44 protein-coding genes, 2 tRNA genes and 1 pseudogene are annotated in these 42,867 nt (G+C 63.0%); 20 read left to right on the top strand and 27 right to left on the bottom strand.

Annotated features, from left to right (window positions below; translation table 11 throughout):
* The first annotated feature begins 137 nt into the window (after window positions 1–137).
* Together ABZE94_RS03530 and ABZE94_RS03535 are read left to right on the top strand one after the other, a co-directional pair.
* Window positions 138–488, top strand: a complete 351-nt coding sequence (locus ABZE94_RS03530; protein WP_372874144.1) for a hypothetical protein — start codon at window positions 138–140, stop codon at window positions 486–488.
* Window positions 485–1,009 carry a hypothetical protein gene (locus ABZE94_RS03535; protein WP_372874145.1) on the top strand — a complete coding sequence of 175 codons (525 nt, stop codon included), beginning with the start codon at window positions 485–487 and terminating at the stop codon, window positions 1,007–1,009. Before ABZE94_RS03530 ends, ABZE94_RS03535 begins: the two co-directional genes overlap by 4 nt.
* A 291-nt stretch (window positions 1,010–1,300) precedes the next feature.
* Here the strand turns inward: ABZE94_RS03535 and ABZE94_RS03540 are convergent, their stop codons facing one another.
* The 8 genes from ABZE94_RS03540 to ABZE94_RS03575 form a co-directional block, all read right to left on the bottom strand.
* On the bottom strand, window positions 1,301–1,897 hold the full coding sequence (locus ABZE94_RS03540; RefSeq protein ID WP_372874146.1) for a hypothetical protein: 597 nt from the start codon (window positions 1,895–1,897) through the stop codon (window positions 1,301–1,303).
* A gap of 361 nt (window positions 1,898–2,258) precedes the next feature.
* Complete coding sequence (gene msrA, locus ABZE94_RS03545) at window positions 2,259–2,933, bottom strand: peptide-methionine (S)-S-oxide reductase MsrA (protein WP_372874147.1); 675 nt, start codon at window positions 2,931–2,933, stop codon at window positions 2,259–2,261.
* Between the two features lie 2 nt (window positions 2,934–2,935).
* Window positions 2,936–3,427 (bottom strand): peptide-methionine (R)-S-oxide reductase MsrB, encoded by a 492-nt coding sequence (gene msrB, locus ABZE94_RS03550; RefSeq protein ID WP_372874148.1) that lies wholly within the window; start codon window positions 3,425–3,427, stop codon window positions 2,936–2,938.
* Between the two features lie 220 nt (window positions 3,428–3,647).
* Window positions 3,648–4,691 (bottom strand): GGDEF domain-containing protein, encoded by a 1,044-nt coding sequence (locus ABZE94_RS03555; RefSeq protein ID WP_372874149.1) that lies wholly within the window; start codon window positions 4,689–4,691, stop codon window positions 3,648–3,650.
* Between the two features lie 145 nt (window positions 4,692–4,836).
* Window positions 4,837–5,241, bottom strand: a complete 405-nt coding sequence (locus tag ABZE94_RS03560; RefSeq protein ID WP_372874150.1) for a GNAT family N-acetyltransferase — start codon at window positions 5,239–5,241, stop codon at window positions 4,837–4,839.
* Between the two features lie 14 nt (window positions 5,242–5,255).
* Window positions 5,256–5,618 (bottom strand): DUF2025 family protein, encoded by a 363-nt coding sequence (locus ABZE94_RS03565; protein WP_372874151.1) that lies wholly within the window; start codon window positions 5,616–5,618, stop codon window positions 5,256–5,258.
* Window positions 5,619–5,827: 209 nt separating this feature from the next.
* Entirely contained in the window at window positions 5,828–6,448 is a 621-nt protein-coding gene (locus ABZE94_RS03570) for a hypothetical protein (protein ID WP_372874152.1), read from the bottom strand.
* Window positions 6,449–6,704: 256 nt separating this feature from the next.
* Window positions 6,705–7,433, bottom strand: a complete 729-nt coding sequence (locus tag ABZE94_RS03575; protein WP_372874153.1) for a hypothetical protein — start codon at window positions 7,431–7,433, stop codon at window positions 6,705–6,707.
* A 517-nt stretch (window positions 7,434–7,950) separates the two neighbouring features.
* Here ABZE94_RS03575 and nirK point away from each other — a divergent pair.
* The 4 genes from nirK (at window position 7,951) to ABZE94_RS03595 (ending at window position 13,290) form a co-directional block, all read left to right on the top strand.
* Entirely contained in the window at window positions 7,951–9,264 is a 1,314-nt protein-coding gene (gene nirK, locus ABZE94_RS03580) for a copper-containing nitrite reductase (RefSeq protein ID WP_372874154.1), read from the top strand.
* A complete protein-coding gene (locus ABZE94_RS03585) occupies window positions 9,264–10,082 on the top strand; it encodes a formylglycine-generating enzyme family protein (protein ID WP_372874155.1) in 819 nt (272 codons plus the stop codon). The genes nirK and ABZE94_RS03585 overlap by 1 nt, the downstream gene beginning before the upstream one ends.
* A complete protein-coding gene (locus ABZE94_RS03590; protein ID WP_372874156.1) occupies window positions 10,075–10,695 on the top strand; it encodes an SCO family protein in 621 nt (206 codons plus the stop codon). The genes ABZE94_RS03585 and ABZE94_RS03590 overlap by 8 nt, the downstream gene beginning before the upstream one ends.
* Window positions 10,696–11,058: 363 nt before the next feature.
* Window positions 11,059–13,290, top strand: coding sequence for a glycosyltransferase (locus ABZE94_RS03595; protein ID WP_372874157.1), 2,232 nt, complete (start codon window positions 11,059–11,061; stop codon window positions 13,288–13,290).
* 22 nt (window positions 13,291–13,312) lie between these two features.
* On the opposite strand, the gene ABZE94_RS03600 is transcribed toward ABZE94_RS03595, so the two are convergent.
* The 5 genes from ABZE94_RS03600 to ABZE94_RS03620 all read right to left on the bottom strand — a co-directional run bounded on the left by ABZE94_RS03600 (window position 13,313) and on the right by ABZE94_RS03620 (window position 16,583).
* Entirely contained in the window at window positions 13,313–13,675 is a 363-nt protein-coding gene (locus tag ABZE94_RS03600) for a thiol-disulfide oxidoreductase DCC family protein (RefSeq protein ID WP_372874158.1), read from the bottom strand.
* Window positions 13,676–13,800: 125 nt separating this feature from the next.
* Entirely contained in the window at window positions 13,801–15,123 is a 1,323-nt protein-coding gene (gene rimO / locus ABZE94_RS03605; protein WP_372874159.1) for a 30S ribosomal protein S12 methylthiotransferase RimO, read from the bottom strand.
* Between the two features lie 303 nt (window positions 15,124–15,426).
* The gene (locus tag ABZE94_RS03610; RefSeq protein WP_372874160.1) at window positions 15,427–15,975 is read right to left on the bottom strand and encodes a cytochrome b; all 549 of its coding nucleotides are present in this window, start codon (window positions 15,973–15,975) and stop codon (window positions 15,427–15,429) included.
* Window positions 15,976–16,307: 332 nt separating this feature from the next.
* Window positions 16,308–16,384 (bottom strand) — tRNA-Met (locus ABZE94_RS03615).
* 122 nt (window positions 16,385–16,506) lie between these two features.
* Window positions 16,507–16,583: transfer RNA gene (locus ABZE94_RS03620), tRNA-Met, on the bottom strand.
* A 263-nt stretch (window positions 16,584–16,846) separates the two neighbouring features.
* Here ABZE94_RS03620 and ABZE94_RS03625 point away from each other — a divergent pair.
* Both ABZE94_RS03625 and dinB read left to right on the top strand, forming a co-directional pair.
* Entirely contained in the window at window positions 16,847–17,056 is a 210-nt protein-coding gene (locus ABZE94_RS03625; protein WP_372874161.1) for a hypothetical protein, read from the top strand.
* Between the two features lie 28 nt (window positions 17,057–17,084).
* Entirely contained in the window at window positions 17,085–18,146 is a 1,062-nt protein-coding gene (gene dinB, locus ABZE94_RS03630) for a DNA polymerase IV (protein ID WP_372874162.1), read from the top strand.
* Window positions 18,147–18,532: 386 nt separating this feature from the next.
* On the opposite strand, the gene ABZE94_RS03635 is transcribed toward dinB, so the two are convergent.
* The 4 genes from ABZE94_RS03635 to ABZE94_RS03650 all read right to left on the bottom strand — a co-directional run bounded on the left by ABZE94_RS03635 (window position 18,533) and on the right by ABZE94_RS03650 (window position 23,293).
* Window positions 18,533–18,937 (bottom strand): META domain-containing protein, encoded by a 405-nt coding sequence (locus ABZE94_RS03635; protein ID WP_372874163.1) that lies wholly within the window; start codon window positions 18,935–18,937, stop codon window positions 18,533–18,535.
* Window positions 18,934–19,371, bottom strand: a complete 438-nt coding sequence (locus tag ABZE94_RS03640; protein ID WP_372874164.1) for a hypothetical protein — start codon at window positions 19,369–19,371, stop codon at window positions 18,934–18,936. The genes ABZE94_RS03635 and ABZE94_RS03640 overlap by 4 nt, the downstream gene beginning before the upstream one ends.
* A 27-nt stretch (window positions 19,372–19,398) precedes the next feature.
* Entirely contained in the window at window positions 19,399–20,394 is a 996-nt protein-coding gene (locus tag ABZE94_RS03645; protein WP_372874165.1) for a 2-hydroxyacid dehydrogenase, read from the bottom strand.
* Between the two features lie 145 nt (window positions 20,395–20,539).
* Window positions 20,540–23,293 (bottom strand): response regulator, encoded by a 2,754-nt coding sequence (locus ABZE94_RS03650; RefSeq protein WP_372874166.1) that lies wholly within the window; start codon window positions 23,291–23,293, stop codon window positions 20,540–20,542.
* Between the two features lie 266 nt (window positions 23,294–23,559).
* Here ABZE94_RS03650 and cysM point away from each other — a divergent pair, with 266 nt between their 5' ends.
* From cysM to ABZE94_RS03675, 5 genes are all read left to right on the top strand, one after another.
* Entirely contained in the window at window positions 23,560–24,465 is a 906-nt protein-coding gene (gene cysM, locus ABZE94_RS03655; RefSeq protein ID WP_372874167.1) for a cysteine synthase CysM, read from the top strand.
* Complete coding sequence (gene rlmD / locus ABZE94_RS03660) at window positions 24,465–25,817, top strand: 23S rRNA (uracil(1939)-C(5))-methyltransferase RlmD (protein ID WP_372874168.1); 1,353 nt, start codon at window positions 24,465–24,467, stop codon at window positions 25,815–25,817. The genes cysM and rlmD overlap by 1 nt, the downstream gene beginning before the upstream one ends.
* A gap of 166 nt (window positions 25,818–25,983) precedes the next feature.
* On the top strand, window positions 25,984–28,227 hold the full coding sequence (gene relA / locus ABZE94_RS03665) for a GTP diphosphokinase (RefSeq protein ID WP_372874169.1): 2,244 nt from the start codon (window positions 25,984–25,986) through the stop codon (window positions 28,225–28,227).
* Window positions 28,228–28,466: 239 nt separating this feature from the next.
* Complete coding sequence (gene mazG, locus ABZE94_RS03670) at window positions 28,467–29,300, top strand: nucleoside triphosphate pyrophosphohydrolase (RefSeq protein WP_372874170.1); 834 nt, start codon at window positions 28,467–28,469, stop codon at window positions 29,298–29,300.
* A gap of 53 nt (window positions 29,301–29,353) precedes the next feature.
* On the top strand, window positions 29,354–29,893 hold the full coding sequence (locus tag ABZE94_RS03675) for a DUF2058 domain-containing protein (RefSeq protein ID WP_372874171.1): 540 nt from the start codon (window positions 29,354–29,356) through the stop codon (window positions 29,891–29,893).
* Between the two features lie 295 nt (window positions 29,894–30,188).
* Here the strand turns inward: ABZE94_RS03675 and ABZE94_RS03680 are convergent, their stop codons facing one another.
* From ABZE94_RS03680 to purM, 3 genes are read right to left on the bottom strand one after another with little or no spacing between them, the layout of a single operon-like run.
* The gene (locus tag ABZE94_RS03680; protein ID WP_372874172.1) at window positions 30,189–30,905 is read right to left on the bottom strand and encodes a DUF3108 domain-containing protein; all 717 of its coding nucleotides are present in this window, start codon (window positions 30,903–30,905) and stop codon (window positions 30,189–30,191) included.
* An 8-nt stretch (window positions 30,906–30,913) separates the two neighbouring features.
* On the bottom strand, window positions 30,914–31,579 hold the full coding sequence (gene purN, locus ABZE94_RS03685) for a phosphoribosylglycinamide formyltransferase (protein WP_372874173.1): 666 nt from the start codon (window positions 31,577–31,579) through the stop codon (window positions 30,914–30,916).
* Window positions 31,579–32,637, bottom strand: coding sequence for a phosphoribosylformylglycinamidine cyclo-ligase (gene purM / locus ABZE94_RS03690; protein ID WP_372874174.1), 1,059 nt, complete (start codon window positions 32,635–32,637; stop codon window positions 31,579–31,581). Before purM ends, purN begins: the two co-directional genes overlap by 1 nt.
* A 199-nt stretch (window positions 32,638–32,836) precedes the next feature.
* Here purM and ABZE94_RS03695 point away from each other — a divergent pair, with 199 nt between their 5' ends.
* The 3 genes from ABZE94_RS03695 to hda all read left to right on the top strand — a co-directional run bounded on the left by ABZE94_RS03695 (window position 32,837) and on the right by hda (window position 35,823).
* Window positions 32,837–33,880 (top strand): DUF2066 domain-containing protein, encoded by a 1,044-nt coding sequence (locus tag ABZE94_RS03695; RefSeq protein WP_372874175.1) that lies wholly within the window; start codon window positions 32,837–32,839, stop codon window positions 33,878–33,880.
* Window positions 33,881–34,030: 150 nt separating this feature from the next.
* The gene (locus tag ABZE94_RS03700; protein ID WP_372874176.1) at window positions 34,031–35,122 is read left to right on the top strand and encodes an AI-2E family transporter; all 1,092 of its coding nucleotides are present in this window, start codon (window positions 34,031–34,033) and stop codon (window positions 35,120–35,122) included.
* The gene (gene hda, locus ABZE94_RS03705) at window positions 35,119–35,823 is read left to right on the top strand and encodes a DnaA regulatory inactivator Hda (protein ID WP_372874177.1); all 705 of its coding nucleotides are present in this window, start codon (window positions 35,119–35,121) and stop codon (window positions 35,821–35,823) included. The genes ABZE94_RS03700 and hda overlap by 4 nt, the downstream gene beginning before the upstream one ends.
* 138 nt (window positions 35,824–35,961) lie before the next feature.
* Here the strand turns inward: hda and ABZE94_RS03710 are convergent, their stop codons facing one another.
* From ABZE94_RS03710 to arsC, 3 genes are read right to left on the bottom strand one after another with little or no spacing between them, the layout of a single operon-like run.
* Complete coding sequence (locus ABZE94_RS03710; protein ID WP_372874178.1) at window positions 35,962–36,372, bottom strand: DUF2069 domain-containing protein; 411 nt, start codon at window positions 36,370–36,372, stop codon at window positions 35,962–35,964.
* Window positions 36,365–36,970, bottom strand: coding sequence for an NAD(P)H:quinone oxidoreductase (gene wrbA, locus ABZE94_RS03715; protein ID WP_372874179.1), 606 nt, complete (start codon window positions 36,968–36,970; stop codon window positions 36,365–36,367). The genes ABZE94_RS03710 and wrbA overlap by 8 nt, the downstream gene beginning before the upstream one ends.
* The gene (arsC, locus tag ABZE94_RS03720) at window positions 36,967–37,320 is read right to left on the bottom strand and encodes an arsenate reductase (glutaredoxin) (RefSeq protein WP_372874180.1); all 354 of its coding nucleotides are present in this window, start codon (window positions 37,318–37,320) and stop codon (window positions 36,967–36,969) included. The genes wrbA and arsC overlap by 4 nt, the downstream gene beginning before the upstream one ends.
* A gap of 121 nt (window positions 37,321–37,441) precedes the next feature.
* Between arsC and ABZE94_RS03725 the strand changes: the two genes are divergently transcribed.
* Window positions 37,442–38,662 carry a virulence factor BrkB family protein gene (locus ABZE94_RS03725; RefSeq protein WP_372874181.1) on the top strand — a complete coding sequence of 407 codons (1,221 nt, stop codon included), beginning with the start codon at window positions 37,442–37,444 and terminating at the stop codon, window positions 38,660–38,662.
* A gap of 159 nt (window positions 38,663–38,821) precedes the next feature.
* Window positions 38,822–39,079: a hypothetical protein gene (locus ABZE94_RS03730; RefSeq protein ID WP_372874182.1), complete on the top strand. Its 258-nt coding sequence runs from the start codon at window positions 38,822–38,824 to the stop codon at window positions 39,077–39,079.
* On the opposite strand, the gene ABZE94_RS03735 is transcribed toward ABZE94_RS03730, so the two are convergent.
* Window positions 39,076–39,468, bottom strand: a complete 393-nt coding sequence (locus ABZE94_RS03735) for a hypothetical protein (protein WP_372874183.1) — start codon at window positions 39,466–39,468, stop codon at window positions 39,076–39,078. The two genes, ABZE94_RS03730 and ABZE94_RS03735, sit on opposite strands and share 4 nt — an antisense overlap.
* Before the next feature lie 126 nt (window positions 39,469–39,594).
* Window positions 39,595–41,004, bottom strand: coding sequence for a PilZ domain-containing protein (locus ABZE94_RS03740; protein WP_372874184.1), 1,410 nt, complete (start codon window positions 41,002–41,004; stop codon window positions 39,595–39,597).
* Between the two features lie 30 nt (window positions 41,005–41,034).
* Here ABZE94_RS03740 and ABZE94_RS03745 point away from each other — a divergent pair, with 30 nt between their 5' ends.
* Window positions 41,035–41,514 (top strand): TlpA disulfide reductase family protein, encoded by a 480-nt coding sequence (locus ABZE94_RS03745; RefSeq protein ID WP_372874185.1) that lies wholly within the window; start codon window positions 41,035–41,037, stop codon window positions 41,512–41,514.
* 4 nt (window positions 41,515–41,518) lie between these two features.
* Window positions 41,519–41,794, top strand: a complete 276-nt coding sequence (locus tag ABZE94_RS03750; RefSeq protein WP_372874186.1) for an acylphosphatase — start codon at window positions 41,519–41,521, stop codon at window positions 41,792–41,794.
* 284 nt (window positions 41,795–42,078) lie between these two features.
* Here the strand turns inward: ABZE94_RS03750 and ABZE94_RS03755 are convergent, their stop codons facing one another.
* Both ABZE94_RS03755 and ABZE94_RS03760 read right to left on the bottom strand, forming a co-directional pair.
* Window positions 42,079–42,651, bottom strand: a complete 573-nt coding sequence (locus tag ABZE94_RS03755) for a transglycosylase SLT domain-containing protein (RefSeq protein WP_372874187.1) — start codon at window positions 42,649–42,651, stop codon at window positions 42,079–42,081.
* Between the two features lie 8 nt (window positions 42,652–42,659).
* Window positions 42,660–42,867, bottom strand: a pseudogene (locus ABZE94_RS03760) (hypothetical protein); the annotation flags it as partial.

A 42,867-nucleotide genomic window follows, 5' to 3' on the forward strand; every position in this document is an offset into this window, starting at 1 on the left:
CAGTCCGCTCGCGAGTGGGCCGAGGCCGTTGGGCTGAAGTGGGAAACCGTGCGCCGCCGCCGGTACCGCGGCTGGTCCTGGACCGAGGCGCTCAAGCCAGAACTGCGCCGCTCCCCCTTCAACGACGGGAGGCGTGTATGAACAACCCAGGGCAAGAGAGCAGCAACGCCAACCAGGAATGCTCGCCACCGCTCAACGAGGTCACACAGCGCCACCGCCGCGAAATCAGCCGGGCAATGGCCCAGGTGCGCGCCTTGCTTGGCGAGCTGGAAGCGCTCTCCCCGTCGCCAGCGGCAGACGATAGCGCCACCTCCGCCCGGCGCAGGAGGCTAGAGCAAGCGTTGAGCCTGCCGCGGCGTGCCAGCATCATCAAAGACCTGTCGATCGCTCTGCACGAGCTGATCACCCTCGAGCGCCAAAGCTACGGCATGGACGCGCCGCGAGTTGTAGTGATGCCCGCAAAGGCGGCTAAGGATGGCGAAGGATGAGCAGCAAGCCGCCCATTGACTGGGAAAGCATCGAGCGCGATTACCGGGCCGGCCTGCTCTCACTCAGGGGCATAGCCGACAAGCACGGCAGCAATGAAGGCACCATTCGCAGTCGAGCCAAGAAGCACGGCTGGCTGCGCGACCTTACCGAGCAGGTCAGGAGCGCCACGCAGGGCAAGCTTTCGCGCAACCCTTCACGCGACAACGTCACGCAGCGTGATGCGCGTGAAGACGCCGATATCATCGAGGAAGCATCTACCCGCGCCGCCTCGGTAATCCTGGCGCACCGTGTGGACTTGGCCCAGTGGCGCAGCATCGCTAACAAGCTGTGTGCAGTGCTGAGCGATATGGAAGTCACCAAGGACAATCAGACTGAATTTGCCCGCTCCCTGAACGCGGGCGTCGATGCTCAGTTGAAGGTGATCAAGGGCGAGCGCCAGGCCTACAGCCTGGACGACCAGCAGCATGAAGACACCTACGAGGATCGGCTGAAGCGGCTGATGGGCGACCAAGAAAGATGAGCCGTATCAGCTGCAAATTCTCTGCAGCTGATAGTCCGCCACTGTTCCAGCTTGCCATTGCAGCTCGCTGCGAACGTAGCGGACAACGGACTGTTGAGAGGCGCCGGCCTTCTGCGGCTTGGGGAAGTCATCATGGCGTCGGGCGAGTTCATATAGGGACGTCAGGCTCTTGAAGCCCAGCTTCGCGCAGACCTGCCCCTGGTTAGGTGCTGCTCGCTTATGTCGATGGTCATGGTGCTTTTGCTGTGATGTGTTGATGCCGGCTGAACTTCTCAACGCAGGCCTGGACATTTATTCATTCCAGAAGCTGGCGAGCTCCATATCCAGCCACAAGATGTCACTACCTAGCTTCAGTGGTTTGAAGCCGATCTTATCGAAGTACAGAGTGGTGGCATTCAGCGTTTTGGCAGTTGCGCTGCAGATGTCAGGGATAACCACACCCAGGGGGAGGAAGGCACGAGATATTCCAGTACTCAATCCAATCAAGGCAGTGCGCAAGGCACTCAGTTCGACAGCGCTGCCGCAGTACGGCTCCTCGAAAGAGAAGTGTGAAACCATGAGGCAGTCCTGGCTCATGCCGCTGCTCATCTCACCCAGTTCTTCCTGGAGTGCTTGGTATATCGTGAGTGCGTCCTGGCTCACATCGTCCGCAACCTGCTCAGGGTCATATCCCAGGTTAAGTGCTACGTCGAAGCGGAACAGTTGGATGTGAATGCTGCCTACCTGTACTTCGTCAGCTTCGTCAAAGCCATCCCCAGCCTGGGCCATGGCCTTCATCCGGTATGTCCGGACAAGATCCGATTGAACGTCATCATCAGGATCAGCCTGGAGGCTAAAGTCTGCAGAAACCGCGAGGCGAGTGAGGGGAGGGAGGTCTTCAGCGTTCATGCTTGGCTTCCTCATTATTCAGCGCTCTTGTGCGGTTGGACAGCAGTGCTATGCCTAGATGGCTCAAACTATCACAGCCTTCGCGGCAATTACGCGGATCACGAACACTAAAAAGGCTGGTCAGAAAGTGATCAAGTCAGGCCCAGTAACAGGTGCCCTGTATGCCTATGTGTATGCCTGAACTATAAATCGCCTTGCGGGCCAGTAAATACGGCGCTGTTCGATTCCTCTCAACGACCACCGAATTCAAGGCCTGCAGCGATGCAGGCCTTTTTCGTCTGGGGTGCGCGACGATGAAGGATAACGACGATGCCGCCGGCTCCAGCATTCTGCTCGCTTGCCATCGCCGATGGCGGCGTCGTCAGTCGTGTTTGCCCCATAGCTGTTCCAGGCGCTTGTCGCGGCCGCAGCCGTTGCGGTAGTAGGCGTAGCGCAGCGGGTTCTTCTGGTAATAGTCCTGGTGATACTCCTCGGCCGGATAAAAGGTGGTGGCGGGCAGGATTTCCGTGACGATCGGCTGGTTGAAGCGCCCCGAGGCTTGCAGAGCGGCCTTCGAGGCTTCGGCCAGCGCCTGCTCCTTGGGCGTGGCGTAGAAGATCGCGCTGCGGTATTGCGGGCCGTGGTCGCAGAACTGGGCGTTCGGGGTCAGGGGGTCGATGGTCGGCCAGTAGGCTTCCAGCAGTTTGGCGTAGCTGGTCTTGGCCGGGTCGTAACGCACCTGTACCGCCTCGATGTGACCGCTGCGGCCCGCCGAAACCTGTTCGTAGCTGGGGTTCTCCAGGTGTCCACCGATGTAGCCGGAGGCGGTGGACAGTACGCCGGGCACCTTGTCGAAATCCGCCTCGGTGCACCAGAAGCAGCCCCCGGCGAATACCGCAACAGCCGCAGCCTGTGAGCTGGAGTCGCTCGGCATCGCTGTCGGGGCCTGGCTTGTTTCGGCCGAACTCGGTCCGCAGGCGCTGAGCAACCCTGCCAGAAGCAGGGCGGCAGCGGTCAGCGGTCCGCGGGAGAGCCAGAATCGGACAGTAGCGGTCATGTTCAACTCCTGAGTGCGGGCAAGGCTTCGCCCTGGGGAATGAAACGCAACGCGACGCCGTTGTTGCACCAGCGTTCGCCGCGAGGCGGCGGGCCGTCGTTGAACAGGTGGCCCTGGTGCCCCTGGCAACGGGCGCAATGGTATTCGGTACGCGGGAAGATCAGCTTGAAGTCGCGCTTGAAGGCCGTGTGGCCGGCGATTGCCTGGGTGAAGCTGGGCCAGCCGGTGCCGCTTTCGTATTTGTGCTGGCTGTCGAACAGTGGCAGGTAGCAGGCGGCGCAGATGTAGGTGCCCGCGCGTTTTTCCTGGTTGAGCGGGCTGCTGCCTGGCCGTTCGGTGTCCTCTTCGAAAAGGACCGCATAGGCTTCTGGCGACAACAGTTCACGCCACTCGCTGGGCGCTTTGTCCAGCGGCACGACCGTTGCGGCCTGGCTGGAACCTTCGGCCAGGCTAAACGGCACCTGGCTGGCGAGCAGGGGTAGGGTAGGCAGCAAGGCTACACCTTGAAGGAATGAACGACGTTGCATGGCTGTTCTCTGCACGGTGATGTGTTCAATAGACGGGCTGATGGCGGACTTGTTACAGCCGCTGGCCGGTCTTTTGCGCAGGCTTGGGCGCGTCACCTTTATGGTTGGAACTCTAAGCAGCTACAGCGCCAGGGTACTCGCGGGAGCAAATGCTGCGCCAGAGGCGCGCTGTCCGCTGCAGGGTCTGCTAGTGCGCGGGCGGTTGTTCCGGGTCGGGCCGTGCGTCATCGATGATGGTGCGGTTGCGCCCGGCGCTTTTGGCCTGGTACAGGCATTGGTCGGCGCGCTCCAGCCAGGAGTCCCAATCCTCGTGGTTGCGCAGGATGGCGCCGCCGATCGAGACGGTCACCGTGCCGCCCGGGCCTGGCAGATTCTGGGCGATCTGCTGGTGCAGGTGGGTCGAGGCGGCTAGCAGGCCGCGCTCGTCGGTGTTGGGCAGCAGCAGAAGGAACTCTTCGCCGCCGAAGCGAAACAGGCGATCCTCCTGGCGTGAGCAGCACTTGATCAGGTCGACGAAGGCCACCAGCACCTGATCGCCAGCCTGGTGACCGAACCTGTCGTTGATCTGTTTGAAGTGATCCAGGTCCATCACCAGTGCGCCATAGCTGTTGCCGTGCCGGCGGTGGGTGGAGACGGCGATCTTCAGTTCCTCGTTCATCGCCCGGCGATTGCGCGCGCCGGTCAGCGGATCCTGGCTCGCCAGGATCTGCAACTGGTCGCGCTGGCTGCGGGTGCGGTAGGCGAAGATGAAGGCCATGGCGCTGGCCAGCAGGCCGGTGACCAGGAACGACACCATCTGGTAGCGGCTCTCGAATACCGTGCCCGGTACCAGCAGCGCATGGCCGGCCAGGGTCGACAGCACCAGTACGGTGGCCGCCGTGGCCTTCCCCGGGGAGACCATGAAGAAGTTGAACAGGATCAGCGGGTAGATCCAGAACAGCCCGTTGACCCCCAGGTTGATGGCGATCAGCGTCGCGCCCAGCGAGAAGATGATCGCCAGGTAGATGCCGGGTTTGACCGTGTCGCCGGTACGCCAGGCATGGAGCACGGCGCAGATGGTGGAGGCCACGATGATGGTGTCGGCGGCGCTGACCAGGTAATTGCCTTGTGCCAGCCGATACACGGCATAGGGCGAGATGCCCATGATGCCGAACAGGCTCATCAGGGTAATGATGGACAGCTGGAAGTCGTTGCGCAGCCGCTTGAGCAGTCGCTGGGTCAGTCTGGCCATGAATGGCTCTTGTCGTTGTTGTGGCTGAAGGATGCAGAGCTTTGCCTGAACCGGCAAGGGCAGATGTTGAACAAAGTGCCAGCATTTGCGCCAGGCTGGCGAATAGTGCGGCATTCGTCTGCCGAGGCTGTTGGCCGTGTGCCGGCTAGCGGTACAGGGCGATCAGATTTTTCGTGCGCCGATAGCGTGACAGGCGCTCGGCGAGTGCCGTGGGTAGGTTGGTGCAGGGCAGAAAGCCCAGGTTTTCATAGAAGCTGTGCAGCTCGGGATCACAGAACAGCCAGACCGGTTCGCCGGCCTGGACCAGGGCCTGCCCGAGCAATTGGCGCGCCAGCCCTTGGCGGCGTTGGCTCGGTGCGACGAACAGGCCGCTAAGCCAATGCCCCTGTGCCAGCGGGCGCAGGCACAGGGCGGCGACGATCTCGCTACGTTGCGCGACCCATATCTGGGCCCGGCGGTCGACACGCATGGGGGAGCGATGTGCACGGTAGAACTCATCCACCAGCGGCAGCAGTGGGGCAGGAAGAACGTGGCAGTGCAGATCGGGCATGCAGGGCAAATCGGTTATCGAAGGGTGGCGGATTCGGGGGCGGTCTGCCCTGCATCATGGCGAAGCAGGCGCTCGGCGGTGATCTCCGGCAGATCCTGGCGGTGCATGTACACCCGCAGCGGTTCGCCGATATTCAGGCGCTCGTCGATGCGCAGGTCGAGGAGCAGTTGAATGCGCTCGCGCTTGAGGGTCATCAGTTGCTCTGGTCCGGCGCACCAGACGAACTCGCAGCTCGGGGTGATGCTGTCCTGCGGCACATCCAGGCCGAACGAATCTTCGCTGAAGCGCACGATATGTTGGGCGGTTCTGCCATTGAAGCCGACAAAACCCTGCAGTTGGTCGGCGGCCTCGCAGATGCTGGCGGACGTGATACTCATATGAACCTCGCGCGTTACGACTGTTTGAACCCGTGGGGGTTGGTCGCTACAGGCTAAGGCGTTGCGCGCAACGTGCATTGCTTCTGATCAATAGCCCGACGGTTAGGCCCGAATCCGTGCTGGCGAGGTGCCGTTTGGCTTGGCCCGCCCGTCGAACGGGCAACTGGGCATGCTGTCGGCCAGTGTGTCCGGTCCGCCGCCTGCTGATACTACTCGTCCGTGAAGGTGGAAAAGACGTTGATCTGGCCGAAAGGGGCGCTGTGCATGCCGACATTTACCGCCATCAATGGCGAGTTGTTGATCCAGATGTCGTCGATCACGATGGTTTTGCCGATGTCTTCATTGTCCGCTGCCACCAGCAGGTAATAAGTACCGTCTTCCGGTGCCTCGCCATCCCAGCCCAGGCTGATCTGGCCGACGCTGGTCGTGGCCCGCGAGGGTTGGCTGGCGATCACAGTGCCATAGGCGTCGAGCAGCAGCGCGCGCGGCTTGAGGGCGAACTTGTTGAAACCCAGGCAGGCGTTGTGGCAAAGCGAATTGACGTTGAGCGCATAGCGCTCGCCCTGTTTCAGTTGCAGGGAGAACACCCGGTAATTGGAGATCGAGCTGCCGAAGTCCAGGCGCGGCTGGTCCGCGCCAATCTGCCAGGTTGGCGGCAACAATCCGGGGTTCACCGGCAGGGGAATCGCCTGGACATTGTGGATGGCTTCGAGATTGCTCTTGGCGATCGGGCCCTTTGCCGAGCGTACGGCGTGTTCATAGGTCGACTGCGGGTTGCTGGCGCAGGCACCGAGCAGCAGACAGGTGGCCAGAGTGATTAGCAGGCGCATGATAAAACTCCTAGGTGACAACGTCCTTGTGTGCCCATAACGCGCTTCCTGCGTGACGGGGCGCGCATTCTACTCGCTTCGACCAAGCCTGGGTGTGATCGATGCCCTGTGTTCGTTTGACGGCGCATATTATAGACCAGCCCAGCGACGTCGGCGGTTGAATGCCATGCCCTTGCCGGTCACCCGGTCCTGGACTACAGCGCTGTAACCAGGGCATACGGCGGCAGAGGACCATAGCCGCGTCGATCCCGCTGGATCACTCCGCGCCGAGAATCTCCTGCATGACCACGGCGAGGTCGCGGATGGTCTGCGTGCCATTGCCGGTAAAGGTCGAGCCATGCATGGTCGCGAGCGTCCTGGGCTTGAGCTGCGCCAGACGCTCCAGGGTTGGCGCGGTCTGCCGGGTGTAAGGCATGTAGGAGGCGAACGGGCTGCTTTCATAGTCCAGCAGTGTTTGCCTGGCCCTGCCGATCACATCCGCGGAGGTGATCGGCTCGACATCGCCGTTCTGGTGGAAGAGGTCGGAGCAGAGCAGGGTGCCCTGGGTTTCCTCGAAGAACAACCCGGCATCCCAGCAGTGCGGGACGTGCGGCGTGCGCAGGAAGCGCAAGCGGTATTTGCCGGTGCTGATCAGTTCCCCGTCGGCGAGCGCCTGAGCCGGCCTGGCGGCGACCACATCGTCGACACTCACCAGCTTGCCCACCAAACTGCACAGGGCGCCGGCCTCTGGCGCCAGGGTCTGCCACTCGCGCAGCGAACCGCACTCATCGGCCTCGAAGTGGCTGAACGCGATCCAGCGCAGGGTGCTGGGGTCGATCAGCGTTGCCACGGCGTCCCGCACGGCGGAAAACAGGCCGCGCATGCCGGTGTGCAGCAGCAGGGGCTGCTCGTCGCGCAGGAGGAATTGATTGAACTGCAGGTCGGCCTCGCGAACATAGGTCGAGATCCGGAACAGGTCCGGGGCGATTTCGCTGACAGTGGTCATGGTGGTCTCCCTTATCCAGATTGCTGCGCCGGGTGGCAACTGTCCGAACACATCAGGAGTTTGCGCGGCGAAGCATTAATCAGATGTCCGCCCTGCATCTGCCTTGTCTGGCAGCAGGCTGCTGGAACGATGCCATCAGCAACTATAGCTCTTGCCTACTACAGCCTACGGCGAGGCCGGATCGATCCGTGTGTGGGGGGAAGGGCGATCGTGCCCCGCCTGCCTCTTGTTTGGGGGCGGAGACGAATAGCGTTCGAAAAAACTGTTCTGTTCATGCTCGGTCCCTCTGCAATCAGTATTTCAGCTGATTTTCAGGACGTTGATTATGGTCAATCAATGATTCGTTAGGCATGCAACTATTTCGCCTGGATTTATCAATAGTTCTGCCAGTAAGGATGAGGACAGGCATATGAAAGAGTTGAACTGCAAACTTGCCACAATGTTCTGTGTGGCCGTTTCTTGCGCCTGGGCGCTAACCTCGACAGCGGCAGTTGCCGCGACCGAAGCGGAGTTGCCGGTGATCGTTCAGGAGCTGGTCGCGCCCCCGGCGCTGCCGGCACCTATTACGCGCAAGAGCCCGGCGCGGGTGGTGGTCAATCTGACCGTGGAAGAAGTCGAACGGGAAATAGCGCCCGGTACGCGCTACATGTTCTGGACGTTTGGCGGCACCGTGCCGGGCAAAATGATTCGGGTGCGTGAAGGCGATACCGTTGAACTGCATCTGCAGAATCTGGCCAGCAACAAGCTGCCGCACAATATCGATCTGCATGCCGTCAGCGGCCCCGGTGGCGGCGCCGAGCAAACCCTGATCGCCCCGGGCAACGAAGCGGTCTTCACCTTCAAGGCCTTGGCCTCGGGGTTGTATGTCTATCACTGCGCCACTGCGCCAGTGGGCATGCATGTGGCCAATGGCATGTACGGCATGATTCTGGTCGAACCCAAGGAGGGCATGTCCAAGGTTGACCGTGAATACTATGTAATGCAGGGCGATTTCTATACCAGCGGCGCCTACCGTGCCGACGGCCTGCAGAACTTCGATATGCAGAAAGCAGTCGACGAAAAACCCACCTATGTGTTGTTTAACGGTGCCGATGGCGCCTTGACCGGCAAGGGTTCGCTGGCCGCCAACACCGGCGAAAAAGTGCGGATGTTTTTCGGCGTCGGCGGCCCCAATTTGGTCTCCAGCTTTCATGTGATAGGCGCGATCTTCGACCGCGTCTATGGCGATGGCGGCACCGGTTATCAGGAGAATGTGCAAACCACCCTGGTGCCGCCTGGCGGCTCGACTATCGTCGAATTCGTGCCCAAGGTGCCGGGCAACCTGACCCTCGTCGACCACTCGCTGACCCGCGCCTTCAACAAGGGTGCAGTTGGTTTGCTGACGGTCAGCGGTGCCAAGCAGCCGGAGATTTTCGGCGAAGGCGTGAAGCAGCCCCTGCCTGCGGTGGCGGGCCAGGTAGCCGCGGCCAAGGCGCCGCTGCCGAAGATACCCAATGGCGATGTCGCTATGGCGCGTGGCAAGGCGGTTTACGAGCGGGTCTGTGCGGCCTGCCACTTGCCCGATGGCACAGGGGTGGCGGGGGTATTCCCGCCGCTGGCCAACTCCGACTTCTTCCAGGAACGGCCATATGAGATGGCCTATATCGTCCTGCACGGTCGCAGCGGCAAGCTGGTGGTCAACGGGGAGCACTACAACGGTGTGATGCCGCCGCAGGATCTGAATGACAACGATGTGGCGGCGGTGATCAATTACATCAATGTGGCCATGAACCAGGGCAAGCCGGTCCTGACCGCGGAGCAGGTCAGTGAAATGCGTCAGGTCAAGAAGTAATGAAGTTGGCGGCGCCACTCGCCTGCCGCTGCGGCGCGTTGCTGCTCTGGCTCCTCTGGGGCGTGCTGGGCAGTGCCCGGGCCGCCGACTACCTGTTGCTGGCGGGTGGCGAGTTTCGCAGCGTGTTGCCGGCCGATGGTGAGCGTTCCGCGGCCAGCATCCGGCCATTCTGGCTACGCAGCACGCCGGTGAGCAATGCCGAGTACCTGGGGTTTCTCCAGGCGCATCCGCAGTGGCGGCGTGGTGCGGTGCCTGCGGTGCTGGCCGGCGCCGACTATCTGGCGTCGTGGGTCGGGCCGCTGGCGTTCGCGCCGCTGCAGGCCGATGCGCCGGTGACCCAGGTCAGCTGGCATGCCGCCCAGGCCTTCTGCTCCAGTGAGCAGGCGCGTTTGCCGACCTGGTACGAGTGGGAGTTTGCCGCCGCGGCCGACGAACTGCGCGCCGATGCGCGCGGGGATCCGGTTTGGCTGGCGCGCATTCTCGCCTGGTATTCGCGTCCGGCCAACCTGCCGCCCCAGGCCATAGCGCTGCAGCCAGCCAATTACTACGGCATCCATGATCTGCACGAACTGACGTGGGAGTGGGTCGAGGACTTCAACGGTCTGTTCGTCAGCGCAGACAGCCGGACCCAGGGCGAGCAGAAACAGCTGGCCTTCTGTGGTGGCGCGGCCCTGTCGCTGAACGACAAGGACAACTACGCGGTTCTGATCCGTTTGGCCCTGCTGGCGGCCATGGAGGCCAATCAGGGCGGCAACTATCTGGGTTTTCGCTGCGCGCGCGACCCAGCCCCTCAATTATCAGGAAGCCCCAATGAGTAGAGTCAAACGTATGGGTCTGGCGCTGCACGGCGCCTTGTTGTCCGCGGTCTTGCTGCTGACCCCCGGCGTATTATCGCTGGCACAGGCGGCGCCGGTGAATACCGCGCTCGCCGGCTTGCCCGCCGACTCGCTGTATGGCTTGGCGATGCCCCTCACCGATGCACAGGGCGAGCGTTTCGATTGGCGCGAGATGGCTGGCACGCCGCTGCTGGTTACCATGTTCTATGGCGACTGTGCCTCGGCCTGTCCGGTGCTGATGCAGAGCCTGCAGCGGACCATTGCCGAGCTTCGGCCCGAGGCGGGTACGCTTCGGGTGCTGATGGTCAGCCTGAATCCGCAGCATGATACGCCCGCCTCGTTGGCGCATCTGAGCCACATGCACGAGCTCGATCAGCGCTTTTTCCGCCTGGCGGTGGCAGCGAGCGAAGGGCATACCCGCGCCATGGCGGCGGCGTTACGGATCAAGTATCGGGTTCTGGACACTGGCGAAATAAGCCACAACACCAGGGTCACCCTGTTGAATGCCGATGGTCAGGTCACCGCCAGCAGCACATTGCTCAAGCCCGTCGCGGACCAGGCCCTGCTTCTGGCGGTTCGTCAGGTTTTGCAGTAAGCGCTTGTGAATAAACACTCGCCTACGGCGACCGCCTCCGGCCGTCCGCTGCTGATGTAGCGTGCTTTGCCGCGAACGCCTGGAGGCGGCTTCGCGGCGGCGCTGTATATTTTCACCGCCTCTGCGCGGGAGGGCGAGCGCGGATGGTTGCCGGTCCGCGTCGCCGCTGCCCTGACTGCATGGTTGCGCCACGGCTGTCTATGCTTAGCGCATCGAAGGCGGCTCGAGCATGCGGGGCTATTGCAGCCCGTTGCTTTGTTTGCGGGTGAGGGCGAGCCGGCCTGTTGTCGTCCACGTTCGTGGCAGAGTCATCCGCTTGGCGGTGTAGCAGTTCGTCCAGGCCCGAAGCCGGATCCGTCCGCAATGACAGTGCGCCGTCCGCTCAAGATTCTTTTCTATTGCAATGTGCTGATTGTCGGCCTGCTGCTGGGCTACAAGGTCTATCTCAATGTTGTGCTGTCCGACTTCGAGGCCGAGCACGCCCCTCAGGTCGAGGCGATCCAGGCGCGGCTGGAGAACCGCGACAGCTTCAGCTTCGCGGTGGTGGGCAATATCAATAATTCCGTCGGCATTTTCGAGCGACGCATTATTCCCATGCTCAACGCGTCCGGGGTCGATTTCATCATCTCCGCCGGTAATGCGGTCAGCGGTGGCGGCGAGGACAAGTACCGGGCGCTGCACGGCACCCTGAGCCATTTGCAAATACCCTACGTGCTGACCTTTGGCGCCCATGAATACGAAGAGTTCGGCAGCTATCGCTTCTACGAGCACTTCGGTCCGCATTTTTTCAGCTTCCGGGCCGGTCACAGTCGCTTCATCTTTCTCGACAGCACCGGCAAAACCCCTTGGCGCTGGCAGGTCCTCTGGCTCAAGGCGCTTTTGCGTCAGGGCGATGCGCGGCACACCTTTGTCTTTACCGGCAAGCCGCTGCTGCACGGTGAGGCGCCTGTCCGCTTTACCGACGAACAGGATTACCTGCAGCCTGCGGCGTTCCGTGACGCGCTGCTGGGGCTGATCGCCGAACACCCGGTCGATGCGGTATTTGCCGCCAATCTGCCGCTGTTTTCCGAGCAGCAGCGCGGCGCTACCCGCTTCATCACCAGCGGCGGGGCGGGTGGCCTGCTCCTGAGTGATCGGGCCAGTTTTCATCATTATGTGCAGGTCTCGGTATCTGCGCAGGGCATCGACATTCAGGTGCAGCAACTCGACGTGGGTCAGCACCCGCTGTTCAAGCAGCTCGAGAACATCTGGCTGTTCATCTATTCGCTGTTCTACGTCGGCTACCTGAATTTCATTCTGCTGGTCTGCGGCCTGGCCATCGCCGCCATCAAGCTCTACACCTTGGCTTTCGCCGAGCGCGACTATTATCCGAACTTCGATCTGGATCCCTCGCCCTGGCTGGAGAAACCGCTACGGGTGGTGATGTTCACCAACAACTACCTGCCCTTTATCGGTGGTGTTCCCATCTCGATCGAACGGCTGTGGCGGGGGCTGGCAGCCTTGGGCAACGCTGTGCTGCTCGTTGCGCCACGTTATCGGGATCAGCCGCGGGTGGAGACGCACGTGCTCAGGGTGCCGTCGATCCTGGCTCTGGGCGAGAAGCGCGAGTTCCGCCTGGCCAATATTTTTCTACGGCGTATCGGCCAGGAGGTCAGAGACTTTCGCCCCGACCTGATTCATCTGCACCATCCTTTCTGGCTCGGTTCGCTGGGCCTGTTGCTGGCGCATCGGCTGCGCGTGCCGGCGGTTTTCAGCTACCACACCCGGCTGGAGCACTATGCTCACTTCGTGCCGCTGCCTGGCATGCTCTTTCGCAACTTCATCTCCCATGCGCTGATCAAGCGTTTCGCCAATAAATGCGATGCGGTGATCGTGCCCACTTACTCCGCCGAAGAGTATTTGCGCATGATCGGTGTGAAGAAACCGGTCTTCGTGCAACCCACGGGCATCGACTACCGGCGCTTTCAAGAGGTGACAGCGCAGCAGGTCGCCCGCCTCAGGAGCTCGCTGGGCATTGGCGACGAGCAAGTCCTGATCAGTGTTTCGCGGCTTTCCAATGAAAAGAACATCGACTTCCTCATCGATGCGATCGCCAGCCTGCGCGGGCAGACCGAACGGCCTTTCCTCGTCCTGATGATCGGTGACGGCCATCAGCGCGAGCGGCTGCACCGGCGTATCGACGAGCTGAATCTCGCGGGTCATTTCAGGTTGCTCGGCGCCGTGCCACCAGAGGACATGGCGATCTACTACCGGCTGGGCCAGCTGTTTCTTTTCGCCTCCAAATCGGAGACCCAGGGCATGGTCATTCTGGAAGCCATGGCGGCCGGCTTGCCCGTGGTGGCGGTGCGCTCGAGTGGTATCGACGACGTGATCAGGCAGGGTTACAACGGTTTCAAGACGCCGGAGAACCTGGCCCTGTGGTGCGCGCGGGTGACCCAACTGCTCGAGGACGAGCGGCTGCGCGAAGAGATGTCCGACCATGCCCTGCTGGTGGCGGCGGAGCACTCCATCGAGAAGTTCGCCGAGGGCGTCAAGGAGATCTACGGCACGGTCTTGGCCGCCTCGCGTGCCCAGCAAGGCGGTCGCTGGCGTTGATGGTGTGTCGCTAGGCGCACCTCTATAGCAGCCGGCTTTCGCGGCGCAGGCGGCGCAGCACCCAGTGGCGGTAGCACCAGGAGAACATGGGTTTGAGACCGGGCAGGTCGAGCAGCCAGGCCAGTGGGCGCAGGGCGGGAGTGCGCGACATCAGCAGGATATAGGCGTCCAGTTCGCGGTGAATGCGGCCTTGGGCGTCTTCGACGTGCAGTTCGGTCAGCGCCAGATAGGGGTCGATGCCTGCCGCACGCAGCTGCTCCTCCTTGCCATTGATATCCACCCACTCCACGCTGTCGTCGCTGCGCGTGCGCAGCCGCTCATAACGGCGCCGGTCGGCCACGCAGCGCGGGCAGGCGCCGTCGTAATAGACCTTGAGTCTGGCCATGGGGTTGGCCTGCTTGGGGAATTATTAGCAGTTTAGAGCAGAAACGCGCGCCCCTCGGGCGAGGGGCGCGGCGGTTCAGCGGTTGTGAAAATTTCGAGCGCCGTAGCGAGAGTTTTCCTAGCCTCTCAGACCAGCTCGGCCCACAGGTCGTATTCGTCGGCGTCGACGATGCGCACCCTTACCTTGTCGCCGGGTTTGACCTCGGTGCTGGCGATAAACACGCTGCCGTCGATTTCCGGGGCGTCGGCGTAGCAGCGCGCCACTGCGCCCTGGTCGTCGACTTCGTCGATCAGGACTTCCAGTTCCTTGCCGACCTTCAGCTGCAGGCGGGCGGCGCTGATGACTTGTTGGTGGGCCATGAAGCGGTCCCAGCGGTCCTGCTTGATCTCGTCCGGCACGTGGCTGTCGAGCAGGTTGGCCGATGCGCCTTCTACCGGCGAGTACTGGAAGCAGCCGACACGGTCGAGTTGGGCCTCGGTCAGCCAGTCGAGCAGGTACTGGAAGTCTTCTTCGGTTTCGCCGGGGAAGCCGACGATGAAGGTCGAACGGATGGTCAGTTCCGGGCAGATCTCGCGCCAGTTCTTGATCCGCGCCAGGGTCTTGTCTTCGAAGGCCGGGCGCTTCATGGCCTTGAGCACTTTCGGGCTGGCGTGCTGGAAGGGGATGTCCAGGTACGGCAGCAGCTTGCCGGCGGCCATCAGCGGGATCAGCTCGTCGACATGCGGGTAGGGGTAGACGTAGTGCAGGCGTACCCAGATGCCCATGCTCGAAAGCGCTTCGCAGAGTTCGGTCATGCGGGTTTTCACCGGCTGGCCGTTCCAGAAGTCGGTCTTGTATTTCAGGTCGACGCCGTAGGCGCTGGTGTCCTGGCTGATCACCAGCAGCTCCTTGACCCCGGCCTTGACCAGGCGCTCGGCTTCGCTGAGCACTTCGCCGACCGGGCGGCTGACCAGCTTGCCGCGCATCGAGGGGATGATGCAGAAGCTGCAGCTGTGGTTGCAGCCTTCGGAAATCTTCAAATAGGCGTAGTGCCGCGGGGTCAGCTTGATGCCTTGCGGCGGCACCAGGTCGATCAGCGGGTTGTGTTCGGTAGAGGGCGGCACCACTTCGTGTACGGCGTTGAGTACCTGCTCGTATTGCTGTGGGCCGGTGACCGACAGTACGCTGGGGTGCACGTTGCGGATCGCACTCTCTTCCACGCCCATGCAGCCGGTAACGATGACCTTGCCGTTCTCGGCCAGGGCCTCGCCGATCACTTCCAGGGACTCGGCCTTGGCGCTATCGATAAAGCCACAGGTGTTGACCACCACCACGTCGGCGTCCTGATAAGTCGATACGACTTCGTAACCTTCCATGCGCAGTTGCGTGAGGATGCGTTCGGAATCGACCAGGGCCTTCGGGCAACCGAGGCTTACGAATCCGACTTTCGGCGTGGCGGGGGTGGACATGCGGCGAACCTCAGGCTTTGAAGGATGGGCGCTGGAGGCGCCTCTGATCAAAAAGTGCGCAATTCTAGCGGTGGATTGCCGGATTGGCCAGCACTTGAGGGGCTGTGAACAGACGCTCGCCTCCTGCGAGCGCCATCAGGCACCCTTCGCTCCGCCCCATTACCTCGAGCAATCCGCGTCCGCAGGGTGATACTCGCCGCAGGCAATGCGCCGTCAGTCACTGATACGGAGCACATCCGGCGGGCGTTCGGCGTTCTCTTCGGCCGGTGCGCCTAGCCGCTCTCCGACTCTGCGTGTCGGCGATCAGGCCCGGTGCGGCAAAATGCGCAGCAAGGTATTGTCGCGGCTTATGAAGTGGTGAAGCAGGCCGGCGACGGTGTGCAGGCCGATCAGCCAGTAGCCGGCGACCCCGGCCCATTCGTGCCATTCCTCTATAGTGCCGGCGAGCTTGGGCGTCTTGTCGACCAGCGCCGGCAGTTCGAGGCCGAAGAAGGGTATGGGCTTGCCGGCCGCGCTGAGGATCAACCATCCGGCCAGCGGTGCGCCGATCATCAGGGCGTAGAGCGCCAGGTGCATTATGTGCGCGGGCAAGCTCTGCCAGGCGGGCGGGGCGGGATTGATCTTCGGTGTCGGGGCAACGAAGCGAGCCAGCAGACGCAGCCAGACCAGCGCGAATACCGCCATGCCGAGCATGAAGTGCCACTGTTTGAGCAGGTCGCGGGTTTCGCTGCCTTTGGGGAAGTTGCCCTTGAGTTCGATGCAGGCATATACGCCTGCGATCAGGGCCAGCATCAGCCAGTGCAGGGTGATCGATAGACTGCCATAACGAGTGTCGGTATTTTTCCAGGACATGCTGATGCGGCTCCGCTGCTGTTTGGTTTGAACAGCGCAAGCATGGGCACGTGAAGCTTAAGCTTTGCTGAGAGCTTGTGAAAAAACTCTCGCCTACTGCGACCGCCTCCAAACGCTCGCTGCTGGCGTTGCGCTACGTGAAAAGCAGGGTCATTTAGCTCACTAAACTCCCCTGCTTTTCACCTAGCGCGCCTTGCCGCGAACGCCTGGAGACGCTCTCGCTACGGCGCTCGATTTTTTCACAACCTTTGAGCGGGAACGCTGTTCGCGCCTGGAATCCCGAACGACGGAAAGCAAAAAGGCCACTCGATTGAGTGGCCTTTTTGAGTATCTGGTTGCGGGAGCAGGATTTGAACCTACGACCTTCGGGTTATGAGCCCGACGAGCTACCAGACTGCTCCATCCCGCGCCGCCAATTCTATCCGTATGAGTATTCTTGTCAACTGATTTCTGCTTTTCAATCAATTGCTTAAGCGAGTCTGGAAGGCGCAAACGAAAAAGGCCACTCGATTGAGTGGCCTTTTCGGAAACTGGTTGCGGGAGCAGGATTTGAACCTACGACCTTCGGGTTATGAGCCCGACGAGCTACCAGACTGCTCCATCCCGCGGCGCCAATTCTATCGCCAAAAAACCGTCTGTCAACGCTTGTCTTGGGGAAAACTGTTGTTCGTTCAGGTGCTTAGCGTTGTATTGGGGGCTTGAATCAGGCTTCAGGCCAGACTGGCCGGGGCTTGGCGAGGGGGGTGGCCGGGCGAGCGGGGTGTCGGGGCTGGCCTGCCTGGTGGGGTTCTGCGCCGGCCGATCATCGCTGGCATAGCCCAGCAACCCGCTGTTGGGCTAGAGTCGGCGGCTATTCAGTTGGAGAATGATGATGGGACTCGAATGTAAAGCCTGCGGTGCGCCACTGGCGAACCAGGCAACGACCTGCCCAGCCTGCGGCGCCGAAGTGCCGAAGAAGACCAAGCTGCTGCCGCTGGCGGCCTTCATGCTGATCGTGATCCTGGTGATTCAGGCCTATATGAACAAGCCCGACCCCGAGCCCGAGGCGGTCGAGCCTGCGCCAGCGACCGAAACGCAGTAGCGGACGGCTGAACTAACGACAGCAGAATATGAGCGCCAGAAAAATCATCCACGTCGATTGCGACTGCTTCTATGCCGCCATCGAGATGCGTGACGACCCGAGTCTGGCTGGCAAGCCGCTGGCCGTGGGCGGCGCTGCGGACCGGCGCGGGGTGATAGCCACCTGCAATTACGAGGCCCGCGCCTACGGAGTGCGTTCGGCGATGGCCTCCGGGCACGCGCTCAAGCTGTGCCCGGACCTGCTGATCGTCAAGCCGCGGATGGAGGCATACAAGGCGGTGTCGCGCGAGGTCCAGGCGATCTTCCGCGACTACACCGAGCTGATCGAGCCACTGTCGCTGGATGAGGCCTATCTGGATGTGTCGGACAGCCCGCACTTTGCCGGCAGCGCCACGCGGATTGCCCAGGACATTCGTCGGCGGGTCTCGCAGGAGCTGCATATCACCGTCTCGGCGGGTGTGGCGCCGAACAAGTTTCTGGCCAAGATCGCCAGCGACTGGAAGAAACCCAACGGCTTGTTCGTGATCACGCCGGATCGGGTCGAGGAATTTGTGGCGGCCTTGCCGGTGAGTAAGTTGCACGGGGTCGGCAAGGTGACCGCCGACAAGCTGGCGCGGCGCGGCATCCGCACCTGCGCCGACCTGCGCGAATGGCAAAAGCTGAGCCTGGCGAAAGAGTTCGGCAGCTTCGGCGAACGCCTCTGGGGGCTGGCCCGGGGCATCGACGAGCGCGCGGTACAGACCGACAGCCGGCGCCAGTCGGTCAGCGTGGAAACCACCTACGACCAGGACCTGCCGGATCTGCCGGCCTGTCTGGCGCAATTGCCGCAGTTGCTCGACGAGCTGGCGCGGCGCATGGCGCGGCTGGATGCGAGTTATCGGCCGGAAAAGCCCTTCGTCAAGATCAAGTTCCATGACTTCACCCAGACCACCCTGGAGCAGGCCGGTGCGGGTCGTGATCTGGACAGTTACCAACTGCTGCTGAGCGCCGCCTTCACCCGCGGCAACAAGCCGGTACGTTTATTGGGCGTCGGCGTGCGCCTGCACGATTTGCGCGGGCGGCATGAGCAGTTGGAGTTGTTTGCCCGTTGAGCTGGCGCTGCGGCTGTATATCCGAGCGTCATACGTAGGGGGGAGCGCCGTGTCCTCGAGATCGCGCTGTCGCGCAGCTAACTGGGTTCGTGGGACTTCCCTCTCGTAGGAGCGGCTTTAGCCGCGAATTCTTCGACGCACAACAAAAGCTTCGCGGCTAAAGCGGAACGCCGCCCGGCCGCTCCTACAAGAAACGCTATAACCCATAAAATCAATGAGATATGGGTTGTTTGAAAAGAGATCGTCCGTCGTCCAGACGCCGCGCTGTCGCGCAGCAAACGTGCTAGCCCGCTAGCACCTGTAGGAGCGGCTTCAGCCGCGAAGCTGTGCTGTGCCGCGAAGAATTCGCGGCTGAAGCGGAACGCTGTCCGGCCCGTCCGACTGTCTCAGCCTTGTTCCGGCCACAGGCGCAGCGGTTTGCCTTCTGCCGGCCACAGGCGCAGTTGCTCGATCGGCGAGACATCCCAGCGCTGCACCTGGCCCAGGCTGTCGAGGAAGCGCGCTTCCTGTTCCATCAGCGCCGGGGCGCACAGCTTGCGGGTGCTGCCGGCGGCGCCGAAGCTGAGTTTCTCTCCGTCCAGGGTGTAGCTGGCGAACCAGTGATTGCAGCCGGCGTTGCCGTAGGCGCGACCGTCCTCGCCGAGGGTGATGGTCAGGTGGCTGCGGTCGATCAGCGGGCGTTCACCAATCCATTCGACCCGATAGCTGCGTTCGGTCTCCAGTTGCAGGGGCGCGCTGGCGCAGCCGAGCAGGCTGGCGCTGAGCAGGCCAATGGCGAGGGCGCGCTTCATGCGGCTTGCTTTCGGCATTTCGGGCACAGGTGCTGGCCTTTCTGGCTGCGCCAGCCGAGCTCGTTGATCCGTGCCTCGGCTGCTGGCGCCTGGGCTTTCTTGCCCAGCGCGGCATCGACGGCAAACTCGAAGTCGAGTTGTGCGGCGCAGCCGTCGCAGTTGACCTGCCAATTGAAGATCGCCAATTCGCCAAAGACCGGGCCCTTGGCGACTGCAATCCATTGCCCGGGAGGGTTGATCAGGTGGCGCACCTTCTCGACTTCGAGGCGCATGCTCAGCTCGCGGCTGCCCTTGAGCGTGACCAGCAGGCTGTCTCCGCTGCGCATCGAGCCGCCGTTGCCCGTTACCTGGTAACGGCCCGGTGCCAGGGCGCGGCATTCGGTCAGGGTGTGCTCGGGGTTGAGCAGGTTGTAGCGAAAATCGTGTTCGGCCATGGTTCCTCCAAGTCAGCGCAAATGCTATCACGCGCCGGGCTGCACCTGATTGCTCGGTGTGCCGGCGGCCCAGGCGGCGATGTTGTCCAGGGTGGTGCGGGCGATAGCCGCCAGCGCTTCCTGGGTGAGGAAGGCCTGGTGGGCGGTGATTATGACGTTGGGAAAGGTCAGCAGGCGTGCCAGCACATCGTCTTGCAGGGGCTGGTCGGAGCAGTCCTCGAAGAACAGCTCGGCTTCTTCCTCGTAGACATCCAGGCCGAGGTAGCCGAGTTGGCCGCTTTTCAGGGCGCCGATCAGCGCCGGGGTCTCGATCAGGGCGCCGCGTCCGGTGTTGATCAGCATGACCCCGGGTTTCATTTGCTGCAGGCTCTGAGCGTTGATCAGATGGTGGCTGTTCTCGGTCAGCGGGCAGTGCAGGCTGATGATGTCGCTGTCGGCTAACAGCTGCGCCAGCGCTACCTGGCGGCCGCCCACTTCCTTCAGGTCCGCCACGGGGCGCGGGTCGAACACCTGCAGGCGGCAGCCAAAGCCGGCCATGATCCGTGCGAAGGCCATGCCGATCTGGCCGGCGCCGATGATGCCAATGTTCTTGCCATGCAGGTCGAAGCCGGTCAGGCCGTGCAGGGAAAAATCGCCTTCGCGGGTGCGGTTGAAGGCGCGGTGAATGCGTCGGTCGAGCGCCAGGATCAAGGCTGCGGCATGCTCGGCCACCGCGTGCGGTGAATAGGCGGGCACCCTGACCACGCACAGGCCAAGCCGCTGCGCGGCCTTGAGGTCGACATGGTTGTAGCCGGCCGAGCGCAGGGCGATCAGGCGTGTGCCACCGTCGACCAGACGCTCCAGCACGGGCGCCGAAAGGTCATCATTGATAAAGGCGCAGACCACTTCATGGCCCACCGCCAGGGCGGCGCTGTCGATGCTCAGGCGCGCCTGCTGGTAGTGCAATCGATAGTCGGCAGGCGCGCCTGCGGCATTGAAACTGTCGCTGTCGTAGGACTTGCTACTGAAAAAGAGAATACGCATTTCGACTCCTGGGCAGCCTGTCCGAGAATGCCGATTGACTGCAAGTTGTAGGTTGGGCCGGGCCGCGCAGGCCGGGCCGCGTAGGTCGGGCCGCCCTAGGCCGGCCTGGCCCAACCAACAAGATTACATGTTCTCGGACAGGCGGCTAGGCACTGATCTGCGCCTCATTGGCCAGTCGTTCTATCGCCGCGTCGAGCAGGTCCAGTGCACTGGACGCGGCGGGGTCATTCTGTTTCAGCAGGGTTTCGCTGCGCTGACAGGCGGCGCGCAGTTGCGGTACGCCACAATAGCGGGTGGCGCCGTGCAGGCGGTGCACACGTTCGATCAGGGCGTTGCGTTCGCCCGCCTCGCGGGCCTGGCGGATGGCCTGGCGATCGGCCGGCAGACCGGCCAGCAGCATGCTCAGCATGTCGGCGGCCAGGTCGGCTTTGCCGGCTGCCAGGCGCAGGCCTTCTTCTGCATCCAGTACGTGCAGGCCGCGGCCTGCGTTGGCGTCTTCGCTGTCCTGTTCGGGGCCCTGATTGCGCAGCGCCAGACCGGTCCATTTGAGCACTACCTGGGCCAGTTGCCGTTCGCTGATGGGTTTGGTTAGGTAATCATCCAGGCCGCTTTGCAGCAGGGCGCGTTTTTCGTTGGCCAGGGCATGGGCGGTGAGGGCGACGATGGGGGTGGGGTGGTGGTCGTGCTCGTTCTCATGCTGGCGAATCGCTTCGGTGGTTTGGCGGCCGTCCATGCCGGGCATCTGCACGTCCATGAGAATCAGGTCGAAGCTTTGCTGCTGGGCTTTTTCCAGGGCTTGGTAGCCGCTGTTGGCCGTGCTGACCTGGGCGCCCATGTCGTCCAGCAGGGTTTGCACCAGCAGCAGATTGGCCGGGTTGTCGTCGACGCAGAGCACTCGCGGTGGGCGGCTGGGCGCGGGCGGGCTGGCTTCCGTGCGGGCTTGCCGCGGGCTGACCAGATCGGCCAGCGCGCGCTGCAGCTTGCGTGTGCAAGCCGGTTTGGCCTGGAGCTGGGTGTGCGCGTCGGGCAGGACTTCATGATAGAGCGCCTGTTCGGTGGTCGGGCAGAGCACCACGGTCTTGCAGGCGAGGCGCTCGAGGTCCCAGATACGCTGGCCAAGGCGCTCCGGCGGCAGGTGCTGGGCGCTGACGCCGAGTACGGCGATGCCCAGCGGTTGGCTGCTGTGGTGCGCGCTGGCTACCGCTTCGAGCAGGTTGTCGAGGTTGTCGAAGGTGCTGACCAGCAGGCCGCAGTCTTCCAGTTGATGTTGCAAGGCCTGGCGCGACAGCTCATGGCTCTCCAGGATGGCCGCGCGGCGCCCGAGGAGGGGCGGGCGGGGCAGGTCTTCGGCGTCGTCCCGGGCTTTGGGCAGGCTCAGGCTGACCCAGAACTCCGAGCCCTCGCCAGGCGTGCTGTCGACGCCGATCTCGCCGCCCATTTGCTCGATCAGGCGCTTGGAGATCACCAGGCCCAGACCGGTGCCGCCGGCCTGGCGCGACAGCGAGTTATCGGCCTGGCTGAAGGCCTGGAACAGCGCGCGCAGGTCTTCGCTGGACAGGCCGATGCCGGTATCGCGCACGCTGATGCGCAGTTGGGCGCGGTCGGCGCTCTCGTCTTCGAGCATGGCGCGCATGACGATGCTGCCTTCGCGGGTGAACTTGATCGCGTTGCTGACCAGATTGGTCAGGATCTGCTTGAGTCGCAGCGGATCGCCCACCAGGGTCAGCGGCGTGTCGCGGTAGACCAAGCTGAGCAGCTCCAGGCGTTTTTCATGGGCGACCGGGGCGAGGAGGGTCAGGGTGTCTTGCAGCAGGTCGCGCAGGTTGAAGGGGATGCTTTCCAGGATCAGCTTGCCGGCCTCGATCTTGGAGAAGTCGAGCACCTCGTTGATGATCCCGAGCAGGCTGTCGGCAGATTTCTCGATGGTGCCCAGATAATCCTGCTGGCGCGGGGTCAGCTCGCTTTTTTGCAGCAGGTTGGTGAAGCCGAGAATACCGTTGAGCGGGGTGCGGATTTCGTGGCTCATGTTGGCGAGGAACTCGGATTTGATCCGGCTGGCCTCCAGGGCTTCGCGGCGGGCGAAGTCCAGTTCGATATTCTGGATCTCGATGGTCTCGAGGTTCTGGCGCACGTCTTCGGTGGCCTGCTCGACGCTGTGCTGCAGTTCTTCCTGGGCGTTGAGCAGGGATTCGGCCATGCGGTTGATGCCCGACGCCAGTTCGTCCAGTTCATGGCTGCCGAGCGGCGGCAGGCGGGTATGCAGGTGACCATCCTTGAGCTGGGCGACGCTGTATTTGATCTGCCGCAAGGGGCCGTTGATGCTGCGGCTCATGCGCAGGGCGAGCAGGGCGGTGGCGATCAGGCCGGTGCCGATCAGCAGCAGGCTGGCAAGCAGGCTGCGGTAGCCCTTGAGCAGGGTGCCCTGGTGCGACAGCTCGAGCTCGACCCAGCCGAGCAGGTTGCTGTCGGGCTGCGTCAGCGGTTCGCCGGTGAGGCTCAGGTGCTGTGCCAGCACCGGCAGGAGAAAGCGCGTGGCCTCCTGGCTGCTGCGTCGTCCCGCTTGGCTCGGGTCGTCGCTGGGCGGTTGATCGAGCATACCCGGGCCGGCATGGGCCAGGCGCTCGCGTTCGGCGCCGAGGAAGCTGACGGCTCTTACGTCGGGCTGCTCGAGGGTCTGCGTGGCAATGCGTTGCAGCAGCATGGCGTCATGGCGCCGCAGGGCGGGCGCGGCGAGGGGCGCCAACTGCTCGGCGATCATCTGTCCGCGTTGCAGCAGTTGCGTCTGCAGGTCGGACAGTTGCGCCCAGATGAAGTAGCCACCCAGCACCAGCGCCAACAGGCTGGTGGGCAGCAGGGTGAGCATGAGCACGCGGCCTTTTATGCCTAGATCCTTGAACACGGACTTCCTTCCTCGTTGCCGGTTGGCTGAACTCAGGGGGTTGGGAAAATAGCGAGCGCCGTCGCGAGGCCGTCTTCAGACGCTCGCGGTAGGTGAGCGTTTTTTCCAAACTATCGAGGCAGGCAGTGTAGCGGCTGGGCTTGATGGAACAACAGTGGCGTCGAGCTGGCAGCATGCTGCAACAAGGCCTGCCATCGTTGTTATGGCCGCTGCCCGTTTGCCGCTATCATAGGGGCCCTTCCAGCCATCTGAACCTGATCGACGCCATGACCTTGCAATACCCTACTATCGCCGATTGCGTCGGCAACACGCCGCTGGTGCGTTTGCAGCGCCTGCCCGGCAATACCTCCAATACCCTGCTGTTGAAGCTGGAAGGTAACAATCCGGCCGGCTCGGTGAAGGACCGGCCGGCGCTGTCGATGATTACCCGTGCCGAGCTGCGCGGCGATATCCGCCCCGGCGATACCCTGATCGAGGCCACCTCCGGCAACACCGGTATTGCCCTGGCCATGGCCGCGGCGATCAAGGGTTACAAGATGATCCTGATCATGCCGGACAACTCCACCGCCGAGCGCAAGGCGGCGATGACCGCCTACGGTGCCGAGCTGGTGCTGGTGTCGCGCGAGGAAGGCATGGAAGGTGCCCGCGATCTGGCCGACAGCCTGGAGCGCGGTGGCCGCGGCAAGGTGCTCGATCAGTTCGCCAATGGCGACAACCCCGAGGCCCACTACCTGGGCACCGGCCCGGAAATCTGGCGCCAGACCCAGGGTCAGATCACCCACTTCATCAGCTCCATGGGCACCACCGGGACTATCATGGGGGTATCGCGCTACCTCAAGGAACAGAATCCGCAGGTGCAAATCGTCGGCTTGCAGCCGATGGAAGGCGCGACCATTCCCGGTATCCGTCGCTGGCCCGAGGAGTATCTGCCGAAGATCTACCAGGCCAGCCGCGTCGACCGGATCATCGACATGGCCCAGCGCGAAGCCGAGGATGCGATGCGGCGTCTGGCGCGAGAGGAAGGCATCTTCTGCGGGGTGTCCTCCGGCGGGGCGGTGGCGGCGATGCTGCAGCTATCGGCCGAAGTGGAAAATGCGGTGATGGTGGCGATCATCTGCGATCGCGGCGACCGCTACCTGTCGACGGGCGTGTACGACACGCCGGAGCTCTGATGGCCAAAAAAACCAGCGGTTTGCGCTTCCAGCCCAGTGGTGGCGTGCGCGCGGCGCAAATTCCGCTCGGCAAGAAGCAGCAGCTCAGCATCGAACGCCTGGCCAACGATGGTCGCGGCATTGCCTTCGTCGACGGGCGTACCTGGTTCGTCAGCGGCGCCTTGCCCGGCGAGCAGGTCGAGGCCCGGGTGCTGGGTGCGCGCAGTCAGGTGGTGGAGGCCCGCAGCGAGCGGATCATCAGCGCCAGCCCCGAACGACGCGAGGAGCCCTGCGCCCATGCGCGCACCTGCGGCGGCTGCAGCGTGCAGCACATGAGTCATGCCGATCAGTTGGCCCTCAAGCAGCGCATGCTTGGCGAACAGTTCAGCCGCCTGGCCGAGGTGCAGCCGGACGAGTGGGCGCCAGCGTTGGTCGGGCCGGAGTTCGGCTACCGTCGCCGCGCGCGCATCGCCGTGCGCTGGGACGTCAAACACAAGCGGCTGGACGTCGGCTTCCGCGCCGTGGCCAGCCAGGAAATCGTCGCCATCGCCGATTGTCCGGTTCTGGTACAGCCCTTGCAACCGATCCTGCGCGCGTTGCCGGCGGTCCTGCGGGAGCTGGAAAACCCCCGGGCCATCGGCCATGTCGAGCTGTTTCATGGCAGTGCCAGCGCTGTATTGGTGCGTCATACCTCGGCCTTGGGCGAGGCAGATCTGGCTCGCTTGCAGGCGTTCTGCCTGGCCCATGCTGGGCAACTCTGGCTGCATGGCATCGGCGCGCCGCAACCAGCCGAGCCGGGGCAGAGCCTGGGATACCGCCTGCCGCGCTGGGATCTGCAGCTGGCCTACCGGCCCGGCGATTTTGTCCAGGTCAATGCGCCGGTGAACGAGGCGATGGTCGCCCAGGCGCTGGACTGGCTGGCGCCGCAGGCGGACGAGCGGGTCTTGGATCTGTTCTGCGGCCTGGGTAATTTCGCCTTGCCGCTGGCCCGCCTGAGTCGTGAAGTGGTGGCGGTGGAAGGGGTGCAGGCGATGGTCGAGCGGGCGGCGCAGAATGCGGCGAGCAACGGCATCGGCAACCTGCACTTCTTCCAGGCCGACCTGGCGAGTCCGCTGGCCGAGAGCGGCTGGGCGCAAGGCGGTTTTTCTGCCGTGCTGCTCGACCCGCCGCGTGACGGCGCGCTGCAGGTGGTCAGGCAGATCGGCAGTATCGGCGCCAGGCGTCTGGTCTACGTGTCGTGCAACCCGACCACGCTGGCGCGTGACACTGCCGAGTTGCTGGCGCAAGGTTATCGGCTGGAAAAGGCCGGGATCCTCGATATGTTTCCGCAAACGGCGCATGTCGAGGCCATGGCGTTGTTCGTCAGGTCATAGATTGAAAGCGCGTAGTCAGGAGCGCTTGGCTTTGTCGCCGGCAACCCTTATCTACGCTGTGCAGGGGTGCACAAGGAGTGTGCCTTAAATAGTTAAACCGACCGGGTCGAAGAAGTCCGGCGACTGTCCGGTGCGCCTGGCGCGCACCCTAGGGAAGGTAAGCAAGATGGTTCAGGTTAGAGCGCACCAGCCGATCAACGATGACGGCAGCATCAACCTAGAGGCCTGGTTGGCCCATGTGCTCAGCGTCGACCCGGCGCTGGAACACGATGCCTTGCTCGATGCCTGCGAGTTCGCCCGCGAGGCCGAGCAGCAGGCCAACGCGGCACAGAATCTGTGGTCGGAAGGCGCCTCCAGTTTCCGTGCCGGCCTGGAGATCGCGGAGATTCTCGCCGATCTAAAACTCGACCAGGACTCGCTGGTCGCCGCCGTCATCTACCGCGGCGTACGCGAGGGCAAGGTGACCCTGGCCGCCGTGCACCAACGCTTCGGTTCGGTGGTGGCCAAGCTGGTCGACGGTGTGCTGCGCATGGCGGCGATCAGTGCCAGCCTCAACCCGCGCGACTCCCTGGTGCTCGGCTCCCAAGCTCAGGTGGAGAACCTGCGCAGGATGCTGGTGGCCATGGTCGATGACGTGCGCGTTGCGCTGATCAAGCTGGCCGAGCGCACCTGCGCGATCCGCGCGGTCAAGCATGCCGACGATGCAAAGCGTCAGCGAGTGGCCCGCGAAGTCTTCGACATCTATGCCCCGTTGGCCCATCGCCTGGGCATCGGTCATATCAAGTGGGAGCTGGAAGACCTGTCCTTCCGTTACCTGGAGCCCGAGCAGTACAAGCAAATCGCCAAGCTGCTGCACGAGCGCCGACTGGATCGCGAGCAGTACATCAACGATGTGATGGGCCACCTGCGCCTCGAGCTGGAAGCCACCGGGGTCAAGGCCGACATCAGCGGGCGGGCCAAGCACATCTATTCGATCTGGCGCAAGATGCAGAAAAAAGGCCTGCAGTTCAGTCAGATCTATGACGTGCGCGCGGTGCGCGTGCTGGTGCCGGAGATGCGCGATTGCTACACCGCGCTGGGCATCGTGCACACCCTCTGGCGACACATTCCCAAGGAGTTCGACGACTACATCGCCAACCCCAAGGAGAACGGCTACCGCTCGCTGCACACCGCGGTGCTCGGCCCGGAAGGCAAGGTGCTGGAGGTGCAGATCCGCACCCATGCCATGCACGAAGAGGCCGAACTGGGCGTCTGTGCGCACTGGCGCTACAAGGGCACCGACGTCAAGTCCAGCTCCAACCATTACGAAGAGAAGATTTCCTGGTTGCGCCAGGTGCTCGAATGGCATGAGGAACTGGGTGATATCGGTGGGCTGGCCGAGCAGTTGCGTGTCGATATCGAACCGGACCGAGTCTATGTGTTCACCCCGGACGGTCACGCCATCGACCTGCCCAAAGGCGCCACGCCGCTGGATTTCGCCTACCGGGTGCACACCGAGATCGGCCACAACTGTCGGGGCGCCAAGATCAATGGGCGCATCGTGCCGCTCAGCTACAGCCTGCAAACCGGTGAGCAGGTCGAGATCATCACCAGCAAGCACGGCACGCCAAGCCGTGATTGGCTGAACTCCAACCTGGGCTATGTCACCACCTCGCGGGCGCGGGCGAAGATCGTCCACTGGTTCAAGTTGCAGGACCGCGACCAGAACGTCGCCGCCGGCAAGGCGCTGCTCGAGCGCGAGTTGGCGCGCCTGGCGCTGCCCCATGTGGATTTCGAGAAACTGGCCGAGAAGGCCAACCTGAAAAATGCCGAAGACCTGTTCGCCAGCCTCGGTGCCGGCGACCTGCGTCTGGCCCACCTGGTCAACCTGGCGCAACAGCTGGTCGAGCCGGAGCGCGGCAACGAACAGCTGGAACTGATCCCGCGCAAGGCCTCGGGTTTCAAACCGGGCAAGCGCGGCGATATTCAGATCCAGGGCGTCGGCAACCTGCTGACGCAGATGGCCGGCTGCTGCAAGCCGTTGCCGGGCGATCCGATCGTCGGCTACATCACCCTGGGGCGCGGCGTCAGCATCCACCGCCAGGATTGCGCCTCGGTGCTGCAACTGGCCGGCCGTGAGCCGGAGCGGATCATCCAGGTCAACTGGGGGCCGGTGCCGGTGCAGACCTACCCGGTCGACATCATCATCCGCGCCTACGACCGTTCCGGCCTGCTGCGTGACGTGACCCAGGTGCTGCTCAACGAAAAACTCAACGTGCTGGCGGTCAATACCCACTCGAACAAGGAAGACAACACCGCGTCGATGTCGATCACCGTCGAGATCCCCGGACTGGATGCCCTGGGGCGCTTGCTCGGACGCATCTCGCAGTTGCCGAATATCATCGAGGCCCGCCGCCACCGGGCCTCCTGAGCTGCTGCGCTCTATCTGGCGTTGTTGAAGGCCTGCCGAAAAATACTCATTGGCTTGAGCCAACTCCGCTTTTTCGGTAGACCTTCGCCTAGCCAGCTATTCGCTCGCGACGCTCAGGATCGACTGCCATAGGCATAGGGCGCTGCATCAGTTCGATGGGTTACGCGGCGCGCTGGTTTTATCATGGCTGCGGAATTCGTACCCCGCGCCGCTAACCCATCCTACGACCGGACATTGTCATGTACCAACTCGACGACCTGCTGCACCTGATGGCCCGTCTGCGCGACCCGCAGCATGGCTGTCCGTGGGACTTGAAGCAGTCCTACGCGAGCATCGTGCCCCACACCATCGAAGAGGCCTACGAGGTGGCCGACGCCATCGAGCGCGGCGACTTCGAGCATCTGCCGGGGGAGTTGGGCGACCTGCTGTTCCAGGTGGTGTATTACAGTCAGCTGGCGCGCGAAGAAGGGCGCTTCGAGTTCGCCGAGGTGGTCGATGGCATCACCCGCAAGCTGCTTCGGCGTCATCCCCATGTGTTCGTCGGCGGCGACCTGTATGGCGCGCCGGATGCTGCCAGGCTCGAAGAGGCGGCGGTCAAGCAGCGCTGGGAAGAGCTCAAGGCCGAGGAGCGCGCCGAGAAGGCCGCCACGCCCGAGCAGTTGTCGTTGCTCGACGATGTGCCCCATGCCTTGCCGGCCCTGAGCCGTGCGGTCAAATTGCAGAAGCGTGCCGCCCGGGTCGGGTTCGACTGGCCAGAAGCCTTGCCGGTGGTGGACAAGGTGCGTGAGGAGCTGGATGAAGTGCTCGAGGCCATGAGCGAGAATGACCCGCAGGCGATTGCCGAGGAGGTCGGCGACCTGCTGTTCGTGGTGACCAATCTCGCCCGCCACCTCAAGGTCGACCCGGAGTCGGCACTGCGCACTGCCAATGGCAAGTTCGAGCAGCGCTTCCGTTTTATCGAACAGGCATTGCGCGAAGCAGGGCGGGCCATGGAAGATTGCGACCTGGAAGAGTTGGACGCGCTCTGGGGCGAGGCCAAGAAGCTGGAACAACAGCAAACACCGGATTGCTGATTGCACTGGATTGGTTCCATCCATCCATTATTTATTGTTCGGAAAGGTAGGTTATGGCGATCTCACTACGCGATCAGTTGCTCAAAGCCGGGCTGGTCAACGAAAGGCAGGCCAAGCAGGTCAGCAAGGAAAAACAGAAGCAGCAGCGCCTGGAGCAAAAGGGCCAGGTCGAGAAGGACCAGTCACAAAAGCTCGCCGCCCAGCAGGCCATGGCCGAGAAGGCCGCGCGCGATCAGGAGCTGAACCGGCAGCAGCAGGAAAAGGCCGAGCAGAAGGCCCGTGCCGCGCAGATCAAGCAACTGATCGAAGTGTCCCGGTTGCCCAAACTGACCACCGAGGATTACTACAATTTCGTCGACGACAAGAAGGTCAAGCGCCTGTCGGTGAACAAGCTGATGCGCGACAAGCTCAGCAGCGGCTCGCTGGCCATCGTGCGCAGCGGTGGCGGTTACGAGGTAATCCCGCGTGAGGCGGCCCTGAAGATTCAGGAGCGCGATCCGCAGCGGGTGATCGTGCTCAATACCCCGACCGAAGCCCCGGATGCCGACGATCCGTATGCCGCCTACCAGGTGCCGGATGATCTGATGTGGTGATGGCCGAACGCCGCTTGGAGGTCCATTCGTGGCCGGATAAGCCTAGGCGCAAGCTGGGGCAAGGTTTCCCGGATTGCGCTGGCGTTTATCAGGAAATACATATGTAATTGATTTTATTGGTTATTTGTTTTTTGTAGGAGCGGCTTCAGCCGCGAATTCTTCGCGGCACAGCAAAAGCTTCGCGGCTGAAGCCGCTCCTACGGGTAGATCCTCACGCTTTGGCATGTTTGCAACAACGGGTACATAGCCAAAAAAAAACCGAGCCATGGGCTCGGTTTTTTTGTGTCTGTCGCGCTCAGTCGCGGCGGCCTTCGACCGGCTTGCCGTCGACCGTACCGTCCTTGAGCATGATCTGGTATTCCTTGCCGTCCTTCTCCACCTGGTGCAGGCGTACCAGCAAATAGCTCCAGTCCTTGGCGAACCAGAGCACGGTTTGGCGGCTGCTTTGCGTGGGGTCACGCACGCGCTCGACCTTGATCGCGTCGATCTGGCCGGCTTTGGTGCGTACGACTTCTTCGCCGAGGACGCGGAAGTCGTAGGTTTCGATTTCGTCGCCGTCGACCACCCGATAGCTCATGCTTTTCTTGCCGGCGGCAACGTCATATTGCAGCACCAACTGATAGGTCGACTTGTCCTGCAAGCCGCGATTGAGCGGAAAGCTCACCGGATCGCCGCGGTCGTTGCCGGTCACTTGCTTGCCGGCCCAATCGAAGTCGTGCTCGATTTTCTTGCCTTTGCTCAGGCCGCTACGCTCGAAGCGATAGGTCAGGGGCAGGAAGGTATTGCTGTCGTAGCGGAAGGTGCTCTGTTCACTGAGGCTGGCGACCAGCATGGAGGCTTCGAAACTGAGCTGCCAGCGCTCGTTGTCCAGGGCCTGCAGGCTGCGCTCGGCGGTGCCGCTTACCGGCAGCTGTTTCCAGTCGGCGGTATAGCTGGCGGAGAACGGCTTCAACTCGATGGCCAGGGCCGGCAGGCTGAATAAGGCGAGGGCGAACAGTAAGGCGCGACGCATGGTATCTCCTAAGTGCGGATCAGGTGGCCGGTGCTCGGCAGTGGCTGGCCATCCAGCATTGCGCCTTGCGCATCCAGGCGCAAGCGGCCTTCGGCGAACCAGCGCACGGCCAACGGATAGATCAGGTGTTCCTGCTCGTGTACCCGTTGCGCCAGGCTGTCCAGCGTATCGCCCGAGCGTACCGCGATCACTGCTTGTACGACCAGGGGGCCTCCATCGAGTTCCTCGGTGACGAAGTGCACGCTGCAGCCATGCTCGCCATCGCCTGCCTCGAGTGCCCGCTTGTGGGTATGCAGGCCCTTGTATTTGGGCAGCAACGAGGGGTGGATGTTGAGCAGGCGACCGGCGTAGTGGCGGACGAAGTCGCTGCTGAGGATGCGCATGAAGCCGGCGAGCACCACCAGTTGCGGCTCGCAGGCGTCGATGGCCTCGACCAGCGCGGCATCGAAGGCTTCACGGCCGGCAAAAGCCTTGTGGTCGAGCACGCAGGTGTCGATGCCGGCGGCTTTGGCACGTTCCAGGCCATAGGCGTCGGCGCGGTTGGAGATCACCGCGCGGATGCGTATCGGACTGCTCTTGGAAGAGTCAGCGCCCGCCTGGCTGCTGTCGATCAGCGCCTGCAGGTTGCTGCCGGAGCCGGAGATCAGCACCACTACATTGCAGGCGGTCGGCATCAATGGCGCTTCAGGTTGTTCAGTACGACCCGCTCGGCGCCTGTGGCGGCCGTGGCGATCTGGCCGATTTGCCACGGTTGCTCGCCGGCATCACGCAGGGTCTTGAGGGTGAGTTCGACCTGGTCCTGGGCCACGCAGATGACCATGCCGACGCCGCAGTTGAGCACGCGGTGCATCTCGGTTTCGTCGACATTGCCCTGCTCCTGCAGCCAGTCGAACACCGCCGGGCGCGTCCAGCTGGCCACGTCGACCACGGCCTGGGCGCCATCCGGCAGCACGCGCGGGATATTGTCGAGCAGGCCGCCGCCAGTGATGTGGGCCATGGCCTTGACCGCGCCGGTGTCCTTGATCAGCTTGAGCAGCGGTTTGACGTAGATGCGCGTCGGCGCCATCAGCAGGTCGGTCAGCGGTTGGCCGTCGAGCTGGATGGATTCGATGTCGGCGCCGGCGACTTCGATGATCTTGCGGATCAGCGAGTAGCCGTTGGAGTGCGGGCCGGAAGACGGCAGGGCGATCAGCGCGTCGCCAGTGGCAACTTTGGAGCCGTCGATGATTTCGGCTTTCTCCACCACGCCGACGCAGAAGCCGGCCAGGTCGTAGTCTTCGCCTTCGTACATGCCCGGCATCTCGGCGGTTTCGCCGCCGACCAGGGAGCAACCGGCCAGTTCGCAGCCGGCGCCGATGCCGGTGACCACGGTGGCGGCCACGTCGACGTTGAGCTTGCCGGTGGCGTAGTAGTCGAGGAAGAACAGCGGCTCGGCGCCGCACACCACCAGGTCGTTGACGCACATGGCGACCAGGTCCTGGCCGATGCTGTCGTGCCGGTTGAGGTTCAGCGCCAGGCGCAGTTTGGTGCCGACGCCGTCGGTGCCGGACACCAGCACCGGTTGCTTGTAACCCGCCGGGATCTCGCAAAGGGCGCCGAAACCGCCCAGGCCACCCATGACTTCCGGACGCGCGGTGCGTTTGGCAACGCTTTTGATGCGCTCGACCAGGGCTTCGCCTGCGTCGATGTCTACACCTGCGTCCTTGTAGCTGATGGAAGGTTGCTTGCTCATAGATCCAGGCCTTTAAGGGGGAGTTCGGATGTGCACCGGCGCTGCGGCGGTCGGTCTGCGAAGGCGCGCGATTTTATCAGGCTTGCCGGGCAGCGGCCAGCCGCACCGCGCGGTGGTTGCCGGGCCGCGGGCGGCTGTTTAAGGTATAAGGCGTATGCCACGGCCTGTCCGCCGCCTTCCGTCTGTCGAGAACCTATTCATGCGCCTGATCGCTCGTCTGTTAATGCTCAGCCTGCCACTGTTCAGCCTATCCAGCGAAGCGGCGATGGTGAGCGATCTGTATCAGGTCCGCGAGCCGGTTGCCAGCCAGCAACCGGAGGAGCGTGACGCCGCCCTGGGTCGCGCCCTGCAGACCCTGGTGCTACGCCTGACCGGTGACCGCGAGGCGCTGAACAACCCGGCGCTGGCCGAGCTGCGCGAGGATCCGCAGCAGATCATCAGCCGATATGGGTATGAAGAGGACCGTTTGCTGGTCGATTTCGATCCCGTCAGCACCGACCGTAGCCTGCGTCAGGCCGGGTTAGCGCTGTGGGGGGCCAATCGCCCGGCGATTCTCACCTGGTGGCTGAATGATGCCAGCGACGGTTCGAGCCTGGTCGGCGATGGCCAGGGCAGTGCCGCACCCTTGCGTCAGGCGGCGCAGCACCGTGGTTTACCGCTGCGCTTGCCGATTGCCGACTTGAACGAGCAGTTGCTGGCGACGCCCGATAACCTTGGCGCGGCCGAGCCGGAGGCGCTGCAGACTGCGTCCGAGCGGTATGCCGCCGATGCCCTGCTGGCCGTGCAGGCGCGTGAAGATAACGGTCAGTGGCAGGCCCAATGGCGTCTGTGGCTGGGCGATACGCGCGAGCAAGGCAAGGCCCAGGGCGCCGATCAAGCGGCATTGGCCGATGCCGTGCTGTTGCTGGTGAGCGAGCGGTTGGCGCAGCGCTACGTGGTGGCGCCGGGCGCGACGACCAACCTGACCCTGGAAGTACAGGGCAGCGATCTGGCGCGCTATGCCGAGTTGCAGCGCATTCTCGAACCCCTGTCTGCGCAGTTGCGCAGGATCGAAGGCGATCGTTTGATCTATAGCGTCAATGCCAATGCCGAGCAGCTGCGCGCGCAGCTGGCACTGGTGAATTTGCTGGAAGTGGCGGTCGAAGCCCAGCCCATCGAGGCTGACCAGTCGATGCCGTCGCCGAACGGCGAGTCGGCGCCCCAGGTGTTACGGCGTGACGATGTGCTGCGTTTTCGCTGGTAGACTGCCGCGGGTTACCGCACGCGGGCCGTCGCATAGGCCGCTTGCAAACTGCCGGCCAATACGCAGCGGCACTCCAGTTTGCGCGTCACTCTGTCAGGCTCTTATTCACGAGCCTGCAGATTGTCTGATTGCACCAATCGAGGGTTGAGCATGGTTGATTCACGTCGCTGGCTATGGATGGCTGGGCTGCTCCTGCTCGGCTGGCTGCTGTATCTGCTGCAACCGATTCTCTCGCCGTTCCTGATTGGCGTGCTGCTGGCTTATCTGGGTGATCCGCTGGTTGATCGACTCGAGCGCTGGAGGCTTTCGCGCACCTGGGGTGTGATCGTGGTCTTCGCCCTGTTCAGCCTGATCCTGGCGATTTTGCTGCTGGTGCTGGTGCCGATGCTCGGCAAGCAGCTGATGCGCCTCTATGAACTGGCGCCGCAAATGCTCGACTGGACCCAGCATCAAGCGCTGCCTTGGGTGCAGGCCAAGCTGGGCCTGAGCGATGGTTTCTGGCGTTTCGATCAGCTCAAGGCGGCATTTTCCAAGCACCTGGGCGAAACCTCCGACATTCTCGGCATGCTCCTGTCAAAAGCCACGGCCTCGGGCCTGGCCCTGTTGGCCTGGCTGGTCAATCTGCTGCTGATCCCGGTGGTCAGCTTCTATCTGATGCGCGATTGGGATCTGCTGGTCGCCCGCTTGCGTGGCTTGTTGCCCCGCAACCACGAAGGGCTGGTGGTGAAACTGACCAGCGAATGCCACGAAGTGCTTGGCGCCTTCCTGCGCGGGCAACTGTTGGTGATGCTGGCGCTGGGGGTGATGTATGCCGTCGGTCTGATGCTGATCGGCCTGGAGCTGGGGCTTTTGATCGGATTGCTGGCCGGCCTGGCCAGCATCGTGCCTTACCTGGGCGTGGTGGTCGGCATCGGCGCGGCGTTGACTGCCGGCCTGTTCCAGTTCGGCGGCGATTTCTACCCGCTGCTGGCCATTGCCGCCGTCTTCACCGTCGGCCAGTTGCTCGAAGGCATGCTGCTGACCCCCTGGCTGGTCGGTGACCGCATCGGCCTGCATCCGGTGGCGGTGATCTTCGCGATCATGGCCGGCGGCCAGCTATTCGGTTTCACCGGCGTGCTGCTGGCGTTGCCGGTAGCGGCAGTGATCATGGTTTTAGTGCGTCATGCGCATGATTTATATAAACTTTCGGCTCTTTATGGGGAGCCCCCCAGCGCTTCTGACGAGCCGATCAGCCCTGCATGAGACCCATTCAACTGCCCTTGGGCGTGCGTCTGCGCGATGACGCCACCTTTGCCAACTACTATCCCGGCGCCAATGCCGCGGCGCTTGGCTATGTCGAGCGCTTGTGTGAGGCAGAGGCCGGCTGGGCGGAGAGCCTGATCTACCTCTGGGGTGGCGCGGGAGTGGGGCGTAGCCATCTGCTGCAGGCGGCCTGCCTGCGTTTCGAACAGTGTGGTGAGCCGGCGGTGTATCTGCCGCTGGCCGAGCTGGTCGAGTACGGCCCGACCATGCTGGATAACCTGGAGCAGTGCGAACTGGTCTGCCTCGATGACCTGGATGCCGTGGCCGGGCGCAGCGATTGGGAAGAGGCGCTGTTTCACCTGTTCAACCGCTTGCGCGACAGCGGTCGGCGTTTGCTCCTGGCGGCCAGCAGCTCGCCGCGCGAGCTGCCAGTCAAGCTGGCCGACCTGCAGTCGCGCCTGACCCTGGCGCTGGTTTTCCAGTTGCAGTCGCTGTCCGATGAAGACAAGTTGCGCGCCCTGCAGCTGCGCGCTTCACGTCGTGGCCTGCACCTCAGCGATGAGGTCGGTCGCTTTATCCTGACCCGGGGCGAGCGCAGCATGAGTGCGCTGTTCGAGTTGCTCGAACGCCTCGATCAGGCCTCGCTGCAGGCCCAGCGCAAGCTGACCATTCCCTTTCTTAAAGAGACATTGGGTTGGTAATTTTCGATTGCTTGGTCGTTGCCGCTAGCGCTTGATAGGTTACGCCGCGCCGAAATCCGTGATGTTGCCGGGTTAGCGGCGCCTGCACGGACGTGTGGACGACACGGGCTCCGAGCGCCGCGTAACCCGGTATTGTGCTCAATTCTCCCCGGCCAGCTTGCGGTCGTACTGGAAGCACCAGCGGGTGTACATCAAGGCGGCGCAGAACAGGCTGACGCTGAGCAGGGCTTGCACCCAGCCAAACAGTGCCTTGGACGGATCGAAGGCGGCCAGTACCCCCTGGATGAAGTACAGGTTGACCACGAAGCAGGTCCAGGCGTGGGCGCGGGCGTTGCCGATGATCAGGCCAGGGGCGAGCAGCAGCAAAGGGGCAAGCTGGAAGGCCGGGATCACCCAGAGCAGTTTGCCCGGTAGGTCGGCGAACAGCAGGTTCCACACCAGCAGCAACGCCGCCAGGGCCAGGAAGCTCGTCAGGCTGATGGCGCGGCTGACGGCCATGCGCGGCTTCAGCCAGTCGAGTGACGGCAGGGGTTTGCGGGTTTTAGCCACGGACTGTCTCCAGTTTCATTGCCGTCTGCGCCAGGCGCCGGCCGAGTACGCGGCAGAGGGTTATTTCATGTTCGTCGAGGGCGCGCTTGCCGTCGGCGCCAGCATGGTGGCTGGGGCCGTAAGGCGTACCGCCACCGCGGGTCTCCAACAGCGCGGATTCGCTGTAGGGCAGACCGGCGATCAGCATGCCGTGGTGCAGCAGTGGCAGCATCATCGACAGCAGGGTGGTTTCCTGGCCGCCGTGCAGGCTGGCGGTGGAGGTGAACACGCCGGCCGGTTTGCCGACCAGACCGCCGCTCAGCCACAGGCTGCTGGTGCCGTCGAGGAAGTACTTCAGCGGTGCCGCCATATTGCCGAAGCGTGTCGGGCTGCCCAAGGCCAGGCCTGCGCAGTTCTTCAGGTCGTCGAGGCTGACGTACAGCGCGCCTTCGGCGGGAATCGGCGGGGCTACCGCTTCGCATTCGCTGGAAATTGCCGGTACCGTACGCAGGCGCGCCTCCAGGCCGGCCATTTCCACGCCGCGGGCGATCTGGCGGGCCATGTCGGCGGTGGCGCCGTGGCGGCTGTAATACAGCACCAGAATATAAGGGGGGCTCACGGCAGGATCTCCAGGATTTTTTCCGGTGGTCGGCCAATCACTGCTTTGCTGCCGGCGATCAGGATTGGCCGCTCGATCAGCTGCGGATGGGCAACCATGGCCTCGATCAATTTCGCCTCGCTCAGGTCGGGGTCGGCCAGTTTCAGCGTGCGGTATTGGTCTTCGCCGGTGCGCAGCAGTTGCCGGGCACCGATCCCCAGTTTGTCGAGCAAGTCGCTTAATTGGGCGGCGCTGGGCGGGGTTTCCAGGTAACGCACGATGGTCGGCGTCAGGCCGCGCGCTTCGAGCAGTTGCAGGGCGCCACGGGATTTCGAGCAGCGGGGATTGTGATAGAGCGTCAGATCGGTCATATGCAGGTCGCATCTTGCGTCAGGTGGCGGCTATTCTAACCGCGTCGACGCCCTAGTCTGAACAGGGTGGTGTGTTTGTGATCGGCAATGGGCCGGGTTGGCTAATCGTTAAGGAGAAGGCATGCGTCAGCGCGTGAGTGATTGGTTGGAATTCTGGCGCTTTCTGCTGCAGCGCTTTTTCGCCGATCGCGGCGCCAACAATGCCGCTGCCTTGACCTACACCACGCTGTTCGCGGTGGTGCCGATGATGACCGTGACCTTCGCCATGCTCTCTGCAGTGCCGGCATTCCAGGGCACGGGCGAGCAAATCCAGGCGTTTATTTTTCGTAACTTCGTGCCCTCGGCCGGTGAAATGATTCAGGAGTACCTGCGCAATTTCACGGTCCAGGCCCGCCAGTTGACCTGGATCGGCGTGGTAGTGCTGGCGGTAACCGCCTTGCTGATGCTGGTAACCATTGAAAAAGCCTTCAATACCATCTGGCGGGTACGTCAGCCGCGTCGGGGCGTCTCGAGTTTTCTGCTGTATTGGGCAATTCTGAGCCTGGGACCGATCCTGCTCGGCGCCGGCTTCGCGATCAGTACCTATATTGCCTCGCTGGCGCTGATCTCCGGGCCCGATGCGCTGATTGGCGCGAAAACTTTGTTGGCTTTCGCGCCGCTGTTGTTCAGTGTGGCGGCCTTTACCCTGCTCTATGCCACGGTGCCGAATACGCGAGTGCCGGTTCGGCATGCCCTGTTGGGCGGGTTGTTCACCGCTGTGCTGTTCGAGGTGGCTAAGGCGTTGTTCGGGTTCTATGTGCAGCGTTTTCCGGGCTATCAGTTGATCTACGGGGCCTTTGCCACGGTGCCGTTGTTCCTCTTGTGGGTCTACCTGTCCTGGCTGATCGTGTTGTTTGGCGCCGAACTGGTCTGCAACCTGAACTCATCGCATCAGTGGCGCAAGCGCGCCATACCACAGTTGTTGGTGATGATGGGGATCTTGCGGGTGTTCCATGCGCGTCAGCGGTCAGGCTTGAAAGTGCGTCTGCGCGATGTGCAGCGTCAGGACTGGCAGTTGCCTGAGCACGAGTGGGAGGAGGTGCTCGAATTTCTCGAGCGTCAGCAGTTGGTGGCACCGACCAGTGCGGGCGCCTGGGTGCTGAGCCGTGATCTCGATCACTACAGCCTGCAGCAGCTGCTCAATCGCAGTCCCTGGCCACTGCCACAGCTCAGCCAGTTGCCGGAACAGCTCGACGAGCCCTGGTATCCAGCGCTGCGCCAGGCGCTGGAGCGGCTGTACGAGGAGCAGGCGGTGCTGTTCGATGGCAGCCTGGCGGACTGGCTGAACCCGGTCGCCGAGTGACAAAAAACGTCAGTTTGCGGCGTGGAGTCGATCTTCGGTTACCGGCATGGGCAATGACAGTCCCGTAGTGGGGGTGAAACATAGGCTGGCATGCTTCTGGCAATCGTTATGGCAGATTGCAATCAGGTTGTCGGGATTGATGGGGATTGAAGGCGTTCCATGACCACTGACCGTTTTAGCGAAGCCACTCATGGCAAGGTGATCCAACTGCATCGGCGCGTTCCGCAAGAAGCGCTGGAGCGACTGAACCGGATTACCGGGCTGCATTTTGCACGCTGGCCCGAGTCGCTGGTGGCTCCTCCAGAGCCCACAGCAGAGCCGCTAGCCGAGCACAGCGGTTCTAGGACGCGAGTCGGCGTTTGGGCAACGCAAAAAACCGCGGTTCTGTGCGGGCTGGTCGACGACTCTCAGGTTTAGGCTGACGCTTGGCGGCTGTCTTGGCGGGCCGCTTCGACCGCTTGTATGAACAGCTCTTCGACGACCAGGGTCGCCGCCGGCACCGCAGAGCGCAGGCGTATCTGCATATCTTCGATCTTGTGTTTGACCGGCAGTCGGGCGACCCCGGACAGCAGGATCTTGTTGTTCGAGCTGACGTTGCCATGATCCACGCTGACCTCGCGGCGCCTGTCGCCATCACGGTAGCTGACCAGCAGGGATACCGGCAGATTGGCCAGCCCCGGCAGTTGTAGCCAGGTCGCGACGTTGTATTCGGCTACACGCCCTTCGTAGGGCGTGACCAGTAGGCGGGCAGCATCGACGATGCGCGATGGTGCAGGTCCGATCAACTTGTCGTGGGCATTGGTCATTGTGCTGTTTCCAGGCTCATGGCGGAGCGTATCGATACGCAGGCCATGAATTATAAGCAGGGCTGCGCCGAGCAAACTGTGCACTCGGCCCCCGTTCGCTGTGACCAGCCTCGCAGTTTCTGTTGTTCAGGCCAGCTGCAGTGGGTGGCGTGTAACCGCGGCGGTGCTGAGGTTGGCCGGGGGCAGCGGCATGATCACCTGGTTATGCACGTTGGCCTGCTGCAGCCAGAGGTTTTCCCCTTCGCCGAATTGCCCATTGGGCAGCCACAGCCCGTGATGCCAGCCATTGCCGGGGGCGGGTGTGCTCTGCAACACGCCTTGGTGGGTTTGGGCGCTGGGGGTGCGGCGCAACCAGACCGGCTTCGCCAGGCCTTTGAGGTAGTGCAGCCCCAGGTGCAACCCCTCGCTATTGAGATGGCGCCAGCGCACCAGCGCCAGAAGCGGTGTCGGGCTGCTGGTCAGCAAGAGTACCAGTTGCCCCACGGCAACGTGCGCCGCTTGATCGGGGTGGCACAGCAGGCGCGCGCCCCCTGCACTGGCATCGAGCATCTGGACTGGAGAGGTAGAAGGCCGCTGCTCCAGCAATTGGGCATGGATGGCCGGTAAGCCAACCAGCAGGTTACAGGTCGCATCAAGCTCTTCGCGAGGGTAGCGACGTTGTTGCTGGCCCATCCAGTGGTGCTGAATGCGCTCGAGCAGTTGGCGCTCGTGGGTGCTTTGCAGTGGGGCGGGATCATGCAGGGCGACCAGCAAGGCACCCAGCTCGAAACGTCGCAGGTAGTCGCGGCTGCCGTCGGGCTGTTGCGCGTAGCCGAGGCAAGGCTGCGACTCCGTCAGGTCGACGGTCGGGGTTTCGCTGTCGCCCTCGTCATCCCAGGGCAGCAAACGAGCGAGGCCCGCCAAGGGCGCGAGGGCGCCAAACAACTGCGGACATTCACCCTCGGCCAGATGAAAGGGGTTGCTCAGGGCGAGCAGCAGCATTTGCTGGTAAAGGCCGCGCAAGGTGCTCGCCGGCGTTGGCTGGAAGGCTGCCGCGACGGGTTCGTCCAGGCATTCCTGATGTTCGCCGATCCAGTACAGCAGGTGGCTATCGCGCCACAGGCTGGGCGGCGGCTCCTGATACAGCTGGTAGTGGCGCAACAGGCTCTGTGCGAGAAAATGCAGGGCCATGTACAGGCACCAGGCCAAATGCGGGAGCGAGGGTTGCCGGCCTTTGAGGATCTGCAACAGCAGGCGTTTGAAGCCGATAGCCAACTCGTTGCACAGGCGCACGAACAGCGGCGAGGGGGGCTTGCCGTCGAGGTAGGCCGCGGCATAGTGGCGGTATTCGTCGCTGCAGTTTTGCAGCGCGCGTTGCCTTTCGAGTAAGGTCATGGCACTGCGGTTGAGCCTGAACAGCAGGCCGAGCACCTGTTGCAGCGCATCTTCGTGCTGCAGCGAGCGAGCCTGGGCTAACCGCTCGTTGAGGTCGGCCAAGGGGGTCGCGGCTTCTTCGAGGATGTCCGGCACTTCAAGGCGCAAGGCATCTAGCGTCATATCAACCCAATGTGGACGAGGAGCGAGTGCATGGGAATGCGATTCCAGGTCGTGAGGCGTGCGGTGGTGGGAATCTGCGCCGGCTTGATTCTGGCAGGTTGCAGTGAAGATGTCGGCGTCGACCAGCATGGACGAAAGGTACCGGCTGAGCGTCTGGAAGGCCAGTGGTTGGTGATTAATTACTGGGCTGAGTGGTGTGCGCCCTGTCGTGACGAAATTCCCGAACTGAATGCCCTCTCCGTGCAGCTGGAGGCGCAATCGGTGAGCGTCCTGGGGGTGAACTTCGACGGTTTGCAGGGCGCGCAGTTGAGCAAGGCGGCCCAGGCGATGGGGATTGAGTTCACCGTGCTCGAGCAAGACCCGGCCGCGCGCTATGGGTTACCGCCCAGTGCCGTGTTACCGGTCACCTATATCGTCGATGACAGGGGGCAGATGCGCGAACGCTTGCTCGGCGAGCAGACGGCGCGCGGCTTGGCGGCGCGGGTGCAGGCCTTGCGTACTGGAGGGTAGTGGCATGCAGCGAATTTGTTTACATGGTTATGTCAGTGGTCGCGTGCAGGGGGTGTTTTTTCGCCAGGCCACTGCCGAACAAGCCGAGCGCCTGGATGTGGATGGCTGGGTTCGTAACCTCGGCGACGGTCGCGTCGAGGTGTTGCTCGAAGGTAAGGACTCTGCGGTGCGCGAATTGGCCGCCTGGCTGGAGCAGGGGCCGCCAAAGGCCAAGGTCACCGCGCTGGCGCTGGAGGAACAGGCGCTGCAAGGGATCGCCGGATTCATTGTGCGGCGCTGATGGCGTGCTGGCTGGCGTTGATGTAGCCGCACGCCCCGAACAGGTTGCTTTTCGTAGGAGTGGCCGGGCGGCGTTCTGCTTTAGCCGCGAAGCGTTGCTGTGCATCGAAGAATTCGCGGCTGAAGCCGCTCCTACAGCAGGGGGCCGAGCAGTCAGTTTGCTGCGCGACAGCGCGGGGTCGAAGACGGGGCGGCCGCTCCTATGAGGTATGCACTCGGCCTACGCTGCTACAGACCTCGCACATGAACTCGGGATCTATGCGGATGCGTCCAGCCATCCGCGAATCACGGCTTGACGTACCAGAAGTCGTGCCAGAAACCGATGACCTTGGCGGGGTAGGCCTGCTTGCCGAGGCTGCCGTTGTAGCGGGCCAGGGCGCGGCTCAGGTTGCCGTTCTCTTTGCGCAGATAGAAGCTGAGGATGGTGCATCCGTAGCGCAGATTGGTGGCGTTATCGGTGAGGTTGTCCTGCGGGCGACCGAGTTCGGCTTTCCAGAAGGGCATCACCTGCATCATGCCCTGTGCGCCGGCCGAGGAAATGGCGAAGCGGTCGAAATGGCTTTCCGTGTGGATCAGGGCCAGAACCAGGTCAGGGCGCAAGCCGGCCTTGCTGGCTTCGCGGTGCACTAGCGTGAGCAGGCTCAGGCGTTGTTCGGCATCGGCGATGTAGCGCGTCATGCGGGTCGACATGTCCAGCAGCCAGACCTCGGCATCGAAGCGATCCTGAAAACTGTCGGCGTCGGCCACTGTACGCTGCAGCAGCGCCCGCAGTTCCGGCTCCGGTGCCTGGCGCAGGCTGGCATGGCCGGGCAGGCACAGCAGCGTAATCAGCAGGGTCAGGCACAGGCGCAAGGCCATGCTCCCGTTCAGTCGTTGCCGGGGTCGGCAACCAGGCGCCCGGCATCGCGCGTCAGTGCCAGCAGGAAGTCTGCCTGCAGTTCGGGGTCGTTGCGGGTCAGTTCGATCAGGCTCTGTTCCAGCTCGCTGGCTTCTTCCTCCAGGCCAAGCTCGGACAGGCGTTTGACCCGGTGGACCCACTGTTCGACATCATCGTCTTCCAGGTCGTCGTAGATC

Origin of the sequence: Pseudomonas sp. (genome assembly GCF_041601375.1) — a bacterium.
Classification (GTDB): Bacteria; Pseudomonadota; Gammaproteobacteria; order Pseudomonadales; family Pseudomonadaceae; genus Aquipseudomonas.

What these genes read in the sequence shown, in the direction of transcription:
- ABZE94_RS03745 (WP_372874185.1), top strand. Translation starts at nt 41,035, where the DNA reads ATGGGAATGCGATTCCAGGTCGTGAGGCGTGCGGTGGTGGGAATCTGC.
- ABZE94_RS03530 (WP_372874144.1), top strand. Translation starts at nt 138, where the DNA reads ATGAACAACCCAGGGCAAGAGAGCAGCAACGCCAACCAGGAATGCTCG.
- mazG (WP_372874170.1), top strand. Translation starts at nt 28,467, where the DNA reads ATGTACCAACTCGACGACCTGCTGCACCTGATGGCCCGTCTGCGCGAC.
- purM (WP_372874174.1), bottom strand. Translation starts at nt 32,637, where the DNA reads ATGAGCAAGCAACCTTCCATCAGCTACAAGGACGCAGGTGTAGACATC.
- ABZE94_RS03635 (WP_372874163.1), bottom strand. Translation starts at nt 18,937, where the DNA reads ATGAAGCGCGCCCTCGCCATTGGCCTGCTCAGCGCCAGCCTGCTCGGC.
- ABZE94_RS03725 (WP_372874181.1), top strand. Translation starts at nt 37,442, where the DNA reads ATGCGTCAGCGCGTGAGTGATTGGTTGGAATTCTGGCGCTTTCTGCTG.
- ABZE94_RS03595 (WP_372874157.1), top strand. Translation starts at nt 11,059, where the DNA reads ATGACAGTGCGCCGTCCGCTCAAGATTCTTTTCTATTGCAATGTGCTG.
- ABZE94_RS03755 (WP_372874187.1), bottom strand. Translation starts at nt 42,651, where the DNA reads ATGGCCTTGCGCCTGTGCCTGACCCTGCTGATTACGCTGCTGTGCCTG.
- hda (WP_372874177.1), top strand. Translation starts at nt 35,119, where the DNA reads ATGAGACCCATTCAACTGCCCTTGGGCGTGCGTCTGCGCGATGACGCC.
- ABZE94_RS03535 (WP_372874145.1), top strand. Translation starts at nt 485, where the DNA reads ATGAGCAGCAAGCCGCCCATTGACTGGGAAAGCATCGAGCGCGATTAC.
- ABZE94_RS03680 (WP_372874172.1), bottom strand. Translation starts at nt 30,905, where the DNA reads ATGCGTCGCGCCTTACTGTTCGCCCTCGCCTTATTCAGCCTGCCGGCC.
- ABZE94_RS03610 (WP_372874160.1), bottom strand. Translation starts at nt 15,975, where the DNA reads ATGTCCTGGAAAAATACCGACACTCGTTATGGCAGTCTATCGATCACC.
- rlmD (WP_372874168.1), top strand. Translation starts at nt 24,465, where the DNA reads ATGGCCAAAAAAACCAGCGGTTTGCGCTTCCAGCCCAGTGGTGGCGTG.
- ABZE94_RS03740 (WP_372874184.1), bottom strand. Translation starts at nt 41,004, where the DNA reads ATGACGCTAGATGCCTTGCGCCTTGAAGTGCCGGACATCCTCGAAGAA.
- ABZE94_RS03675 (WP_372874171.1), top strand. Translation starts at nt 29,354, where the DNA reads ATGGCGATCTCACTACGCGATCAGTTGCTCAAAGCCGGGCTGGTCAAC.
- ABZE94_RS03590 (WP_372874156.1), top strand. Translation starts at nt 10,075, where the DNA reads ATGAGTAGAGTCAAACGTATGGGTCTGGCGCTGCACGGCGCCTTGTTG.
- ABZE94_RS03700 (WP_372874176.1), top strand. Translation starts at nt 34,031, where the DNA reads ATGGTTGATTCACGTCGCTGGCTATGGATGGCTGGGCTGCTCCTGCTC.
- ABZE94_RS03640 (WP_372874164.1), bottom strand. Translation starts at nt 19,371, where the DNA reads ATGGCCGAACACGATTTTCGCTACAACCTGCTCAACCCCGAGCACACC.
- ABZE94_RS03750 (WP_372874186.1), top strand. Translation starts at nt 41,519, where the DNA reads ATGCAGCGAATTTGTTTACATGGTTATGTCAGTGGTCGCGTGCAGGGG.
- ABZE94_RS03645 (WP_372874165.1), bottom strand. Translation starts at nt 20,394, where the DNA reads ATGCGTATTCTCTTTTTCAGTAGCAAGTCCTACGACAGCGACAGTTTC.
- ABZE94_RS03585 (WP_372874155.1), top strand. Translation starts at nt 9,264, where the DNA reads ATGAAGTTGGCGGCGCCACTCGCCTGCCGCTGCGGCGCGTTGCTGCTC.
- ABZE94_RS03735 (WP_372874183.1), bottom strand. Translation starts at nt 39,468, where the DNA reads ATGACCAATGCCCACGACAAGTTGATCGGACCTGCACCATCGCGCATC.
- dinB (WP_372874162.1), top strand. Translation starts at nt 17,085, where the DNA reads ATGAGCGCCAGAAAAATCATCCACGTCGATTGCGACTGCTTCTATGCC.
- ABZE94_RS03575 (WP_372874153.1), bottom strand. Translation starts at nt 7,433, where the DNA reads ATGACCACTGTCAGCGAAATCGCCCCGGACCTGTTCCGGATCTCGACC.
- arsC (WP_372874180.1), bottom strand. Translation starts at nt 37,320, where the DNA reads ATGACCGATCTGACGCTCTATCACAATCCCCGCTGCTCGAAATCCCGT.
- ABZE94_RS03565 (WP_372874151.1), bottom strand. Translation starts at nt 5,618, where the DNA reads ATGAGTATCACGTCCGCCAGCATCTGCGAGGCCGCCGACCAACTGCAG.
- ABZE94_RS03555 (WP_372874149.1), bottom strand. Translation starts at nt 4,691, where the DNA reads ATGGCCAGACTGACCCAGCGACTGCTCAAGCGGCTGCGCAACGACTTC.
- ABZE94_RS03560 (WP_372874150.1), bottom strand. Translation starts at nt 5,241, where the DNA reads ATGCCCGATCTGCACTGCCACGTTCTTCCTGCCCCACTGCTGCCGCTG.
- ABZE94_RS03570 (WP_372874152.1), bottom strand. Translation starts at nt 6,448, where the DNA reads ATGCGCCTGCTAATCACTCTGGCCACCTGTCTGCTGCTCGGTGCCTGC.
- ABZE94_RS03600 (WP_372874158.1), bottom strand. Translation starts at nt 13,675, where the DNA reads ATGGCCAGACTCAAGGTCTATTACGACGGCGCCTGCCCGCGCTGCGTG.
- ABZE94_RS03540 (WP_372874146.1), bottom strand. Translation starts at nt 1,897, where the DNA reads ATGAACGCTGAAGACCTCCCTCCCCTCACTCGCCTCGCGGTTTCTGCA.
- relA (WP_372874169.1), top strand. Translation starts at nt 25,984, where the DNA reads ATGGTTCAGGTTAGAGCGCACCAGCCGATCAACGATGACGGCAGCATC.
- ABZE94_RS03625 (WP_372874161.1), top strand. Translation starts at nt 16,847, where the DNA reads ATGGGACTCGAATGTAAAGCCTGCGGTGCGCCACTGGCGAACCAGGCA.
- msrA (WP_372874147.1), bottom strand. Translation starts at nt 2,933, where the DNA reads ATGACCGCTACTGTCCGATTCTGGCTCTCCCGCGGACCGCTGACCGCT.
- cysM (WP_372874167.1), top strand. Translation starts at nt 23,560, where the DNA reads ATGACCTTGCAATACCCTACTATCGCCGATTGCGTCGGCAACACGCCG.
- ABZE94_RS03695 (WP_372874175.1), top strand. Translation starts at nt 32,837, where the DNA reads ATGCGCCTGATCGCTCGTCTGTTAATGCTCAGCCTGCCACTGTTCAGC.
- purN (WP_372874173.1), bottom strand. Translation starts at nt 31,579, where the DNA reads ATGCCGACCGCCTGCAATGTAGTGGTGCTGATCTCCGGCTCCGGCAGC.
- rimO (WP_372874159.1), bottom strand. Translation starts at nt 15,123, where the DNA reads ATGTCCACCCCCGCCACGCCGAAAGTCGGATTCGTAAGCCTCGGTTGC.
- ABZE94_RS03730 (WP_372874182.1), top strand. Translation starts at nt 38,822, where the DNA reads ATGACCACTGACCGTTTTAGCGAAGCCACTCATGGCAAGGTGATCCAA.